Source organism: Nonomuraea sp. B1E8 (assembly GCF_039871515.1).
In the GTDB taxonomy this organism is placed as follows: domain Bacteria; phylum Actinomycetota; class Actinomycetes; order Streptosporangiales; family Streptosporangiaceae; genus Nonomuraea.
Genome location: NZ_JBDPLS010000027.1, coordinates 1 through 49,651, shown reverse-complemented (window position 1 = coordinate 49,651; position 49,651 = coordinate 1). Strand labels below are relative to the sequence as shown.

Genomic DNA, 49,651 nt, shown 5'->3' with positions numbered 1-49,651 from the left:
TCGCGGTGGTTTGGGACCTCCCCCTGCAGGGCGGTCCCGGAGGGCCCAGCCTCCATCGCCAGTACAGCACCGCATCCGAAGTTTGCGATCTTCTACATCACAACCTCCATCAGCGTTCGTGGCGCACTGTCGTCGGCGTATCGCACCAGCACCGGAGTTCCTCGCTTCGTATCTCCGGAAGTACGTCCGGATGCGAGATAGCGGACTCCGGCAGCTTCCTCTAGGCCGTGGAGCACAACGTTCATCAACAGCGGGCTGATTACACCGCCTTGAGGTGATCCCTCTTCGGTTGGTGCGAGCAGACCGCCCTCGACCACTCCCGCTTTCAGCCATTTCCGGATCATTTCCCTAGCCGGGAACACTCCGATCGCTTTGAGCAGTTGTTCGTGGTCGATTCTGTCGAATGCGGCGGACAAGTCGGCATCCAGAATCCACAGCCTCCTGACCCGGGGGCCTTTCAGCGTGGAATAAAGAGCGCCGATGGCATCCGCACAGCTGCGGCCTGGCCGGAACCCATAGGATTTCGGCTCAAAGCGCGCTTCCCACTCGGGTTCCAGTGCGTTACGGACGCGCGCCTGTTGGCATCGGTCCATAATCACGGGGATACCGAGCGGCCGTTGTTTTCCATTGGCCTTTGGAATATGCACGCGTCGGACCGGCAGTGGATTCCAGGACGAGCGCGTATGGTGCACACGTAAAGCCACGTCCATCCTGGCCTCGGGCGACAAGGCGGTCTCCCCGTCGATCCCGGCCGTCCGGCGTCCAGCGTTGCGCTGAGTCACCTGCCGCACGCTGATCAGCGTGTTCGACCATGATCTCAGCATCAGCTTCTGCAAGGACCGGACCAGGGCCCAGTCCTCTTCCCGCGTCGCCTTGAAGATCCTCCGCCTCAGCCTCACTACGTTGTCCTCGTGGTGACGCCATACGATGTCGTCCCATTCGGCAACGTCCTCGGGTCCGTTCACCGCGGTGTCCAACTTGCCCCTCGGTTCGGGAGGCCCCGGGCCTCAATCGTCAAAGGCTCACCAGCCCACGTCAGCTCCCTTTTCGGGACCCGGCCGCCAGGACCGGCATCCGGCCGGTTCCCCGGGACAGCCGCCTGGAGAGGCAACACATGTCCCGGGTCCCGCTGCCTTTCGGCCGCCGGCATCTGCTTTTTGGGCTTCCTGCCCCGCCGAGGAATTCCGCCCCTCTTGCGATCGGCCTACCGAGCCGACAAGGCCCGGACCCCGACGGGGTTTCCACGTTCCGCGCACACGAGACACGGCCGGGGTGGGCGCCCCCTACACCCCGGGGCCAGCGGTGTTCCCACGGCCGGTTGATCGTCCCCGGCCGCCGCTTGCCGCCTCTTCCAGCGGCCAGGCCCTTGCACCCTGGTCCTCATTCCGCCACCCAAAGGTTTGGGCTGACGAGGCATCATCGGGGGTTCACTTGCGTTCGCCCGTCCGGCCTTCCCCTCACCCGGTTGCTCCCCCGGACGGAGCGGGGGCCCTTGAGCTTCTTCCCTGGGCTTCGCACCCTCACAAGCGGGACCTGTGAACGCACGCCAGGGCGGGGACTGACCTCGAACACTGGTCAGGAACTACGCATCCGGTCTATGACCGGCCTCCAATCTGCGAGTTCACTCGAAATGCGCGGCTTCGTGTCGCACCGATCAACGCCCACTGCGCATCGGATAAGTCGCTTGGGTACGGCTTGCGCTCAGTCACTCACCCATCACAGCACGACGAGACCCGCCCACCGGCGGCAACGCTACAAATCCCTACGATCACACTGTGACATAACAGGCATACGCTCGCTAACTGCACTCTCAGGAGACGGCATGGCTGCTGTAGACGATTTCATGGAGCTGCTACGGCGAGGATCCGCCGACTTGTTCGCCGACAACCCCGACCGGATGGAGTCCGGGCAACTGCTACCGAGCCCCAACGTGATCGATCCGGGCGACGTCGAATTGTTCTTCGCCGGAGTCGATGCAGGGCTTATCACGCTTGAACGTGGTGCACGCTTCAACACCTGTGACCGACCAACCGCTGACGGTCGCTGGGGGCTGCTGTCAAGATCGAGAGCAGGTGGTTGGTACAACGCCGAGTACCTGCCTCAGCTCGCGGCGTACGTCGAGTCGATCACGAAGTACGGGTATCCGCCGGCACGGGTCCTGTTCGAGCTGCCCACCAAGGCGCTTCAACTCGACCTGGCCATCGTCGACGACGAGTCGAGGGTGATCATCGCAGGAGAGGCGAAGCGCTCCACCCTGGCACTGGCCGTGTTACGTGATCGCGTACAACAACGATTCGCCAAAGAACCACCCGGCGAGGAAACCAAGAAGCGGGGCGACGAAGCCCGCCAGCTCGCCTGGCGCCTATGGACGGTCTCACCGCAAGTGACCTGGCTCATCGGACCCGGCCATCGAGAGGCATACCAGACAGCAATCCATCCTCTGCGGCTTGACCCGATTCCCGAGCTGCCCCATGCTCGCGCGCTCGGCCTGGATCACAAACCGAGCCAGCCCATCGCGATACCGGATCTTTCTGCCCAGCGCTCACCCGAGTTTTAGGGCGCCCGCTTCCCTGCTGTGAAGCATGATGATCACGTGATGCTGAAGGTAAGTAACCGGAACACACCCCGACGGCCGGGAAGAGAGGAGTAGTCAGACCACCGGCACGAGTAGCTACCCCTCACCTCGATGGCCGCCTCGCGTCCCTTCATCGTGCCCATGCCGGTGTGGGGACCCCATGCTCGTCTGCCCGTGATCTCCTGATGCTCGTAGAGGCGGAAGGCATCCGCGTTCGTAAGGCGACCGTGCCCAGGGCGGGACCAGTAACTGGGATCGTTGGAGAGGACTAACACAGCGCCGCTCCACCCCGGCTGCCGGTTGACGAACCGCTCAACGCGCTGAATGTCCTTCACCACGTCGTAGGCGCGGATGTCCTGTGCGCCCTGGTTGAGCAGTTCGAAGCGCTCGTCTCCCACTTCACCGGTCCACGCAGCCGTGAGGTACTTCAGTTCGATCACCAGGTGCTCATCGAGGTCCGGCCTCGACAGCAGCAGGTCCAGTCGCGCGCCAGGCTCCGGCCTGGTCTCCAGCCGCACGCGCAGGGACGGATCGGAGAGGTGAGCGGTCCACGCCAGCGCATGCTGGAAGTCCGCCTCGGAGTGGAACACCGGCCGGGACCTACGCAGGGTCTCGATCCAGGGCGCGATGCTCTCGGTTCGCGGTCCCATGCAACACAATCTAGGCCCACATCGACTATTTCGATCGCCCTTTCAATCCTCGGACGACTTAACCAAGGCTTGACGTTTTCCCCGCTGGAGACGCATATCCGCAAGTGAGACGCGACATGGCCACCATGACGTCTCTTTGGGCACGACTCCAGGGTCGGAGCCATCGGCCCAGGTCAACGGGCCTATGGGAACGACTGCGGCGCTGTACGGCGTCCACATTTCCGCCTTTGGCGCTTCGAGTCTCTCCCACCCGCTGGTCGAGACCTGGACCAACCGATCCGGTACGTCAACGGGGAGACAACATGGGTCTCGATTCGCAGGACATGACGACTCGCCGCCCCGTCCTGGGACGTCGAAACCCTGGACGTCGCGGCGGGCGTACGCATCTGGTCTGTCAACGAGGGCGGCCGCTCCCGCCTGCACGCCGAACACAACGGCTCCCCGCTCCTGCTCCCCGACATCCCCCCTGGCGTCATCTCGGCACTGTCCCTGGCACCGGACGCCTCCTTCGCCGTCCTCCTGATCGACTCGGCGGCGCGGCCGGCGGAACTCGCGTTCCTGGACCTCGCCAACCACAATTTCCGCTACCTCACCGACACCCGTCCTGCCGCCCTGCGCGTCATCAACTCCATCGTCCCCGAGCTCATCACTTATCCGGCGAGCAGCGGCCGCGACGTCCATGCCCTCCTCTACCGTCCGGACGGCCCAGGCCCCCACCCGGTCCTGCTGTCCGTGCACGGCGGCCCGGAGGCCCAGGAACGTCCCATCTACGCCCGCTCGGGCCTCTACCAGCACCTTCTCCATCAGGGGATCGCCATCCTGGCGCCGAACGCCGCCGGCTCAACCGGCTACGGCACCACCCACCAGAAACTCATCTACCGCGACTGGGGCGGCATCGACCTCGACGACCTGGACCACGGCATCCGCTACCTGCAAACCCTTGACTGGGCCGACACCAGCCGCCTCGCCGTCATGGGAGCGTCGTACGGCGGATTCGCCGCCCTGTCCTGCCTCGCGCGCCTGCCCTACTCATGGGTCGCGGGCGTCTCCATCTGCGGCCCCAGCAACCTCGTCACCCTCGCCAAGGCCTCACCCCCCACCTGGAAGACCTTCGTCGCAACCGTCCTCGGCGACCCAGACACCTGCGCCGAACACCTCCTGGCACGCAGCCCCGTCACCCACGCGGACGGCATCACCGCTCCCTTGTTCGTCATCCAGGGCGCCCACGACCCCCGCGTCCCCCAAGCCGAATCCGACCAGATCGTCGCCCGGCTGCGTGAGCGTGGTGTCGAGGTCCGCTACGACATCTACCCCGACGAGACCACGGCTTCACCAACCGTGCCAACGAGCTCAAGGCGTACGAGGCCATCAGCGCCTTCCTCTACGCGCATCTGATCACGATCGATACTGAGAGGCCGAATGTGCTCAACGTGGGGTGAGAGCACCGACGCTAATGTGCCGTCATCGACCGGCGTGACGAAGTGCCGGGCCTGCGGGTAGTCATGTCGAGGTTGTTGCAGCGGTGTCAGCCCGGCAGCCGTTCGCCCTCCAGCCTGTTCTCTTCGGGCCAACGACCCGGCACACACTTGCCGAGCTCGTAGTCCGCGCAGTATTCGTCGATACGAATGATATGCAAGGTCCTGACATAGTCCTTCTTGAGCAGCCGGCGACGAAGGGCGGGGTTCGCTTCCTTTGCGAGATAGCCAGCTATCTTCCCGGCGCGAGCGGCTTTCCTGAGCCGTTCGAGACGGAGACCGAATCGACCTAGAGCAACCTCGTCCGACGGACTTAAGGTGGATACCCACGAGCGGAAATCGATGGTAATCCGGTCGCTGTCGCCATAGCAGTTTCCGCAGAAGGCGGTGAAGCCGTCCCAGTACACGGGAGGTTCGCCTTTTACGGGTGCGAAGATGACCTTGTTGAGCGACAGGTATCCTTTACGCCGGACATCGGCCACGGTCAAAGGTTTCTTGAGTTCGACAACGACAGTTATAGCCTTGGTTCGGCCTGCCTGTTTCAACTGCTCATCCACGGTACTCTTGTCGACAGGTTCATCCGTGCCGCCTTGGCCGAGGGCTTCGAATGCAGTGCGAAGTTCAACTGCTTCCCGGGATCGCGGAGCAAGTGACTTGAGGAGATCTCCCTCCGGCGCAGCCATGCGGTCTTCGGAGGCCGAGTAGTAGATGCGGCCCGAAGTTTCGTCCTGGCGTATGGCGAGAGTGGCTGTGCGACCGGCTTCCGACGCGGGCTCCAAGTTCGGCGCGACGCTCAACTCGATGGCCATCTCCTCTGGACGACGTCCCCATAGAGACTCCCCTGAGGTCACTGTGTACTCGGGGTGGCTGGCACGAAAAGCGTTTGCCATCACGTAGCCGAAACGATTGATTTCCGTATAGGTGTAGCTTCGGCGCTGATGCTCATCGTTGTCGCGAGCGGTGGTGCACGCGACAAGCAGGACCGAGCATAAGACCATCAATGCTATAATACGTATTGTCACAACTATCCGCTCGATGTGGCCGAAGTCTGGAAGAGCTGATACGAGCCTCTCCCGGACTGCAAAGATTAACGACTCCTGATACAGTTATGCGTCGCTTGTCCGTCGAGTTGAGCCCAATCACAGTATCTGGTCGCCGCTCGCGCGGGCGAAAGGTCAGTAGCACATCGACGCGGAATCGTCGCACGCAGTCTCCGCGTCGAGGTTCAGCTTCGTGAAGACGGCCTTCCAACCATAGTGCTCGCGTTCTTCTCCCGGCGTATGAACCTATACGCACGGAAGGGCCGGCCTGATAGAGAGTTTTGAATGTGGGGGTTACGCCACGTAGGTGTGTCTCGCCGGTTTCGTGACGAGTGCTCGTAGCGGGTCTATGCCGGAGAGGTGAGGTATCCCGATGGTGGTGGGTTGACCGCTCAGGAGCGGGCCCGCCGGGAGCACGTGCGGATGCGGGCGGCGGACCGCTTCGCCGAGGGTGCCACGGATGCACAGGTGGCGGTCGGGTTTCGCATCAGCCGAATGTCGGCCAGCCGCTGGCGCCGCGCCTTTGAGGCCGGCGGCCGGGAGGCGCTGCTGTCCAAGGGGCCGGGTGGCGAGAAGTGCAAACTGAGCCAGGCGCAGTTGGAGACGCTGCAGGCGGCGTTGGACGAAGGGCCGGCCGCGTACGGCTGGGATGAGGATCAGTGCTGGACCCTGGCCCGAATTGCCGAGCTGGTCTGGGAACTGTTCGGGGTTCGCTACACCCTAAGCGGGCTGGACTATCTGCTGCATCGGCTGGGGTGGAGCTGGCAGGTGCCGGCCCGGCGGGCGGTCGAGCGCGATGAAGCAGCGATCGCCGCCTGGCGCAATGACGTCTGGCCGGAGGGAAAAGGGTCGCGGCGGACCTGGACGCCTGGCTCTGTTTCCAGGACGAGGCCGGTCAAGGCCTGAGGCCCCCGAAGGGCCGCAGTGGGGGGCGGCGGGGGGTGACGCCGGTGGTCACGGTGTCGGGCAGCGGGTCGGGCACGGTGATGATCGCCGGGTTGATTGCCACCAAGCCCGGCTGCGTGCCTCGGCTACACCGGTTGAAAGCGTAGAGTCCTAGCCCCGTGACGGATCGCGTTCGATGCGGTACGACCGGAGCATGCGGTACGGGCAAAGGGGTGGGTACACGCCCGCGGAGCAGGAGCGGCGGGAGCGTGTACGGCTGCAGGCGGCCGAGTGGTTCGAGGCAGGAGAGTCGACCAGGACGGTCGCGGCGCGGTTACGGGTGCACGAGCGGTCGGTGACCCGCTGGCGCAAGGCCTGGCGGGAGGGCGGCAGGCCGGCGCTGCTGTCCAAGGGGCCGGTGTCGAGGGAGAAGCTGTCGGCCGCTCAGTGGGCGCGGCTGGATGCCGAGTTACGGCGGGGCCCGCTGGCCTGGGGATATGCCGAGGATCAGTGCTGGACGCTGGGCCGGGTCAAGACACTGATCGGGCGGCTGTTCCACATCGGCTACACCATCGAGGGCGTGGGCAAGCTGCTGCATCGCCACGGCTGGTCGGTGCAGGTCCCGGCTCGGCGCGCGATCGAGCGGGACGAGGAGGCCATCGCGTTGTGGAAGGCCGAGGTGTGGCCCGCGGTAAAAGAACCGCGGCGGACCTGGGCGCCTACCTCTGCTTCGAAGACGAAGCCGGGCAGGTGCTGAGGCCGCCGAAAGGACGTACCTGGGCGCCGGTCGGCGTCCGGCCGGTGGTGACGGTCCGTGGCAGAGGCTCGGGCCGGGTCAACATGGCCGGCGTCCTGGCCTTCCGGGACGGTGAACGGCCGCACCTGTTCTACCGCCTGCACGTCTACCACGGCCGCAAGGGCGAGCCCAGGACCTTCTCCTGGAAGGACTACCGGGACCTGATCGTGGCCACCCACCACCATCTGGGCGCGCCGCTGGTGTGGTGCTGGGACAACTTGAACGTGCACCTGGCCGGCCAGCTCGCGAACTTCGCCGCTGAGAACGCCGACTGGTTACGCATCGTCCAGCTTCCCGCCTACGCTCCCGAGCTCAAGCCGATCGAGGCGGTCTGGCCCATCTGAAACGATCCCTGGCCCCACTGGCCAAGAAGACCTCAGCGAAACTCGCTTGGCTGACAAAGACGCGACCGAAAAAGGGTGCAGTACCGGCCCAGCTGATCAGCGGCTCCATCGTCCCTCAGCACCACCAAGCTCCGCCCGGTTCTCCAAAAATATTTTGTCTGACACCAGTACGGTGGCCACCGTGCTCCGGAGTACTGGTCGACTGATAATGCTGATCCGCCATTCCATTAGCAGCTATGGAGGTGTAAAACGATCCTAGGAATCCGCATCCGCTATAGCAGCATGCGGTCCAGGTGTACTGCTCGTCTCCGGGCTCACCACCCGGTGTGCTCTCTCTGAGGATGGATGGCGGGCGAGAAGGTGAATCGCCATGTCGGCCACGGACGGGCGTCCATGATGCAGCCAGCTTTGCGAAGCCCTTGGCCTCCTCACTTTGGGGTTCTTTGAGCTGCAGTCGCACCAGGGGGTGGGTATGGGTGTCGCAGGCAGACCAGCCAATAGGCTCTACGATCTCGATGATACTAATCGGAATGAGTACCCAGTCAGCACAGCGATGGCCGAACCTTATATGACGATCATCGCCTTCCCGTCGATCGGCAACGCCCAACATAACCAAGGGAAGCGGTGGATCAAACTGGCCATCGTTCAGCTTTTCGAGAAATTCCCTCGGGGAATATTTCTCGTGATTTCGAGCGGCTTCTGTACTCAATCGATCCTCCCTTATTCCTTTCAGTTGATTCACATGTCGATGCAACTTTATATGGAGACACCCAAGGAAGCACTCGCACAGAACTTAAATGCTATGCAAGATTCTCGTCAAAATTCTAGCCGCAATCGACGCAACCGCATCAGTAGCGGTGGCGACCTTCTCGGCGCGGGCTCGGACCATCGGGATAGAATCACCCGGCTAGCCCGAGAGCTCAAGGCATGAGAATCCTCAGGCTGGAGACGAACCGCTCAAATGCAACCAGAACCCTCACCGGAGAACGATGACTCTGCGGCTTCTTGCATTGCCATGGTGCCTCAACAAGGGTATTTCTCTGGAAGCCCGATGGCTGAGCACGAGGGGCTGCCCTGGCTGCTCACGTACGAGCACCAGGACATGAATGTTATGGACAGTCCCAGACAACTGCTCGCGCACGTCGAGCTTCTCGCTGACACTGGGCCGGCCCTCGTTCGTTGGTTCCAATGGTGCGTGCACGACCGGCAAGTGTCCATGCGACTGCTCGAAGTCGTTGCCGACGCCCTCCGCCAGCACAGGGATGTGACCGCTTAGACTACAGAGGTTGAAAGGTCAGGGTTCATGGCGCCGCTTCGCTGGTGAGGGTCAGGGCGGTGTGTGCGATGAAGGCCTCCAGCAGAGCTGGCCGGTACTGCATCCGCTTGAGCCGGCTGCGGATCAGCGCGGCCAGCTGATCAAGAGTCGCCGGGGCGAGGTTGCCCAGGCTACGTTTGAGGTGCGCCCACACTCCCTCGGTCGGGTTGAGCTCGGGTGCGTATGCGGGCAGGTAGAAGACGGTCAGCCAGGGCCGGGAGGCGATCAGGCGGCGCATCAGCGCGTCCCGGTGCGTGGTGAGGTTGTCCCAGACCAGCACGATCGGTCCGCCCAGTTGCTGATGGGCGGCATCCAGCAGGCGAGCGTAATCGACCTCACGGAAACCTTTCGGCTCGCCGCGGCGGCCGCGATGCAGCAGCATCCGGTAGATCAGCCGGGTGCGCCGGCCGGGTTTGGGGCAGATCAGCCCGGCCAGCGAGACGCGGCCGGAACCCTTGCCGGTGACGGTGATGACCGGGGTGTGTCCCCGGCGGGACCAGGTGCGGGCCTTGGGGGCGGCCTCAGCGACTGATCTGCCTCGTCTTCGAAGCAGATCCACGCGTCCTGGTCCCGCGCGGTCTTTCCACGCTCGGCCAGGTCTCCTTCACCCAGGTGGCGACGGCGTCCTCACCGCGCTCGGCGGCGCGGCGCTGCGGCACCTGCGGGCTCCAGCCGAGCCGGTGCAGCAGGTAGGAGGTGCCGCGCAGGGTGTAGGAGATCCGGAACAGTTGCTCGATCAGTGCGGTCACCCTGGCGAGGGTCCACCGCTGGTCCTCGCTCCAGCCATGGGCGGCCGGACCGACGTCCAGCGTGTGCTCCAGGAGCGCCACCTGCTGGTCGGTCAGTCGGCAAGAGGACCCGCTCGGCCCTTTGGACCGCAAGGCTTCCAGCCCGCCGTGCTGCCAGGTCCGATGCCAGACGTAGGCGGACTTCCGCGAGACTCTCAACTGCTTGGCCACCTGCGCGGGCGTCTGACCGGCAGCGAATAACTCCCCGGCTCGCATGCGCACCTGCTCGCGCTTGGCCCGGGCGGCCGGGGTCAGGCCACCACCATCCGGATACCGCATCCCACCGGCATAGTCACCGACCGGCCGAAAGGCACGCAACCACGCCGAGGAACCTCAACCTTTCAACCTCTGTAGCAGCAGGCCGACCCCCTTTATTTCGCTACGGCTGCCGTTCGCCCGATGTTCCTGGCATCGATGTCGAGGTGGACCCACACCGTGTGTCCCGTTGCCGGGCTGCCGATCTGGGAGAGTTTGAGGACGAGGTCCCTGACGATCGCGAGCCCGAACCCGCCCACCGTCAGCGTCCCGTTTGCTGGGCGGCGGTCGAGCAGCGGCCTGCCTGCTCCTCCGAGGTCACAGACTCCGAGGTAGGCCGGGCCCTTTTCCGGGAGGTGCATCTCCACCCCGAACCAGCCTCCGGCGCGGCCGGAGCGGGTGTGCAGCAGGGCGTTCGTGGTGAGTTCCGAGACGATGAGTCCGGCGTCGCCCTCGCGGCCTGTCCCCTCGAACAGTGCCTCGACCATGCGGCGTACGCGGCTTACCTGATTGCGTTCGCCGGGGAACACGCCTCGCCAGTCCATCCGGTCGGATGAGCGCATCCATTCCCATCGTTCGGGCGTATGCATGGTTTCGATCATTCGCGATGTTCCTCCTGTTGTCGGTGACGTCTGCACCCGCGCGGACGTGACGGCCCCATGGGCGCTCGACTTCATGGCAGGGGTCAAGTTGTCCCGGCGCTTGCGGGACTGCTCAAGAAGCTGTGCGCCGCTTCGTCGATACCGCGGCGGCCAGCGCTTCTTGGGCGAGCTTGACCGAGGCGGTGATCGAGTCGAGCAGCGGAGCGCCAAGGCTGCCGCTGCCGAGGCCGGCCGAGGTAACCAACTTGGTGAGTCCACGACGGTGGGCACTGGCCAGCTGCGTCATGGGGTGGTGGCGCAGAACGTCGCGAGCGGCGTACCCGTCTCCCGATGTGAGTGCCTCGGTCGCCACCTGGGCCAGGACGTGGTCTGCGGTATGCGGGTCGAAGGCGCTGGCCAGGGTGGCCACGGTCAGCCCGTAGCGGGCGCGGTAGACCGCGTAACCCGGCATCGGCTCGCTGCCGAGGAAACGCTCCACCATCGCCTGGCCGTCCCGGTTGAGCGTGCTGCCTGCGGACATCACGTTCAGGCAGGTTGCGACCTGTCGTTCCCAGGGCTCGGTCAGGTTGCACTCCTCCAGGACGTGCCGGGCAGCTCTGGGTGCACTGTGCAGGCAGTGCGCGATGATCTCGGCTTGCCGTCCCTCCATCAGATGGACCCCGATGCCGTTGTGGGCCTTGGCATGTGTGACCGCCTCGTCCCAACGCCCGGCCATGGCCAGCACGCGGATTCCTTCCGCCAGGTATTGGAGCCACGCCCACTCGCGGAGCTTGTGACGCTCGTGTCGCGTCCCTTCCAGGGCGGCTGTGGGGAGGGGCTGCCCCTCAACGACGAGGTCGGTGCATGTGGTCGCCGCCTGGTAGACGGCAGCGAGGAGCCGCAGGGCCTTGTCGCCGTTCTCCGCGCGGATTTGCAGCCGTGCGAGGTTGAGTACTGGTTCGAGCATGTACCGGGCTTGCAGCACGGTGAGGGGTTCGCCTGCCTGCCGGTAGACGTTGATGTGCTGCCAGCAGAGCTCATGGGCAAGGTCGCTCAGGCCGCAATCGCTGGCGACCAGGGCGGCCTTGTTCAGGGCGTGGGCCGCCTCGTGCAGACCGTTGTCGCCCTGGTGCCACGCGGTCTCGGCGATTCCCGCTACCTCCCGCACCCTCTCCTGGAGTGAGGGACAGGCCGGGCGCGGGCGGCCGACGAGGGGGAAGCGGCGCATGGCGTTGTGCAGTGTCGTGAGGTCCAATGCTCAGCTCCGAGGCAGGAAGGCGGCCTTCGCCGCGTGGGCGAGGACGCCCTGGGTGGTGGCCGACAGGCCGAAGCGGTTCCAGTGGAAGATCAGTACGTGGGTGAGTACGGCCCGGAGCCCGCGATCAAGGCGTCCCCGGGCGGCAGCGTCACCGAGCCGCTGGCCGGCTACCTCGTATGCGGCGAGCCAGGGTTCGGCGAACGTCAGGGTGTCCGCGAGCAACCTGCGGTCGGCTTGCCTGGGCACCAGCAGAAGAGTGCGTACGTTGGGCGCCAGCTTCTCCACTGCTGGGGTCTGCTCGGCGGGCGGTGCCAGACGGATTGCGGCCACCCGGCCGAAGACGTCGCCGCGCTCGAACCAGTCCAGTCCCGCTTCCCGGAGCAGGGCATTGATCAGCAGGAGCGAGAGTTCTCGTCGTCCTCGGTCGGCGGCCTTACGGCGGGCGTAGGCCAGCACGCCGTGGCTGTCGGCGCAGAACAGTTCGTGAGCGATGGCGGTCCCGTCTGGACCACCGAAGGCGAAGGTCTCTGGCTCGTAGATGGTGGACCACCAACGAGCGATGACGCGCTCCTCAACAAGCTCGCGAAGTGCTCTATCGACAGCAGTGCGGTCCGTTGTGTGCACCCGGAGCCGCCAGCCCGGCGGCTTGCGCAGGAACCACCAACCCTGCACGACGCCCTGGTCTTGTAGACGGTCCAACCGGAGTCCGAGGTACATCGCTCCAGCCGATTCGGCCGTACGTTCCTCTGCGAACTCGATCGCGAGCTGGTACCACTCGCTCCGCTGTTCCAAGGCGGTGAGACCGGCCGCTTGGAAGAGCTGTACGGCATCGGCCAGCTCGACAGGGGACATCCTCGTCTCCGTCGCGGTGCTTTCCAGGTCCGCCCCGGCGAGTACGGCGAGGACGGCGGCGGCGATCTTCGCCGGCGAAGCAGTGGTCAGGTGATCAGCAGGCATGAGTCCCATCCCGATCGGGGAGGCGTGTGTGTGGGCTCCATGGCCAGCCGAACGCCGGCCTCGCCCGTCAGTAGACCGGCGCCCTCCACTTGGAGGGCCGCGGCCTGCTCACTAAGGAGCGATGCCAGCTCGGGGAGGCACGCTGTGACGGCTTCACTGTCAGCGTCCTGGGCGGCTCTGGAGGCCGTCTGATACACGCCGGCCAGTCCGTGGCACAGCCCCGCCTCGCTCAGCCGAGCGAGCTGTCCAGCGGTCAGGCACGCTGCCATGTCTTCCTCGGCTGTGCGCTGTCGCTCGTGGTCGCCGAGGGCTATGGCGCCGAGCTGAAGGGCTCGGGTGATGCCGGGCGTGCCGTAGCACCACGACGGGCGGCCTGGACCGGATTGGGCGGGCCGTCCGCTCCGCAGATCCTCTTGGGTTAGCCACTGCGGCCACCAGGGGCCGTCCCCCGCGAACTGCCGCCAGCGGTTGAACCACAGCATCAGGAAGGTGATCGCCTCACGTTGGCCGAGCACGACGCATCCACGGCGGGCGGCCAGGGCGAGTACGGCGAGCAGCCCTGCGGCACCGTGCGCCATCCCTAGGTTGGCGTGCCCGCCGGGAGTAGGCAGGAGCGGGTCTGGGTCGTGCGGCACCCACCAGCCGGGAATCTCCAGTCCATCCTCGACGCGGGGACGGGTCAACCGGACCAAGTACCGAAGGATCTGGGCCAGGACGTCACTCTGCGGCATGCGTTTCAGCAGCAGCACCCCAATTCCGATCAGTCCGGAGAAGAGGTCGTACTCCTGGAACGTCGCCGGCGCTCCCCCATCCATTCGCGCGGTGGCGGTGGCCAGGCGACGGCGGGCGATGCCGAGCACGAGTTCGTCCAGCTTGGCCGCTGTCGAAGGGTAACGATGTTCCCCGTCAGCGCTTGCGGCGTGCAGGACGAACGCGATGGCGGGTGCGCCGTAGTAGAGGCTGGCGTGCTCAGCGGCGATGACCCTTCCGGCAGCGGCTTGACGAAGGTATCCGTGGATGTTCCGCCACTCCTCCGTCCCGGACAGGGCTCGCTCGATGTGCAGCAGCGCGATCCCGGCTGCTCCTCGCGATAGTGACTGGGCGGTCATCTCCTCCGCGGTCAACATCTCCGAAGTCACAGGGCACCTGCCAGGGCCAGACGGCGCAGCGCGACCGCGCGAGCCAGGCGCCCGGTCACCTTCTCGAAGGTCGGGTCGACGCCCAGTGCTCGTACGTGGTGCTCGTGCAGGAGAGTGCGCAGCACCGTCGCCGGGTCACGTTGCTCGGCGAGAATGCGGTGGTACGTGCGGAGGGCGTCAGCGCGTGCGCGCCAAGCGGAGACGACGGCATCCCCCGCTGGCAGGGCACCGACCTCGGCGAGATCGCCGCAGCGGAGTGCGTGATCCCGTAGAACGCGGTCGAGCTGGCCCGTTGTCCGTTCCAGGCACCTGACCAGCCATCGGCATCCGGTGAGGGGGTCTGGTGCGAACGCCGCCGCGAGGTGAGCCATCGATGCTGCGGCCAGCGCTTGACCGGGCAGGTGCGAACGCTCGACTGCCGTTATCTGCGCGATCGCGGCCAAGGTGTCCGCGGCCGAGACCTGCTCGGCGACCTGCAGCGCCGCGCCTTCCCCGTACCTGCCAGGCTGCTCGTAGTGAGTGGTCAAGGTGAGGTGCGCGAGCAGGCCCCGTACTTGAAGCCTCTCGGCGAACGCCGCCAGGCACTCGGCGACCTTCCCGAACTGGCGGCGGTCGGTCAGGCGTATGAAGAGTGCGAGGTGCTGGTCGGTGTCGAGACGGATCATGTCGCGGTGCCGGCTCACCCACCAGCGGAGAACGACGTCACCGAGTTCGTCAATGAAGGCCGGTAGATGCCGGGTCAGGATGGCGTCGAACCGTACGGGGTTGCCGATCAGATGGGCACGTACGACCTCGGAGGCACCCGGCCGGTGCACAGCTCCTGGTGAAGCGGTAGCAGGAAGCTTCGATGGTGGCGGCTGGATGGCCGTCATGGGGATCAACAGTTCGGCCGGACGCCCTATCCAGTTCTGGCCCTTGGGCGGGCCGTCCTCGTACAGCTCAATCTGTTCCGCGCGGCGCAGGTGAACACGGAGCACGGCGCGATCCAGCCGCTGATCGAGATCGAGAGGCAGGCGCAGCTCTCCGTGACACAGCACTACTCGCGCCGGTACGCGCCACCGCGCTCGCCACGCGCGGAGTCCCTCCTCCCATTGACCGCGCAGGTCTGCGGCGGTGAGAAGCCAGCGAGCCGGGGACAGGACAGTACGCCGGTAACGGATGCGCGGGACGTACGGCAAGGTCCGAGCGGCGCCCAGGGTGAATGGCGCGAAGACCGCGCTGCGGGCTTCGGCGACCTCGGCGAGGAATCGGGCCAGCGGCGGGCTCTGAACGACGGTGTCCAGCGCGTGCGGCACCTGGGTGAACACGCGCCGGCCGGTGGAGCGCTGCACCAGGTACATCTGCGCGGCGTCGGCGGTGACCGCCAGGTCGTCGAGATCGATCGTTCCGCTCTGAGTGTGCTCGCGCAGGTGGAGGGTGTCTTGGAGGAGGTGTGGAACGCGTACGACGTTCTCGTTGTGCGGGCGGCGAGGTGGGAAGGACAGCTGGACCACCACCGCGCCGTCCCCAACGTGCTGGTAACCGGTGGCGAGCCGGGCTCGGTCGTCGTCATCGAACAGGTAGGCGAAGCGGCCCGCCATGCTCGTGTGAGCGCGGGGTGCGGCCGTGATCCAGAGCTCGAAGTCGCCGCGATCGATCATCTCGGCGGACTCAGCGTGCAGGGTCACGCCCAGCTCCACCCTCCGCGGCGGTACGACGGCGGTGTGGTCACCCACGGTCAACGCCTCAAGCTGCGCCTCCGTCAGCGTGATCTCCTCACATCGGGAAAGCGTCGTTTCCTGAATGAGCGAGAGGAGGGCAGCGTCTCGTTCGGTCAGGGTGCGCCATGTGGGCCTCGCTCGGGGCGCGCCGAGGTAGCCGGAGGGATAGCCGAGACCGGAGTCGTCCACCAGCTCTCGTACGGGCACGAGGGCGCCGCGGCCGTATCTTGCGAGGAACCGGGCGTGGTAGTCCATCCATGCCGTCCGGCCAAAGGGCTCGGTGCACAGGCGTAGCAGTGCGGTGGCGGCGAGCTCTGCCTCCTTGAGCACGACTTCGGGAATGGCGATCGTCGCGTCGAGCCGTACATCAGTGGCAAGGCTGGCTTCCGGGCTGAGGGCGCTCATCCGCTTGCAGGCTTCGTCGCGGACGATGGCAGCTTCGGTCGGGTCTGTGAGAGCGTCATGGCGGGTCAACAGTTGCCCGATGCTTTCGAGTCGGCGTAGCAGCTCCGCGATGTCCGGCAGGTCTGAACAGCTCGCAGCGAGCAAAGTCTCGATCAGGTATCGCAAGGGATCGGCTGCGGTCGTCGGCGGGCGCAAGCTGGTGATGAGAACCCGCTGATCGACCAGAGCGTTCAGCAAGGCTTGGATCTTGTCTGGCGATGTCGCGGGAAAGAGCCGGATGAGGTCACCGGCCAGTTCGTCGAAGCGCTTTGGGTGAGCGGCTGCCGCCAGCGCCCGTCGTACAGGCCGAGTCAAGCGTACGGACATCTCGCGAAGAGGCCCGGGAGCCCTCGCTCCGACCTCCGCCCGAGCAGCGACGATGAAGCGGCCGTCGCGAACGATGCCGCAGCTGTTGGTGACCACCTTCAGACGAGGCCGCAAGCCGGGATGCTGTTCGAGCTGGTCGATCAGGGTTATGAGCCACTCGGCATCCACTCGGGCTCGCGTTGAATGGCACGTTCCATAGCTTGCCTTGGCGGGTCCGATCGTGGCCGTAGCTACCCCGGCGAACAGCCCGAACGGGGTTGCGCGTCGCTGCCAGCGCAGCAGGTATGCGGCGGTGGCGAGGATAGCTCTACGCAGGTCCGTAGTGGCCGGGTGCTCGGAGCCGAGCAGCAGGTTGACGCGGCTCGCGAGAGCAGGACTCGCCACTCCGACGGCCTCGCGTACGTCGCCACGCGCCCAACTCTTCGCCAGCCAAGCTCGGCCCTCGTGCTGAATCGCCGATTCATGCGACAGGTCGAGGTCTGTCGGCAGGTCAAGGTCGCCTGGATCGGTGCTCGCGCGCACCATCACCAGGCCGGTGTGTTCGTACCGCGGGAGGACGGTCACCGTACTTCTTCCTTCGTCGGTTACGAGCTGGGCCGCCAGCGCCCACAAGAGTCTGGGGCGCCGGCGACCGCGAGGGCGATCAGGAAGGGTCGTTGGAGCTGGTGCTGCATGCGCTGGTGCTACAGGTGTTGCCGCACCCGTCGCTGGTGTCGCACATCATGACGACCAGCGACGTCGTCGCCTCGACGACGCGCATGTCCAGCTCGAACTCCTCGTCAGCCACGACATCTATGGGAGCGTCGGCGGCGTCAAGGGCCAGCAGTAGTGACATGGGATACGTACTCCTTCGGTTGGGTTCGGTGTGGACGGCCTGGCCGTACGCGGTCACTCAGCCGCAGGCCAGGAGATCGTGAGGAGGCCGTGGGCCTTGCGCAGGACGGCCACGTTCTCGGGGATATGGGTGGGTGAGGTGCCGGTCGGCCAGTAGGCGAACGTGGGCTCAGACCGGTCCCTGGCTCGCGCGTCCCACGCCCGAATCTGGTCGACCAGCGCGTTCGCCGGCTGGCCACCGTGCGGACCGTAGGCACGAGCTCCGAACTCGACCCCCTTCCCCTGCGGCAGCGGCCTCACCGACAGGTAGGCGAAGGAGTCACCGCGCACCACGGCGAACGGGAACCAGGTCTTGCGCTCCTGAGCGAGCTCCGTCCCCTCATCGGCGGCCATCCGGCAGAAGCCGGGCAGGAATCCCGCGAGCCAGAGGTGCAGGTCGGCGAAGGACACCCCGTTTCCGATCGTCACGCCGGACCACACCTCAGTGCGGTCGCCGGCGAGGACACCGTCCAACACACTCGGGTCGTCAGGCGCTCCATCGTCGAACCGAAGCGTGATCACGTGCCCCTGCGGATCCGGCAGCCGAAACTCCCGGTCGGCGTGCTCCCCCGCCCCTTGCATCGGAACGAACCCGCACACCACCGCAGAGGTGCTGACCAGATGGTCGCCCTCGCGCCGGAACGCTATGGAGCGGCTGACCCCGTTCATGCGCAACGGCACCACGAGCGTGCCGTCCGCCTTCAACTGGCGTAGCCAGGCCGGAGCGACGTCCCACGCGCCGACGGTCACGATGATCGCGTCGAACGGCCCATACTCAGGTAGCTCGTTGTGCGCGTCAGCCGTGATCACGGTGACCCGATCGGCGTACCCCGCGGCTTCGAGCAGTTCCGTCGCGCGCTCGGTCACCTCAGGATCGATGTCCACGCTGACCACCTGGCCGCCCGGTCCGACGACCTCAGCCAGCAGGGCCGCGTTGTAACCCCCGGAGCCGATCTCCAGCACGCTCATCCCCGGCCGCACCTCGGCCTGCTCGATCATCGCCACCTGGACGAAGGTCGCGCTCACCGAGGAGATGGCGACGCCGCGCTCGTCCCTCTTGGTCACCACGGCGCTGTCGACGTCGTAGGTGACCTCCAGCGGAGTATCGGCCGGAACGAACGCGTGCCGCGGCACCGTACGGAACGCCTCCTCCACCGGCGCCGACTTGATGTATCCCGCCGCGACGAGCTCGTCTGCGAGTTTGTCCCTGAGCTCCGAAGCTCGAGCCTGGTTCACGGTTTCGTCGGTCACGATTCGTTCCTCTTCTCGGATCTTGCAGAACGACGAGGGGTGCGGTCGTGCTCGTCGAAGATCGTCATGTAAGCCCCCTGATCGGTGATGCGAGCAGCGCGTTCGTGGGTCTCCGAGGATGGCTACCGGCGTAGGGCCCGGCAATGGTGACGGCCGCTTACCGTGCCGCTTTGACTCCCGCCGTCACTAATTCCGTCACTAGAACGGGGTGGACGTAGCGAACGCCCTAACGAAGCGTGACGTACTGCTTACGCTGGATCAGCCCGGCGAGCGGACGGAGGCTGGACATGGCGCATAAACGGTCGTGTGCCGCCCGATGGCGGCGGAGGACCCAGGACTTCGGATGGGACCTCTCCCGAACGGTGGACGAGATAGTCGCATGCTGCCAGGTGAGCCGCTTGCGTGCGCATCGCCTGGCCCGCGGCTGGACCCTCGCGGACGCGGTCATCCACCTGCAAGCCCTCTGCGATGACCTGTCGGTCGACCCACCGAAGACGGATGTCCAGCAGTGGGGGCAGTGGGAGACGCGGGAAGGCCGCGTACCTCTGCCGAGAACGGTCGACCTCCTGTGCCGGCTCTACTCCGCTGACGCCGCCGATCTCGGCTATGCCACCAGCGAGGACGTCCCTGGACACCCCAAGCGGGCAAGGTCGGCTCCACCCGCGACGGCGCACCTGGACATGCGCCCAAGCCAACTGGGAACGAACAACATCTCCGGAGAGCTGCTAGCTTCCACCCGGCAGCTGATCGACCGTACTCTTGCCTCGGGCAGCGTGACCAAGGTCCAGCTCGACCTCCTTAACGAGCGGTTGAAGTGGCTACGGGAGCAGTACATCACCACACCTCCGCAGACGATGATCCCTCGCCTGCTGACCGAGCTTCGCGAAGTACAGGTCGTAGCCCGCGACAGGCAACCCGCCACCACACAGGCCCGCCTGTCCGAGATGACGGCGATGCTCGCCACGCTGATCGCAGACTCCCTGATGAAACTCGGCGAGGTCCCCGAGGCACACGCGTGGTACGGCACCGCCCGCGCCGCCGCCGACGACAGCGGCAACCGCCTGCTACGTTCCCGCGTACGAGCCCAAGCGGCGATGCTGCCCTACTACTACGGACCCATCGAGGCCGCCGTCGACCTGGCGAAAGAGGCGAGCGAGCTCAGCGCCGGCCGAGCTCCGACCATCACAGCGGCCTTCGCCGCGGTGGCCGAGGCCAGAGCACAGGCCCGCATCGGCAACGCGACCGCAGCCCTGCACGCCCTGCACAAAGCGCAAGACCTCTTCAGCCGGACCGTACCGGGAGGTCAGGACGACTACGATGCCTTCGGTTTCCCCGAGCGCCGTCTTCTCCTCTACATGAGCGGCGTCTTTACCAACCTGGGGCAGCACGCCAAGGCCCGTGCTGCCCAGCAGCGCGCACTCGAGCTCTACGGCGACAACCCCTGCATAGACCCTGCCTTGCTACGTATCGAGGAAGCAATCTGCTTCGCCCAAGGGCACTCACTCGACGAAGCCTGTCAACTGGCTATCAGCGCCTATCTCAGCGTGCCCGCCGGACACCGAACCCGCATCCTGGACGTTCGTGCCCGTGACGTCATAGTTGCCATCCCAGCACGCCTGCGCACGGCCCGACCGGCACGGGAGTTGAACGAAGTGCTGGCGCTGCCCCCGGCGCAGATGTGAGCCTGACAAGCATGAATGGTGTCCCCGTCCACGGCGGCTTCACCGAAGCCCAGCTGTCCGACCTTCTCCGACGCGCTTGCGACGCAGCGGGATTGCGGGTTGACGGCGCCGTGGTCCTTCGCGGCCAAACCAACGCCGTCATCCGGCTACAGGCCGCACCAGTCATCGTGAAAATCGCCCGCGCGGGAACCAACCCAGCGGAGGTCGCGCGGACGGTGCGCTTCGTCAGCTGGCTCATGGACCTGGGCTTCCCTACCGTCCCCCTCTACAAGCCCGAAATCCAGCCCCTGCTCCTAGACGGCCACGCCATCACTCTGTGGGATTATCTCCCCCAGCCACCCGAACCGGTCCCTACCGAGGCCCTGGCCAAGCCCCTCAGCCGACTCCACCGTCTCGACCAGCCTCCTGTTTCACTGCCACGATCCAACGTCATCGAAGCCATACGCCGGTCCCTCCGCGCAACCACCCTCCTCTCCGAACCAGATCTCCGTTTCCTGCGAGAGCGCGCCGATCGGCTGGCGTCGGAACTGACTGATATCCAGTACGTCCTCAACCCCGACGCCATGACCCAGGGCGACCCCCACCATCGAAACGCTCTGCACAGCTCGGAAGGGGTCGTCTTGTGCGATTGGGACAGCGTCTCCATCGGCCAACCCGAATGGGATTTGATCACGATTGAGGTCCACTGCCGGCGCTTCGGCTATGGCCAGGCTGCGTATGACGGCTTCGCTCAGGCATACGGCTTCGATATCACCTCATGGAGTGGCTACCACTCCCTCCGCGACCTGCGCGAGCTTCGAATGATCGCGACCAACGCCCGAAAGTCGACCCACGCCCCCGAAAAGGCCGCCGAAGTCATCAGGCGCGTTGATGGCCTCCGTCATGGCGACTACAAACTGGCCTGGTGCATCCTCTGAGACAGCGTCAAACAGTGGATATTCGAGGAGGACCGCTTTCGGTGAGAGCAGATCATCGAAGTCGGTCTCGGTCATGGGCTCCAGCCTCGGCAGCTTCGTCGGAGCCCACGACCGGGGAAACCGCACGGTGGGTTGCTTGCCGTTGTTCCGTCAACACCTCACTGGTTGACCTGAACGCCCACAACGCCTCAGCGAAGGCCAAACAGACGGCCCGGCCGGTGACGCGCACCACCGCCTTGGCGATCACATAGACCGCGAGTGGTCATCCACGCCGGTGACCACCTTCACCTCACGTCCGTCGTCCAGGAGCGCACCGACGACGATGTCCATCTGCCATAACTCCATCGGCGCCTCCCGCTACCAGCGCCGATAGACCCGCTTGCGCCGCCCCGCACCAAGGTCGATCAGCCCGTGACGCACCAGAGCCGGATACACCCCCATCCACGACGGCGGCGGATCCATACTCCACCGCCTCGCCTCCTGCCCCAGCCGGACCGGCCCCCACCGCGGATGCCGTAGCCACAGCTCGCACAGCAGCACCTCCGCCTCAGCCGCCATCTGCGACGGAGACGAATGCAGCCGCCGCGAGCGATCCACCAGCCTCGACTCCCGATAACGCGAGACCGATGTCCGGCGGATCGCGCCTTCCGAAACTCGGGCGCCTGCTTGAGGCTCTAATCACCGTGACGGTCGACACAGCGGGATATTACGATCAGGTCATGGGTCGGATTCCATACGAGCTGACGGGCGTGAGCACGTCTGTCTTCGGTCTTCAATGGCAGAAGAAGAGCACGGATTCTAAGATCGCCCGCGAGGTGATCGTATTCCTTGAGGATCGACGACTACTCTTCGGTGATCGGCATGTGGAGGATGAGCGACACTGCGTAGAGTCCGCCTTCCAGATTCGGGCATTTCTGACCGAACAACTCAGACGCCATGACGTGGGCAAGGAACTCCAGCTTTCCCTGAAGGCAATGAGAGCTGCGTGCCGTCGCTTCATAGAGGTTGCTGGCCCGGATGGTGGCAGCTTTGGGTATGGGATGGGATCCATCGGGGCCAACCGCTTCGGCCTAGCGCTCGGCGATCTACGATCTCAGGTGGGCTTCTACGTGGCCGCCATCGCCACTCAGTACAAGATTGAGGTAGACGAAGATCTGTCTACCATCCTTCCGCCCCCTCCCATGGACGACGACGAGCAGGTGGGAGGAGATATCTCATGGTTCCCCGGCTTCGGTGGACAACGGTCATCCGAGGAAGGTCCGGAAGCGGACCCCTGATTCGAGGGTTGTAGCTACTCCTACAACAGGCGCCTGGCCAGCGAGTGTGTTTGCCGTAGGCGCGCAGTGTCGCTCGATGTTGTACGCACTCAGGCGCATGGCGGCGGCTTCCTCGTGCGCTGCGCTGTGCAACATGCGTGCGATGATCTCGCCTTCCAGAGAGCTCGGAAACAGCAACGTTGCAGCTTCGGAGCCGTCGAGTGCAGTAATGGTCACGAGCTGTATAACCGTCGGCTTCGCCTACGCAAGTTCGAGCCTTGAAGTCCGGTGTCAGACCCGCTGGAGGCGGCGGTGGATGTGGGTGAGATCGAGGCCGCAGTGCTCGGCGATCGCGGCCTGAGTCGCCCTCTCATTCGCTGACACGGTGATTCCGTCTTGTTCCGTCACGATGACCAGCGGTCTTTCGGACATGACGATCGCCTTGTTCAGTGCCGCCCAGATGAGGTCCCTGAAGGTGTTAGGGCGGCCCCAGCAGACGTAGCGTATCGATTCCCCTCTCGCCGCGAGACAGTGCATGGGCTTGTCATCCACGCTGTTCGGGACAATGGTCCACTCGGTACCGAGGGCCTGCCTGATCAGGACAGCAGGAGCGGGGAACCGACTACGTGCGTACTTGGCGGTGCTGCCGAAGCCCTCCTGCGCTCGGGCATACTCCTTCATCGGGGTGTCCTTGATCCACGTGCTCATGCGGTGGTCGTCGAAGAACTCGCGCAGGACTCCGCCGACGCGAGGGTCCTCAATCCATTCCTGATACTGGCGCTTCTTCTTGCTCGCCGGGAGGAGTTCCCAGTTCAGCTCGTCCGCCTGGCGGTAGAGCTCAGTGATGACTTGCTCACGAATCGCTTCTGGTATCTCGGACACAGCTACCAACCCGGGGGGACGGACGGATCAGGAAATTGGAGACGAGCGTCATCGTATGCGGTCTCCAAGGACGCGGCGTCCTTGATCCATTCGTTCATGAGCGAGTCGACCCGCTGATCGGAGAACTCAATCGAGGAGCGGGCGAAGTCCGCGAGCACCTCGATGTCATCGGCTTCGAGCTCGCGGCGGAGGTTGAGCGCGGCGGCGATTCGGCGCAGGTCGCTGACAAAGTCCAGCACCACCACGCGTTCCTTGCCCTCCCTCAGCCGAAGTCCTCGTCCGAGCTGCTGGACGAAGATGCGCCGGCTGTGTGTAACGCGAGCGAAGCAGAGGATATTGACGTCGGGAACATCCACGCCCTCGTTGAGGATGTCGACCGAGGTGAGGATGGGTACTTGACCTGAACGGAAGGCCAGCAGGCGGGTCTGGCGTTCGCGCTTGGGCAGCCCAGCATGGATGGCCAGTACATTCGGCCAGGGGGCGTTCCGGCGTAGCAGGTCGGCTAGACGCTCGGCGTGTTCGATGGTCCGGCAGAAGACGAGCGCGCGAGGCCGGGGAACGCTGCCCCATACCGACGCCAGCTCGTCACGGATCGCCTCGTCGCGCTGGGGCAAGAAGAGCTTGGCGTTGAGATCTCCGATGCTGTACGCGTTGCGGCTGGCCTCGCGGACGACATCCCAGTCGATGTTGTCGACGAAGAGGCGGTAATCCACCTGGGCCAGGTGGCCCTGACGCATGCCTTCCTCGATGCCGAGAGTAAAAGAGGCCTCCCCGAAGCGGTGGGTGATGTCGTATTCGTCTCCGCGCCAAGGAGTCGCGGTGACGCCGAGTTGACGGGAGTCGGCGAGGCTGTCCAGCAGCTCACTGTACTGGCCGTTTTCGCCGACATGGTGGCACTCGTCCACCACGACGAGTCCTGGGCGGTACCCACGCCGTACCGCGTAGAGCGCACTGGCCAGCGTCGCGCAGGTCACCCCTGACAGGTCATCTGAACGCTCGTCGCCGGTGAGCAATCTCGTCTTCACGCTCTTGGGCAAGTGTCTCCAAAGCGCTCGTTCTAGCTGGTCCACTAGGTCCTTGGTATGGGCGACGACGAGTACTTGGTCACCGGGAAAGCTTTGGAGGTGCTGGTTGATGATCTCTCCGCTGACTACGGTCTTGCCCATGCCGGTGGCGAGTATGAGCAGGGCGCGGCCTATCTCGTCGAGTGACCGGTTCAGCGCATGACAGGCGTCGGCTTGGTACGGCCGAAGACGGATTTCACTGAAGCGGTCCGGAGCCTTGTCGAAGGCCTGATGCAGGGTGAGCCCGGGCCAGAGGTTGATCCGTGGCGCGAGGAGGGCGAGCTGATCGACCCGACGGATGGCGTCAGCGCTGATTCGGGTGTTGGTGACGACCGCAGCCTTTGTCGCGCGGTAGGCGTCGCGGGCGCGTGCAACCTCGTCGATGGCGCTCGCCCCGACAGCGCCATTCTTCTTCCACTTGCACTGGAGGACCCAGTCTTGGGCGCCTCGTCTGCCAAGAAGGTCGCCGCCTTCGTCTCCGGAGCCGTCGATGTTCGCGACGTCGGCGAAGCCGAGGTGCCACATCAGGCGTTCGATCTGTCTCGGGAATTGGTTGGGCCCGAGCTCCAGCAGGAACGGCGGGTCAAGGAAGCCTGTCATCGCAGCCCTACTCCGCATCCCCGAGGTCGGCTTCGACCAGCAGGCAACTGAGCCGTACCCGCTGGAGCTCGATGGTGCCGAGTCGTGGCTGGCGTTCCATGAGTGCCAGGTCGCTCACGTAGCCAACCAACCGCGAGACGATGAGTGAGCGCGACGTATCGTCGGTCAGGTTGACGTACGGGCGCTTGAACACCTTGCCGTCCAGGAATGCTTCAGGGCGCTTTTCCAGAAGGCGGACCAGCGCGCTGGCGGGCAGATAGAGGACAAAGTCGCCGGACTCGACGACGGTCTCCCAGGCGGTATCGCCCGCCTCGATCGCGAAGCGCTGCTGCGTCAGCGTCCGCTCCGATTCCTGAAGCATGTCCCAGTACGCCGAAGGCGCTCCCTTAATCTCTCGTTGCATGGCGTCACGCAAGCGGTCGAGGAGCCTGCCGGCTCGGCTGGCGAGAATGTCCGGAGTGACCTTCTGATCGACTGCCCGGCTCTTAATCTCGAAGAGCGCAGAGGAGAGCGGCTTGGGATCCCGGCCAACGGGCGCGCCTCGAACTCGCATGTACTCCGCGACCTCGATCATGGCGATGTCTCGCATCTCGATGCCGTAATCCGTGAGCAGCGGATGGTTCGCCGCGATGAAGATCTCCAGTTTGGGGGCACGTGCCATCTGCCGGAAGGCGGGAACCGGGTTCCCGGCCGGGTCGGTGAGTTCACGCTCGCGCACAGCCCACGCGGTCAGCTCGACATATCCGAGCTCAGGGGCCTCGTACCGACCCGACAGGTCAACAATTCGCGCAGCGTTGCTCCGGTATCGCTCCAATCGCTGATCAAGGGTTTCCACGGAATCCGCTGGCGTAGGCGCGGAATCAGACGGAGGTGTGATGGATCCATCCGGGGTGGATCCGCTCTGGTCGTCGGGGTCAACCGTGATCGGGTCGTCGAGTCCCATCTCGCCAAAGGGGTCTTCCGGGTCGCCAGCGGGCTCGGGCACAACAGGGTGATCGTGCTGGTAGGCGGCGTCATACCAGATTTGGTCCGTCAGGTAGTCCGGGTAGCCGTCGCGGAACTTCTTCGCCCACTCGATGGCCTTATCGAACAGTGCCTGCCGGCCATCGCCGGGGACCAGGTAGTTCAGGCCGGGGTCCTCGCGCCGATATCCGGTGTAGAGCTTGGCGAGCGGACTTTCGTTTTGGGAAAGCTTCAACCGTTTGGCGATCTTTTCGCGGAGTGGGCTGTCCCCGCGTATCGCGCGAACGATCATGCGCCACTCGGGGCTGTCGTACTCGAACGCGTTCTTCTGATAGTTGACCTGCACGTGGTCGCAGTGGATCTCCCCGATGAACCGCCCACGACCGCGCTGGGAGTCGATCGGGTACTCCAGCTCCTCTTCGAGAGTGTCAGGATCCTCCCAGAAGAAGGGGCGCTTACTCCGGATGAGGATCTTCCGTCCGTTGCGGAGGAAATCGATCCCGTAGTCGCTCTTGTGGAGATAGCGTTGCACGCCGATCCAACCCCAGATCCGCCGTTCGCGGAGTTCGAGGCGGGTGCTCTGACAGTCGTCACACTCGTCGACCCAGTCCTTGTTCCATCTCCCGCAGTCCATGCAGGCCTTGGCCGGCGTCAGTGACCGATCAATCGTGATGACCGCAGGGATATCGACGCCGCTTCTGGTGACCTTCCGGGACTCGTTCCAGACGCAGGGGACGCGTGGGGCTACCTTCTTCCCATTGACGGTGATGATGAAGCCGTGCTCCCGGAGAAGGTAGCTGTAGACGTCGCCAAGCTGATCCCGAATCTTGGTCTCCTGCTTCGACAGCGTCTGCCACTGATCTGTCTTGAGCCTGCTAATGATGATCTGCGTGCCGTGCTCGCTGATGTCGTCTTTCGGCTCATGCCGTACGGGAACCTGATAGTCGTCGCCGCTGGCCAGCTGGTCCAGGTCCAGGGTGATGACTGTCCACGACGGATCACCCGCGCGTGTGGTCTTGATGGTCGTCAGCCGCCCAAGGCGGGCGGTCGCGATGTTGAAGCCCATGCCGTACAGGCCGAGGGAGCCGTAGCGGCTATTGCTCGTCCACCCCGCGCGCACGGCGTTGGTGAGCGTTCCGAGGTCCATGCCACGTCCGTTGTCACGGATCCAGACTTCGGCAGTGCGCACGTCGCTGGTCCGTCCGGGCAGTGACACCGTGACGGTCGGGCGCTCGCTGACGTAGGCATCTGGGCCCTGAGCGAGGAAGTCGTCAAAGGAGTTGTCGATCAACTCGGCCAGGCATTGCCATTGGGAGAACTCGATGTCCCCCAGGACGGACAGGATCCTGCCGTGTGGCCGCACGTTGACCTGGAGCGACACTTCGGTCTCCTTCGCATCGAGAAGGTCCTGCGAATCTCGTGGACACATGACGCTGGAGCGCCCCATGTCACGATCCAAGGCTAATCGCGAAGCCTGACAAAAGTTGCCGATCAGGGGTCTCTGTAACTCTGGAGATCCCGCTAACCTCTCGGCATGCCCCTTCCCCCACCGGCTTCGATGACCGGGCGCCCGAAGTTCGACCCGCTAAGCCTCGACCAGCTGAGCCGGAACCTGCGCGAGGCGCTGGACGGCCAGCGCCAGGAGCCATTGGAGTCTTTACGAGAGTTCCCTGGCGCGGGGCTGTACGCCTTGTACTACACCGGGGATCACCCGCTCTACGCCGAGCTCAAAGGTAAGGACATCCCGCTCTACGTCGGCAAAGCGGAAGCCGGCAATAGCAGTTATGGCGATCCACCTGACGAGACCAAGTCGGCGCTCTTCGACCGAGTTGTCGGCAAGCACCGGCTCAGCATCGCCGAAGCATCTGAGAACCTGTCGCCAGCCGACTTCGACGTCCGCCTCCTGCCCCTCGACGACGTTTGGATCGTGCTCGGGGAACGGGCACTGCTCAGAGCCTACGCGCCGGTCCTATGGAACACTCTGATGCCCGGATTCGGCGCCAACGCGGCTGGCTCAGCGCGCAACAACGCGCGATCCATCTGGGACTCGATCCACCCAGGTCGTCCGCGTGCACAGGCGCTCTTGTGCAACAGGCGGTTCACCCGCACCGAAATGGAAACCCGCATTCAGGCCGGCATCTCCGTTGTTCTGTTGGACGAGAGTGACCCCGCGCGAGAATCCGAGCTACGGCGGTTGCGCCGTATGCGAGCGAACATGATCTGGTCGCCCGCGAGGAAGGGTGCGTCTGACAGCCGCCTTCGAGTCTACCGGGTTGAGGCCTTCCTCGAAGAGAACGCGGCGTTCGGCCGGCGGGTCGATCCAGATCAATGGGTTGCGGCGGCGGACCTGTCCGACGCTCAACCTGACCCGGAAGAGGTCGCGGAGGCTAACACTCTGGCTGCCGAGACGGATGCCACTTGACGTCTGGACAGACAAGTAGATCTTCGAAGTATCGAATCGATGTTCCGAATCCGCTTGAAGATCGCTAACTCCGCGGTACACTTCGAAAATGCTTGAGCAGCCAGAAGCCCCAGATCGCACCGGCGTCGAGTTGTTCGCCGGCGGTGGCGGCCTAGCGATGGCTGTACGTCGCGCGGGGTTCCGGCCGCTGCTGTTCAACGAGTTCGCCAAACGAGCATGCGAGACGCTCGCGCTCAACGGAGAGAAGCCGATCCCCGTGGACATCGACGAGGAGGAGGCGAAGGGCGAAAGTGACTACCTGTGGCTCCCCGGCCCGAACGAGCGTCCGCCACTCGCCGTTGGCGACATCCAGAAGGTCGACTTCTCCTATTTGGACGGCAAGGTAGACGTTCTGGCTGGTGGGCCGCCATGTCAACCATTCAGCCTCGGTGGTGTGGCCAAAGGCGACGAGGACAAGCGGAACATGTTTCCACAGATGTTCCGCGCCATCCGGGAGATGAAGCCTAAGGCTGTGATCTGCGAGAACGTCCGAGGGCTCCTACGGCCTTCGTTCAAACCGTACTTCGACTACATCTTGAGAGAGCTAGAGCTTCCGTTCGAGGAGCGGAGGGACGACGTCCTATGGCAGGATCACGACGCGGTCCTGCGCCACGAACTCGCCGCGGGGAAGACCAGTCCGTCCCAGCGCTACCGAGTGGTCGTGACCCAGGTCAACGCGGCGGACTATGGTGTACCTCAGATTCGCCATCGGATCATAATCGTGGCGTTCCGCGCTGACTTGGATGTCGACCTGGACGCGTTCAAAGAGCGAGTGCGCCCAACCCACTCAGAGCTCGCTCTCCACCAATCTATGCGTGATGGAACGTACTGGGAGCGGCACAACGTCCCGGACGACATCCGCGGACGGGTCATGGCCCGCGTCCCCAACAGCATCCCTCTTACCGACGGACTCCAGCCGTGGCGGACGCTACGCGATGCCATCCAGGGCGTCGACGAGAACGAAGGGAAGCCGCTCCCCCCTATACCGATCGAGTACCTTGACCGGGAGGAGCGGAACCTGGGCAACGTTACCGATCACATCGGCTGGCCCGGCGCCCGCATCTATCCAGGCCACACCCCTAACGAACTAGACCGTCCCGCCAAAACGGTCAAGGCTGGCGTCCACGGGGTTCCTGGAGGGGAGTCGGTGATGCTCCTTGATGACGGCAGTCACCGTTATATGTCCGTACGGGAGACCGCGCGAGTCATGACTTTCCCCGACGATTGGAAGCTGGAAGGACCTCGCGGGGAGCAGATGCGGCAGTTGGGCAATGCCGTACCAGTCCGCCTTGGCGAGGTCTTCGCCAAGGCGGTGGCTGAGACATTGCGTGAAGCCGGGGAACGTGAATGACTTCTAACGAGGGGCGTTGGAAGGACAAGCCGCCTCCATCACGTGCGTGGAAGGGCCGCGCCCGGACCCGCCAGGGACGTGCGGCTGAGCAAGACCGCGCCGCTGGAGGCCGCAGTCTCCGGTACATCGACCTTGGTGACGGGCGGCACGCGTGCGCGTCCATCGAATTGAAGGTCTACACCAAGACCAGGCGTATCCGCGCATATCTCCGCTGGTCAGACAAGGGCAAGTCCCCCGCCGTCTACGTGGGCGAAGTCGATCGCGATACCCGGGCAGAGAACCTGGCGGCGGCTTGGGAAGCGGCGAAGTCCAGGGGGCTCCTCGTCCCAGCTCCAACGTCAGCCGCCGAAAGCTCCTGGGCTTCAACTCCAGCCGTGCGAGAGGTGATGCGCGCCAATCGGAATCGGGACACAGGGCCCGAGCTCCGCCTCCGCACCGCTGTGCATGCACTCGGCTTGCGTTACCGCGTCTCGCGCCGCCCCCTGCCCGAGTTGCGACGCACCGCCGATCTGGTATTCACGAAGGCTAAAGTCGCTGTCTTTGTCGACGGGTGCTACTGGCACGGCTGCCCAGAGCCAGCGCACTTCCGCCCGTCTCAGAGGAACTCCGAATTCTGGCGCGATAAGATCGCCACGAACCAGGAGCGCGACCAGGAGACTGGCCGTCTGCTACGAGAGGCGGGCTGGGTAGTCATCCGGGTTTGGGAGCACGAGAACATGGCCGTCGCCGCTGCGCGGATCGCTGATATCGTACGCGGTCGCGGGCAGGACAGGCCGATCACTTCAAACGCCGGCTAGATGTCCCGCCGTTCGGCCGCGCAAAACTCCACCAGCTCCTGCGGATCGTCCACCACCGGCACTGAACGATGGGCAGGGTCATGGAAAGCGGCGCCAGCACCGCCAGCGATACGCACCGAGATGCGCCAACTGCGCGTTCAGGATGGCAGGTCGCCGAAGGTTCTAGGGACGTCCGGGCGTGGAGATGCGCGGCCGCCGCGCGGCGGCGACAAACGCAAGCCGCTGATGCGGCTCTCTGAAGTTCGCACGTGTGTCATCACCTCGATCCTCCCGTGCGCGCTGAGGCGGTTTCTCAGTGTTTATAGGTCCTCGACTCGCTGACCTTCGCCGACGCCGATGTTGGCGACGCCGGGGACGGTCGAGCGCTCGGAGGTGAGCAGGATCGTGTTGCGAGTGGTCACGAGCTCGGCAGGAATGTCCTTGTCGGCCACGATCCGCTGGATCCGGTCCTTGTATGCCTCGGCGAGGGTGGCCAACCGGGTGTAGATGCGGCGGCCGAGTTCGCAGTCCCGGTCGATCGTGCCGATCGCTTTATCCGGCGTCCGGCACCCGCTACGACCACCCAGGCCTGGCGGACCTACGCCGACCGCGACCGGGTCTCGCCCGTGGATCAACTCATCTTCGACCACCTGAACCATCCTGAGGCAAATCGCCTTGAAGGCGCTGTCGCGGTCATCGGGCACGATCTCCTGGGAACGGAGCCCGCAGCCGGTTCACCAGGATGCACATAACCGACGAAGAGGTGCCGTCCATAACGATCACATCGTCACAGGTGCGATCCACGATGTTTCCGTCGTACCGGTGATTCATCATTAAGGCACGATCGACGAGCGGCGGGCCCAGGCGTGGGTCGGCGGAGCGGCGGTAGTCCCGCCAGTCGCGCCTGCCGGTCGTTTGTTGAGCAGGAGGTGGGGGTGTCGGATCCGCAGGAGGCGCAGTCGGCGGGCGCAGGGCCGTCGCCGCTGACAGTGCTGCCCCATACGCTGCGTATGGCAGCGATGCCACCACCGAAGAAGATCGTCCCCTTCTACGACCCGGACGAGTTCGAAGAGTTCGTGAAGGAGTGGGTTCCGGCTCTCGAGACGCGGTACACCCTTGTCGAGCGGCATGGTGGCTCGGGGGACCATGGTATCGACGTGGCCGGCTACCTGTCGCAGCAGAGGCTGGAGGCTGAGTGGCACAACTATCAGTGCAAGAGATATAGCTCTGCTCTCGGCTGGTCCACCGCTGTCGTCGAGATGCGCAAGATGTTCGTGTCCGCGTGGGCCGGCCACTTCACTGTCCCGACGCGGTACATCTTCGTAGCCCCCGTAATCTCACGGGCTCTATCACGCGATCTCGCGAAGCCGTCCGGCAGCAGGGCGAAGTTCCTGGCCGAGTTCGACAAGGCCAAGGATAAGTGCGTGATGGATCTAACCCCAGTACAGCGCCAAGAGGTCAAGGACTTGGCTGCAGCCACCGACTTCTCGATGTTCGAATGCGTCGACCTCGACGAGATGCTTGAACTTCACAGCACCACCCACCACTGGGCCGCGCGCTTCCCGCATGCCCAACTCAGCCGCGGTCCCGAGAAGATGGTTCCGCCCGAGCAGCACAGCGAGTTCGAGAGCCGCTACGTCCAGCATCTCCTCGATGTCTACCGCGAGCGGTATCCCGACACGATCAGCAACCTAGAGCATGTGTCAGGCGTCGCGGAAGCGGACGCACACCTGAAGCGACAGCGTGTGGCCTTTTACGCTGCGGAAGCACTGCGCCTGTTCGCTCGTGACGCCACCACACCGGAATACTTCGAACAGGTGATGGAGGACGTGTACGACATCGTCGTGGAAGTGGCGGACTGTAGCTATCCGGACGGCTGGGAGCGCCACGGCGCTGTCATGAACGCTGCTGGCAGCGTGCAGTTGACTCCAACGATTCTGACGCCGTTCGTGCAACCGAGCACCCGCAAAGGGATATGTCATCACTTGGCAAACAAGGATCGCCTGGTCTGGTGCCGGAAGGGAGAGAAGTGAATCCACTCAACAGCCCGCTCGAGGTTGGAGTACGTGCGCTTGTCCTCTTAGCTGAAAGTCACCCCGAGCCGCTAGACCTCGGCCAGTTGGTCGTACTGGATCATGTTCTGCTCCACAGCGGCGAATTCGACGGTCCACCCAGTCTTCATCCCGACTTGCCCGCGCGAGCAGGAGAGCTGGGGATGAAACGCGCTGTCCTGGAGCAAGCGCTCCTGGTCTTAATCAGGGCCGGTCTAGCAGGCGTGGTGGATCGGCAGGAGGGACTGATGTACGCGGCCACCGACCAGGGCCCAGCCTTCGTCGACGTCCTCGAAGCCCCCTACGCCGGCTTCCTACGAGAGCGAGCCGAGTGGGTCGTCCACCATTACTTCCCCGGCGTGGACACTCGAGTTGCCATCCGGGAAATCGTGAACCGTGCTACCGCTGAGACCGGCCATGAGTAACCTCCGCCTGACTCACCTGACCTACGCCGGGGTCAACAAGCCGACCGCGAGCGTAGAGTTCGACCCGGCCCTAACCGTCATCTACGGAGCCTCAGACACCGGCAAGTCATTCATCGCCGAGTCCATTCAGTACATGCTCGGTGGCAGCAACCTGGAGTTGGTAGCCGAGGCTGAAGGCTACAGCCAAATCCTGCTGGGACTGCGCATGCCCGACGGCAGCCCACTGACTCTGCTCCGGGTTCCCCACAACAAAACCATCCAGATCCACCGCGAAGACTTCAGACAACTGGTGACGCGGCCCGCCGACACACAGGTCACAGCGGCACACACTACTCGCAGCAAAAGCAGCCTTTCCCTATTTCTCCTCACCGAACTTGGTCTGGCCGAACGGAAGATCCGCAAGAACGACGCTGGTGGCACCCGCGATCTGACCCTGAGTGATCTCGTGCACCTGTCCGTCATCCCTGAAACACGAATGGTTGACCCGCGGCCCCCGGTACTGCACTCAAGCGCCGCCAGCGGGAAGACAGCAGCAGCCTCGGTCGTCAGGCTCCTGCTTACCGGGGAAGGCGACCCTGAGATTGAGACGGGACCGAACGCGGGAGAACGCCGCGTCAACAAGGGGAAGATCGGCCTGCTCGATCAGATCATCGTTGACCTGCAGGGCAAACTGACCACGAGCGAGAATGTCACGGAGCTGCGTGCTCGTCAGGCTCGTCTTCAAGCTTCCATCGACGAGCATTCCAACACTTTGCGTACGATCAGCGATCGCCATCTCAACGCCCTTAACGCCCGTGTGCGTGCCGCCGAGAGTCTGGCAAAGGTGGAATCACGCCTCACGGAGGTCGGTGACCTCGTGTCCAGATTCTCCCTGCTGGAGGCCCAGTATCGATCAGACCTTGCCCGCTTGGAAATGGTGACCGAAGCGGGCAGCATCCTCGGTTTCTTCCGGGTGGGCACCTGCGTGTTCTGCGGCGCGGAGCCCGAGCATCAGAACCCGGGTCACGGAGAGCACGAAACTACCCAGCTGCACATTGCGGTACAGAACGAGACAGCGAAGACCAACGCCTTGCTCACCGACTTGCTCCCCACGATCCAGGACTTGCGCACGCAGTTCGACGACCTCAGCGTCCGGCGGGCATCTCTCATCGAAGAGACCGCTCAGATCGATGAGGAAATCACGGGCGCCGAGGAACTCATTACGCCTATACGCGAGCAACTGCAGGAGATCTTGCAGGCCCGTTCGTCCGTCGAGCGGGCCCTGGAACTCCACGAACGCATCGACGAGTTGGAGGAGCGACGGTCGCGGCTGGTGGGGGAGGGAGCCGTGCCCGCTACTCGACCTGCCGAATACGTCCCCACCCGGATTCTCTCCGTGTTCGACGAGACGCTCCGCCGCACGCTGGAGGCCTGGCAGGTACCCGCTGTGGATTTCGCGGAGTACGACCAGTACACCATGGACATTCGTGCGGGACATCGACACCGGGCCAATCGCGGTAAGGGTGTCCGCTCAGTCCTGCATTCAGCATTTACGACTGCACTGGCCAAGTATTGCCTCAACAATTCCACGCCTCATCTGGGCTTTGTCGTTCTTGACTCTCCAGTTGTCACCTACCGAGATCCCATCACCGAATCGGCCGACGATGACATCAACCTGACCTCAACCGTGGTCGACCACTTCTACCGAGACATGCTGAGCTTCCCCGGTCAGTCAATCGTCATCGAGAATGGAGACCCGCCGGCCGACGTGATCTCCAGGGCACGCACCTACCGGTTCTCCGGGGAAGGATCAAGTAGGCCCGGATTCTTCCCAACTCGCATGTCAGCCGTCGGCACATCAGAGGCATAGCACGGCGAGGCATCGCACGGCACCGCGACGCTGGCCTCGCACACGGACCAAGACGGTGCAGGCGATGCTGGCGCGCACCAGCATCGTGCTGACTGCCGACGTTACGTCTCGGTGCTGCTGCCGAATGTGACCCACAAAGCCGCCTGGGAAACGGCCCGGCCGGTGCTGAATGCCGCGTCAACGCTGGAGCGGCAGCTCAGCGTCTGACTCAGCTTTGCCTCGCCTGCTGCCACCGGGCCTGTCCAGTAGACGGTGTAACTCAACGTGACACGGGTCCAGGCTCATGATTGCCATGTAGACGCATTTGCGCGCAGCTTGGCTCGTTGGGGAAGTGCCTGCGGGCCTTGACCGCCCGCCGGATGCGGGCGTTCACCGACTCGATCGCGTTGGTCGAGCAGATCACCCGGCGGATCTCGGTGGCGAAGCTGAGGAAGGGCACGAGCTCGGCCCAGCCGTCCTCCCATAGCTTCGTTGCCGATTGTTTGTAGTTGCCTTGATGGCTTGCGCTCCGGGTCTGACAATGGCGACCGCGTTACAGGCTTACTCCGCGAGTGGAACCGGGGATATGAGCGGGATGATCTTGCGCACCTCACACGCTGCGAATGATCTTTATCCGGCTCAAGCCATTCAAGCAGACGGATTAGCCCCCACTCTCCTAAGGGCGGCGTTGGATTGCTGAGGCCATGACGATCGCGTACTTCGGTCCCCCAGTTCGGGTTGGGGCGATCGATGCCGCGGCCCCCTTCTACGTCGGCCCCATCACTGGATGATCACGGTTGAGGAGACCAGTAGCTCTCACTGGGAGCGACGTCCCCACGTACCGGCACGTCTGCGCCCCAACCTCACAGGCGGCTTGACCCATGTGTGTCAACCGCTGTTACCAGCACATATGGCCAGCGCTCAGCAATCAAGTCGCGATCTAAGGGCGCTAATTCCGCCAGATAGATCATCATGCCGGATGACTAATACGCTATATCCGGCATCCTTCAATGAAGCGCGCCGAGCAGCGTCGAGGCGAGATTGCAGGGGTGCATCATGGATCCCACCGTCAAGGAAGACTGCCAGGTGCATACCTTCCCCTTCATAATAGAGGTCAGCGGACGCGACAGGGTTCTCTGAAGGCAGAGCCTTGTGGGCGGCAGTCGGTGCGGGAACTCCTGCGGCCTTGATCGCCGCAACCATCTTCTCCTCTGTCACGGAATCAAACGTGGTCACGACCTGCGACCAATCGGCTCCGACCAGTTCAGTGGTCAGGTCGAGCCGTTGCAGAATCGACAAGAAGAATGGGACTGCTAAATTGCGGTCCAATACGTCGTGATGCCACTGATTGTAAAAGCTGTGGAGGCACTCATAGCACGACGTGTGGCAGGCGTCGGCTTGGGGGTGCCCATGCCGGTCGACGTGCAAGATGTCCAACGCCCGCTCGGCGATGGCGAGCCACATGTCCGGAGCGATCATCCGGTCGAGGACCCCGATGCCGCCCTCATCTACCTCGTACAGCAGGATCCGTCGTGCCTGGGGTGCGCCGGCCTGCGGGTAGACCTGTCCGGCGAGCTCGCTCTCCTCGATGCCGAACTGGGTGCCCATCGCCGCTTGCAACGCGTACATAAGGCTGTACGCGTGCGTGTCCGCATCGGCACCTTCGGGGGCGGCGACGTCCAGCAGCAGCATGTCATGCCGGTCGTCGTTGAACAGCACGACGTTCTCGATGAGGTTCTCGCTTTGGGGCAGGCAATCGCTGCCGGTCTTGTAGTGCTCGGCCGGATCCGGGTTCCACAACCGGCAACGCGCGCACAGGCTGAAGGGCTCTCCGCTGCGAACGAATCCAGTGTTGGCCTGGAGTACGAATCCGAGACGGGCCACGGTGAGCTCAGCCGACACGTCGTCTCCGGCTGCCATAGTGCCTCGCCGTACCCGGGTGCTGGGCAGCCGGTACGCGGCGATGACGTTATACCCCTGCCGTAGCCGCTCCTCCGCGTCGGCTCCGACACTGTCGCGTTGGACGGCGTACTGGTCGGTGACGGGCATCGCATTGCGGTAGATCCGCTGCTGGTCGACCTGTGACTGGCAGTTGGGGCACTTGCTGGTGGTGTCGACCGCGTCGCGGTCGAGGTAGTAGCCGCAATGGCACAGGAATACCTTCGAAGTGATGGCTTCAGCGTCCCGGCCGAATGACGCACGGGTGACCTGGTAGCGGCGGCCCAGGTGGTAGATGGAGTTGCCGGGCGCGAACTCGCGCAGCGCGATGGACCTTGACCTGACCCGGGGGCGTTCACGGTCGCTGAACCGAAGCATGAGCGCCTTGCGCGGGAACGCGTAGCTGGGAAGGAACCCTCGCTGGGCGAGCCACGACAGGGGATGATAATCGCCATCGCCAGTGCGGATCTTCCCTCGGATCGCTTCGACTGCCTCTCGGCGCCGTCTCTCCGACTTGTCCAGCGGCTGCTTGTCAGCCCGGGCATTGAGCTCGTCGAGTTCGACCTTCAACTCGGCGGCGTAATCCACCAGTGATCCCATGGCGTCGTCCAACGCAGCCACGAATCCGTCCACGGCCAGTCCGACCAGTTGAGGGGTTACGGCAGTCGCGTCGTCGAACACGTCCTTGAACGCCGCAGTCCCGGCCTCGATAAGCCGGTCCCTGTTGGCTCCAATGAACCCGTCGAGCGCCTCGCGCATGTCCGGCAGCAGCCCGCCGATGCCTTCGTCAATGCGCGTCCATGTGCCGATCTCCCGCGGGAGGTCATCGTGCTCACCTGCCCATGCGCCCAGAATGATCGCGTTCATGTGCGCCCGGATCAGGGCCTCGTTATCAAGAAGGAACCGGGGCGCTGCGATCTTGCCCGCGATGATCCGCTCAGGCCGTTTGAAGAAGTATTGGTCGTGAGACGCAGCTCGGCCCTGGGCAGAGCAGAACGTGACGACCGTGGCGGGTTGTGCAGCGCGACCAGCGCGGCCTTGGCGTTGGGCGTAGTTCGCAGGGGACGGAGGGACATTGCGCATGTACACCGCGGAGAGAGTGCCGATGTCGACACCGAGTTCCATCGTGGGGGTGCACACGAGCACGTTCAGCGGGTCGGTCTGCTCGCGAAAACGGGTCTCAACGACCTTGCGGGCATCGCCATCGAGGCTGCCGGTGTGTTCCTCAGCCTCGACCCGGGTGGTATCGGCTAATGCGCCGATGTAGGCGCTGCGGAAGAAGTCGTCTCGACCGGTGCGGTCCGGTCGGACGCGAGCCTTCACGCAACGGGGGCACGCCCGTTCACGGGACAGGATCCACCGGCCAGCACAGCGGGTGCATCGGAACCCTTGCGGCTCCTCAGCGAACCAGTACCGGATCCGTTCCTCGTCGACGGCCAGCCCGCCGTCAGAGACAAGGTAGCCATACCGGACCAGGCACTCCGCAGCCTGCCGGATGAGCCGCTTCGCCGCCGCACTCCCGGTCGCGTCCGCAGGCAGCCCGGCCTCGACCTTGACCCACCGGGTTAGCGCCGTTGTCTGGTGCGCGTCGCTGCCATCAGGCATCTGCTTACCGGCGATGCGGCGGTACTGCGCCCGCGCTCTGGACTCCTTCTGCTCGTCGTACAGGGTGCGGCGGCGCGGCAGCTCGGGCCCGCCATGGAAGAACGCGGCCTCGCTGAGCTGTTCGAGGACGTCGCTGCGGAACCGGTCCGGGTCGGTGAACGCGGCGGCAGGGCCGTCCATACTCGCTGACACGATCGCGCGCTGGCGTCGCATCACGTCGAGGATCACCCGCAGCAGGTCCTCCACTAGGTCAGGGTGGGCGTCGGCGTAACCGCGGAGGAACGGGTCTAGCCGTTCGTCCGCGGCGACCGTGGAGGCGATCTTCCCTGGCGTGAAAGCTGCGTAGTCGACAACGATCAGCCCGGTGTCCTCCAGGTTCGGCTGGGTCTTCCGCGGCCCGCCGCTAGTTTCCATCAGCACACCAGTCTTGAGGTACCTCAGGTAGCGTCCCCTGGACTTGCCTGCTCCCTCCTGTGGGTCGAAACCTCCGCCGCCATCGGTATTGCGGGAGAACTTCGGAACCGTGCCGGTCGCCTTCATTTGCTCGAAGGCGGCGTCCGCCATCTCACCGGTGTCCAATGCGGCCTCGCGGGTAAGGGCGCCCTTGGCAGCAAGCCCGGAGATGATCGCGCGACGCACATGGAACCGGCGAGACATCGACCGCATGTGTGCGGCCTGGAACGAGGAGTCCTGCTGATTGTCTGTGAACGCCATCACCTGCGGCTTGGCATGCCCTGGCCCAGTGTCCTGCCGATTCAGCATGCCCTCAACAAGCACGTCCGTTGCGGTGGCCCGACCGACCGTACCAACCTGGAAGAACTTGTTGTATTCCGAGTGCGAGGCGTCATACCGGACTCCACACGAAGGGCATAGCAGCATCGGGGCCGCCACTGTCACCACGTCCCGGACTCGTGCGTGACCGCAGTTTCCGTCCCATTCGCCGCACGTGCCGCACACCCGCGCCCGACGTGGCACCGCGCCTTCGCGACCCTTCTTTGGGGTCACCCCGTCCTTATAGGTGTCCTTGGGGTGAATCGGTGCAGAGTCCTCGTCCCACTCGTCCGTCATCACATAGACCGCGTCGCCGTCCTCGGCCGCAGCGAGGAAGTCCCGGGACACTAGGTGTTGCCCTGCGTCCTCAGCGACGTAGTAGTCCTGGCCGCAGGACTGACAGAACACGACCGGGAACGCCGGCACGCCGACGAGTTCATCATCGGCGCACCCCCTGCACGTCGCTTCGCCCTGTTCGGACAGATGCGGCGGGTCTTCCGACACCAGGCACCGGGTGACCGGCAGGCCCTGGGAGAAGAATGCGTGCGCCTTCGGGGTGAGTAGGCCCACCGGGTCGCCCTTCGGGCCGGGCGTCTTCACCGCGGAGGCCAGCATCAGGGCCCCCTCGATCTCCGCCCAGGCCACGTCCGGGGATACACCGGGGCGGACCTGCTCCACGTACCGCTCCGTAAGGAGCTTCGCCGAAAGAACCCCACCCCACAGGGCACGCTCCAGCCACGCAACCGGCAGACATGACCGCACCGCGTCGACCGTCACCGGGCCACCCAATAGACCCGGTCTGAGCAGACCAGTTGTCTCCTCGTCGGTACCGGCAGCCGCTGCCTTGGCAACGACCTCCGGGGAAATCGGCGAAGCCGCGAGGTAGAGCCCGCCGGACGCAGGGTCATCGGTCTCGTACTGTCCATAGGACTCCCGCACGACGTGCTCAGGCAGGAACGGCTCTCCGAACAGCTTGCTGGCGAACCCGGCGATGACCGCACTGGCTTCTGCCGGGTCGCCTGAGTCGACGGTTGCTGACGTGCCGATACACCGCAGCGATCCCGCTGTGCCCGTGCGCGTCTTGAACCGGCGCACTAGCAGTGCCATGTCTGCGCCCTGGTGACCGGAGTAGGTGTGCATCTCGTCGAGGACGAGGAACTTCAGCCGTCCGCCGCGGCTGAGGGTTTCGAAAAGGGTCGCGTCCTCACGCCGTACGAGCGCGTACTCAAGCATCTTGAAGTTCGTCAGCAGGATGTCGCACCCGCCGCTGTGCAAGGTGTCGCGGTCGATGACCTCGCTGTCATAGGGCGTGTCCCGGCCGGTGAGCTGTTTGAAGTCCTTCATCGCCCCCTCGGGGGTGGTCTTCAACGAGCCGGTGTAATTGCACACCGTCAGCCCCGACCCGGCCAACCGCGCCGCGATGTCCTCGTACTGACTGTTCGCCAGCGCGTTCATCGGGTAGATGATCACCGCGACCGGGGACCGGAACGCCCCCTCATCACGGCCCGCGGCCAGCGTCAGGGCAGTCGAGACGATCGGCATGTAGAACGTGAAGGACTTACCCGACCCGGTGCCCGTGGTCACTGCCGTGTTGACCCCGGCCATGACCTGCCGGATCGCGGTCTCCTGGTGCACGAACGGCGACACCGGACCGCTGCCCACATCGCCGGGCTTGCGGGTGAACACCGTCAGCGCGCCAGGATCCAGGACACCCTCGTCTACCAGCGACTGAAGGGAGCAGCCGTCCGCGAACGGCTTCGCCAACGTGAGAAACGGCTCCCGATACAGCAGCCGACCCTCACGCCGCTTGGCCTGCACCCAGTCCCGGATGGCGGGGTTCTTGTAGAACTGGAACGAGTCGACGTACCGCTCGTAGTCCCCGCGTAGCCCGGCCAGCATCGCCAATGGGTGCATCAGCGTCCTCCTCCGATTTCCTCGAACGCCTCCAAGCGGAGGTGCTTGCTGCGGTAATCGCCGAACTGTTTAGTCTCGATCTTCGCCAACAGGGCGAAGTGGTCGAGCACGGTCTCATAGTCGGCCGTGCTCAATCCGTATGCCTTCGCGATCAGCGCGTCCGCGTGGGCATCCAGGCGTTCGCGTGCCGCTGGATCCCATGGAGCGGGCTCTCCACCGAGGCAGACTGCGAGCCGGCTCGAGGTGAGTGTCAGCTTGGCCGCTGCCTCAGTCGCAGCGGCGGGAAGAGCCAGCGGACGCGGTGCCGCGCACTGCGACAGGACCCAAGGGGTCACGTGACCACCTGGCATATGGAGTCGCACCAGAAAGTCGAGCGTCATCGAGTTGAGGAGGGCTGCGATCCCCAGGACTTGCTCAGTCGGCGCGACGAGGACGGGCAGCGTGTGCGTAGCGGGCAGCGGCTCCATCACGGCCACGCGAAGAACACGCCGATCCGTCCACAGTCGACCGATGTCCCGAAGCGCCATGACTGAGTGTCCTTCCGGAACAACCTCCTGCATGCGTTTTAGGGCGACCTTCTCGTGCATCCAGTAGCGGGGTTCGACCTCAAAATCCGGATCGGCGTGCTGCGCATCAGTCACCCAAGGGATGTGAGGTTTGCGGCCGTAACGGTCCTTGCCCGTGAACCCTTCGAAGGTGCGGGCGCGGTGGTCCCACCGGTTGGCCATCTGTCCCTCATACACGGGGACGGCGACCCGTCCATCGGGATGCCGGTACCGCTTGTCCTTTCCGAGAGTGAACCGGTCGGCTTCCAGCGTGGCGCCGCGCAGAAGCAGTCCCTTCTCCCTGGCGCCAGACGAGTGAAACAGTGTGGCGTAGCGCAGTCTCCAGGGATTCGCCCCGTCCTCCTCGGCGAAGTCCAGGGTTCCGAAGCGATCGTGCAGCTCTAACGCAAGCCTGATCTCCGCCGGGTTGTCGGTGGACAGAAGGGTGTGCGTACGCGGCGCGACGGAGCGCAGCTCGTTACGGGACCATGCACGCAACGGCCTTGAAGCCGCCTCGGAGACCCCGAAATTGAGCAGCGACGCCTTGACCGGCTCTGCGGAGGCGGGGCCGAGGTGGACGATGCTGAACCGTTCGACGGCGGCAACTGCAGGGAAGACCCGTTTGCCGTTGCGTTCCTGGTTGACCATGTCGATCACTTGACGCACGCGCCGCTGGTCGAGCAGCCGTTTCCACACGGGGGACTGGGCGGCGTCGGTCGCGATGCCGCTCTTGACGATGAGGCCGACATGGCTGCCGGACCGGGCGGCGAGCTCGGTGAACAAGACGTATGTGTTCGCCTCGTTGCTGGTGCGCGTGTAACGGCAGCACGTCTTGGCGTAGTGTGCGAGCCTGCCCTGCAGGGCTTGGTAGGTCTTCCATCGCGCCAACAAACGCGGATCGGACTTTTCCAGTTCGGCGATGGCCGTCTTGCGGGTCTCGCTTGTCATCGCTGCGATCGCAGGCTTGTGCTGCTTGAAGAACGGCTGCTCTTCGCCCTTGAACTGCTCCCAGGGCGGGTTGCCCAGGACGAGGTCGAATCCCCTTGCGGCGTATGCCTCCGGGAATGCCAGCGGCCAGTGCAGTGGGTTGATATCTGAGAGAAGGCTTTCGGCGGACTTTGCTAGCTCCTCGTCGGGGTGCCCTTCGAGAGCGGCGGCGTACTCGACGCTAGTGGGGGGCCGCTGGTCGGTGTCGGTCCAGAAGAACGCAGCGGTCCACAGGTCTGCGGTCTTCTTCCACCGGGCATACTCATCACTGGCCCGCCACGATCGGTACGCGGCAGCCTTGCGGCGTACGTCGGCCGGGGTGTGCTCGTCGGCGTGCAGCTCATCGGGAAGTGTCAGGGTGAACGCGACGTCGCCCTGCTGGAACAGGTCGGCACCGGAGGCAGTGAACTGCTCGTTGCGGCGCAGCGCCTTCGTCAGCATCGCCCGCTCCGCCCCCTTGGCCTTCTGCACCTCGTACGCGGTGTTGGGAATGCTGGTGGGCACGTCCAGCAGGGGCCACCCGACGAGGCTGTCACCACACACGATGTGGTGGTCAAGGAACGTCAACGGCTCATCGGGGACAACGCAGTGGATCCACAGCGCCACCTTGGCGAGCTCCGCGGCGAACGGATCCTTCTCCGCCCCATAGATGCACCGTTGCAGCACCTCACGGCGAGCGTGCGCCAGGTCTGTGTCACGCGGCTCCTGAGGGGCGCTGCGCGCCTTGGCGACGGCGTATGCGATCCGGTCCAGCGCACCGATGAGGATCGCCGCGGACCCGCACGCCGGATCGATCACGCGCAGCCCCAGCAGCGCCCGAACCTGGTCGTCTTGGTTGTCACCGGCTTTGGCGAGGGTGTCCTCGATCAGCGGGTCGAGCGATCGCGCAAGAAGCAGGTCGACCAGATCCGTGGGGGTGTAGTACGACGCGAGGTCGGATCGTTCAATGCTCAGCGGCGCCAGGTACGCTTCACCGGGCCGCACGGTCCGCCCGTCGACGTTGGTGGCGGTGGATGCGATGGACAGAGTGTAGTCGAGCAGGGACTCGTACACCGCGCCGAGTTCCTCCACGCCGAGGTTGCGGTAGTCGACGTGCATGCGGACCCGTCCGGTCTGCACGGTGGTGAGCGCCTCGATTGCTTGGGTGAGGTGCAGGTTCGGCAGTCGGGCGCCGCTGGTCAGCGGTGTCTGGATCTGGTCAAACAGGAAGCCGTTGTACGGGTACACGCCGAGTTTGGCGGCATCTTCCTCGTTGCTGAAGGCCTGGAACGTGGTCTTCAGTCCTTCCCACAGGTCCATCCGGCGCGGTTCAGCGTGGCCGTCGGTGGCGACCGCACGCAGCCGGGTGAGGCTGTACGTCTCGTCATAGAGCGGGTCGGCGTTGTTCAGCATGCCGCGCTGTTCCGCGAACAACAGGAACAGCACCCGGTACAGCACCGTGAGGAGCTCGCGGTACAGGTCGCGGCCGGTGTCCGGGTCCGCTTCCATCCGGTGCCGCAGCCCGTGGTTGGCGTCAAGGAACCCGTTCGCGAGGACACTAATGGCCGCACGGACCTGCGGCTGCACCCGCTTTCCGGCCGCTACACCGGCCGACAGCGCTTTGGCGTGGAGCCGTTCCAGCAGGGTGTCCGGCGTATCGTCAGCGACCGGCCCCGTGCCACCAGACTCCTCGTCGCTGTCCTCACTGTTCAGATCCTCGTCGGTGGTTGCGGCTTCCGGTTGGAGCCGCTGGAACCGGGAGGCGTGGCACAGCCGCCACAGCGCGAGAAAATCTGGATAGCTGCTGGCTTCGAAGATCGCTATAAGGTCGAACTCGACATACCCGCGACTACGCGTGTGGTGGTAATCGCGCAGCAGCCGCAGCATACGCCCGTTGGTGAGGATGCCCCACCGAACCGAGGCCGCGTTCAGATACCCCTGCAGCTGTTCATGGGGACTGCGCCTGCCCGCAATGCGGGCGTCGAGGTCAGCGGCAGCAGTGGTGTGGACCGGTGGCGCATCGTCTCCCACCCAGCCGAGATGGCTGATGTCCCACCCAGCGCCGCCGGCGACGAGTCGGGACCGCTGGTACACCGGTTGGAAACCGAGCAAGTCGAGCAGCTTGAGGACGAGCCGGTCACGGATCCGTGACACGTCCATCCCGTCGCGCAGCTCGTCGGCGTACGCGGACCAGAGCGCGACACCGGTCCGGAACGCCGCCTCTAAGTCGGAGGCGTACTGCGCCTTCGTCGGCGACTGCCCGGTACGGTCGTTGAACGTGGCCACATCGGCAAGGAACTTGGCGTCCCCCTCGACGTCGGGTTGGCGGAGGTTATCGGTGATGACGTCGCCGATCAGTCCGCCGCTGGTGTGGACGAGGCTGACGTCGGTCACCGGGTCACCTCCGGGTAGATGACGGTCACCGCGACCAGATCTAGCGAAGTGGGTTCGACCCGGTCCAGGCCGTGCGCCCAGGCCGCGGATAGTTGGGCGTGCCGACGCGATAGTTCGTTGGCACGTTCCGCAGCGATGCGCTCGAGCCGGCCCCTAAGGTCAGAAGCATGAAGGATGTCGGTCGCGTCATCGAGGACGTCGTCACGGTGACGGGTGCCGGACCCGGGGGGCGCGGCCATCACGGCCTCAGCGTCGAATGTGGTGTTCTCGTTGGTGCGGTAACCGATCGGGAGGATCTCTTCGAGCAGCACAGGCGGTTCGGCCTTCGCAACGTACCGGAACAGGACGTGCAGGACAGCGGCGTGTCCCACCTGTGCTGTGGTCGTTCGGGCCGCGACTCTGCCATGGCAGTCCGGGAGCTGTGCTCGATCCAAGGTGATGTCGATGAGCCGACGTAGCAACGGGTGGGCCAGGTCGATGACGTCGATCTCGGGGTGGTCGATCCCGATGGAAGGGTCGAACGTGAACCGGTACCCCGCCGAAGCGAGGTCGGCCACGGGCGCGGGTAGTTTGGCGAGCCGGAACATCGACCCTTCCTCGGTGATGTCAGCGTGCATGTCACGAAGGCACCGCAGGGTGAAGTCGCGTACCTGCTCGGTGGTGCCGGTCAACGCTCGGGACTGGTTGAGCGCGTCCTCGATCGCTGTCAGTGAGATCCGGGTCTGGCCGTAGAACGACTCATCCCGCACCCGATCGAGCTTGTCGGTCTCCCCCAGCGATGTCTCCGCCATGCGGGCGAGCTCCTCGTCCAGGTCGCTGAGGTCGCTTTCCGCTTCGTGGTTGAACAGGTCCACGAGGCTGAGCTGTTCGGAGCTGGACCGGGCGCTGAGCCTGCCGCGGTATGCGGCGTCAGGGTCGGACAGGTGGAGCAGGATGTCCGTGTTCGCCAGGAACGGGGGGACGAACCCGTAGTCGGCGCGCATCTGTTCGGACTTGCGAACGATCAGATACAGCAGGCTCGCGTCCAGCGGGTCGTCGAGCACGAGAGTCCGAATCCCCACGAACGGTTCACGCTGCTGGAACCGGTCGATGCGGCCGTTGCGTTGCTCGAGCCGGTTGGGATTCCACGGCAACTCGTAGTGGACGAGTTCGGCGCACGCGCGTTGCAGGTTGACGCCTTCGCTGATGCAGTCCGTGGCGACGAGCACAGCCCGGTCGGCCTGCTCGAACGCGGCAAATACCTCGTTGCGTTGCGCAAGGTTTAGTCCGCCGTGGATCGCGAACACCTGGGTCTCGGCTGGTAACCCGTTCTTGCCCTTCCCGACGGCCCGGAGAAGGTGGGTCACCAGGTAGTCGAGGGTGTCCTTGTATTTGGTGAACACGAGCACGCGTTGCGCGCGCGGGTGGTCTGCCATGCGCTCTGGAAGGAGCCGCAGGAGCGCAACAAGTTTCGGGTCCTTCACGGGGGTGACCTTCTTTGCAAGGTCAGCGATGACACGCAGCCTTGCTACCTCGACCTCTTGTGCGAGGCCGACGGAAGCGTTCAGGTGCGCCGCGTCGGCTTCGTCGTCCTCGGTGAAGATGAGGTCGCTGGTCGTCTCCTCGGCGAGCTTCGCCGTGGTTGTTCTACCATCAAGGGCCGTGCCGCGGCTGAGAGTGGAGAGTCGCTTGTCGATGCTGGACCGCAGCGCCGCGGGGCTGGACAGTAGTCGTTTCTGTAGATGCGCCGCGACCCAGCGGTCGACACTGCCCGTGGCGGCGTCGTACAGATCACCGGCGTACGCCTTGAGCTCGTTGAGCAGCGCGACCATGTCAGGAAAACGCCGAAGATCGACAATCTGCTCGTCGGCACGGCGAACCGGGAATGGAGAGGGGACACCGCGCTCGCGATACCACTCCTCGATGTCGACGCGACGACGCTGGACCACATGGTGTTCGCGAGCGGCAGCACGTTGCACTCGCGGACCGTGAACCCCATCCTGGACCAGGGCCGAATTGAGCATCCGGAACAGCGACGCGTACGAGTCGGTATACCCGTTGTGCGGGGTGGCGGTCAGCAGCAGCAGGTGCCTGCTCCGTGCTGCTGCTTCTTGCACGAACGCGAACCGTTCCATGTCGGGTGTAGCCCGGCCGGGGTCGGTGTGCGGCTGGGCGGCGAGGTGCGCCTCGTCCACGAGGACGAGATCCCAGCCGTGGGACAGGACTTCTTCGGTGCGCGTTTTGAGGTAGTCGATGCTCGCGATGACCACATCGTGGGTGGCCCACACGCTCTGGCCTGGCAGCAGACGCCGCTCCAGCGAGGGCAACAGGTGGCCGGCGACGATCGTGGCGTCTATGTGGAACATTCTGTCCAACGTGTCGCGCCATTGGTCACGCAAGTTCGCAGGCACCACGATCAGCACCCGTCGTGCGCGGCCACGAGCGAGCAACTCAGAAAGGATCAAGCCGGCCTCAACGGTCTTGCCCGTGCCGACGTCATCCGCGATCAACAGTCGCACTCGGTCCGACCCGAGCGCCATGAGTAGCGGGACGATCTGGAAGTCGGTGGGGATGGCCCTTGAACGTTGGAGTCCCAGGATTGGGGCGGTGCCATGGAGTAAGGAGAAATGGTATGCATCGAGCAGCATGCGCTGCTGTCGCTCATCGCCGATCGCGTTCGGGTCCGGGAAGGGCAGCTCTCCGGGCTCGACGTGTTCGAGTTCGACGTGGAATCGGGTGGGCCGGTTGTCTCTCCCGTCGAGCGCGGTCGCACCGAAGACGGTCCCGTCCCGGTAGTCGACCCGCCACAAGCGTTCCCGAAGTCGAACGACCCGCCCGGGCATCAAAAGGTCATCTCTGTGATCTTTTCCGCTTGTAGCCCCTCTCATCGAGCCTTCTAACGCGGCAGAAGAGCCAAACCGTGTTCCCTTCACGAAATGATGTATGCGCGGACACTACGATCGTTACAACCGATCCAAAAACGCAATTTCAGCAGACCGATGATGCGGCGTTTCGACAAGAATGAGCGATAGTTCCGATTCTAATTCAGAGCCCAACGCATTGGCTATGCGGCCGTCGACCCGGCAACTCCCGACGTCGAATGCCGGTTAGATACGACGTGATCATGATCTCACTCGTGCGACGATGGCGCCCGCGCTGCCGCGGCTGAACTCGGCGATGTTGTCCTTGGCGTCGGGCAGGCCCACGACGAACCCATCAATCGTCATCACTCGCTGGCGGTTCAGCCACGCATCCGGCGTCGACTCGGTTGCCGCGGGCTGGGCGATCTGCTGGAACACCTCTTTGACCGCCTCGGTTCCCAGGCGCCGGCGAGCTTGGATGATCGCTTCGCCGGCTGGCCTCCTAGCGCGCTTCTGGGACCAGGGCCAGCATGCCCGCCAACTTCTCCGTGACCTCCTCGTAGTCGTCGTCTGGGTACAGGCGCAGCGCGATCAGCAGGTAGACGACCACATGCACAGGGAGCTTGCGGACGCGGCGCTCCGGGCATCGGTGCGTGGCGATGGCCGCGTCCAGGACCTCGCGAGGGATCAGCGATGCCAACGCGCCAACCGCGATCAAATCCGTCACCCATCCCGAACCGCCTGCGTTTACCGAACGTGATCATCGGACGACTACTGCGAGCGAGATCGCTATCTAAACGGCTTAGGCTCCCAGCGAGCGCGGGACATGTGCGGGATGATCTTGCACCTCCCGATCGCTGCACAGGTTATTTGCCCAGCTCAAGCCACCTGAAGAGACGGATTAGCCCTCACTCTCCTAAAGCGGGTGCCGCAGGTTCGAATCCTGCCGGGGGCACCACGTCCGACCAGCAAGAAAGCGCCCTTGACCAGCGGAAACGTTGATCAAGGGCTTCTTCGTGTGTCCGGCGCTGTCCGGCTGTCACTGATCGTTTGCGGTTGATCGTGCCCAATACGTGCCCGAGTCCCGACGCATAGCGCGCACGCAATGAGAGGTGTACGCCGGAGCGGGGGGTTAGGTAGTGTCCGGGTCGTGCGCCAGGGTGCCCGCAAGTTATCGACTGCCGCGATGCTCGTCTTGCTCATGCTGGTGACGAGCTGCATGGGGGACGCCGACATACCCCCGTTGGACGAGGCCGCGAAGCTGCTCATTGCGGACGGCGACAAACTACTCGCCTCTCAGGACCTAGGCTCCGTCACCACGACCGAAAGAGCGGACCGGGACAGCGAAGTAGGGTGCTTGAAGGGTCAGGTTCAGCGGTTCTTTCGGGCGCAGGGTGACCTCACTGGGCCGCCCTATAAGCAGACGCCGGGGAGCGCGGTCGGGTTGATGGCGAGTTGGCTGCGGTTACGCGGCTACAACAAGGTTGTGGATGATCTCGATCTTCGTGATGAGAATCTCGGCGCGGCAGTGCAGCGGAATCCGCAGACCGGCATCACCTTCTTCGTGACCGTGCGCAACGGGCAGAAGCCTCACATCATGATCGTTGGCAAGACCAGCTGCTACGAACGTGACGGCTAGCCTCAATGCCGTGTAGTTAAGCGTGTGTGAGTGGAGTCAAGACCACTCGAAATAGACACGGAGCTCCTGCTAGAACGGTGTCGACCAAGATCACTGTTCGGTGCAGGAGCTCCGTTGGAAGCCAAGTCTG

General features: G+C 64.5%; 37 protein-coding genes, 1 tRNA gene and 3 pseudogenes. 17 read left to right on the top strand and 24 right to left on the bottom strand.

The genetic code is table 11. The annotated features are described in order from the left end of the window. Positions 1 to 92: 92 nt before the first annotated feature. Positions 93 to 965: a reverse transcriptase N-terminal domain-containing protein gene (locus ABGA98_RS44710; protein WP_347624572.1), complete on the bottom strand. Its 873-nt coding sequence runs from the start codon at positions 963 to 965 to the stop codon at positions 93 to 95. A gap of 857 nt (positions 966 to 1,822) precedes the next feature. On the opposite strand from ABGA98_RS44710, the gene ABGA98_RS44705 reads away from it, so the two are divergent. After that, positions 1,823 to 2,557 (top strand): hypothetical protein, encoded by a 735-nt coding sequence (locus ABGA98_RS44705; RefSeq protein WP_347624571.1) that lies wholly within the window; start codon positions 1,823 to 1,825, stop codon positions 2,555 to 2,557. Between the two features lie 32 nt (positions 2,558 to 2,589). On the opposite strand, the gene ABGA98_RS44700 is transcribed toward ABGA98_RS44705, so the two are convergent. Beyond that, complete coding sequence (locus ABGA98_RS44700; protein WP_347624570.1) at positions 2,590 to 3,225, bottom strand: hypothetical protein; 636 nt, start codon at positions 3,223 to 3,225, stop codon at positions 2,590 to 2,592. Positions 3,226 to 3,957: 732 nt separating this feature from the next. On the opposite strand from ABGA98_RS44700, the gene ABGA98_RS44695 reads away from it, so the two are divergent. Continuing rightward, entirely contained in the window at positions 3,958 to 4,620 is a 663-nt protein-coding gene (locus tag ABGA98_RS44695; RefSeq protein ID WP_347624569.1) for a prolyl oligopeptidase family serine peptidase, read from the top strand. Positions 4,621 to 4,750: 130 nt separating this feature from the next. On the opposite strand, the gene ABGA98_RS44690 is transcribed toward ABGA98_RS44695, so the two are convergent. Further along, positions 4,751 to 5,509, bottom strand: a complete 759-nt coding sequence (locus tag ABGA98_RS44690; protein ID WP_347624568.1) for a hypothetical protein — start codon at positions 5,507 to 5,509, stop codon at positions 4,751 to 4,753. Positions 5,510 to 6,124: 615 nt separating this feature from the next. On the opposite strand from ABGA98_RS44690, the gene ABGA98_RS44685 reads away from it, so the two are divergent. From ABGA98_RS44685 to ABGA98_RS44670, 4 genes are all read left to right on the top strand, one after another. Then, positions 6,125 to 6,646: a winged helix-turn-helix domain-containing protein gene (locus ABGA98_RS44685; protein WP_347624567.1), complete on the top strand. Its 522-nt coding sequence runs from the start codon at positions 6,125 to 6,127 to the stop codon at positions 6,644 to 6,646. A 193-nt stretch (positions 6,647 to 6,839) separates the two neighbouring features. Continuing rightward, positions 6,840 to 7,382, top strand: coding sequence for a winged helix-turn-helix domain-containing protein (locus ABGA98_RS44680; protein ID WP_347624566.1), 543 nt, complete (start codon positions 6,840 to 6,842; stop codon positions 7,380 to 7,382). Next, complete coding sequence (locus tag ABGA98_RS44675; RefSeq protein WP_347624565.1) at positions 7,292 to 7,765, top strand: transposase; 474 nt, start codon at positions 7,292 to 7,294, stop codon at positions 7,763 to 7,765. The genes ABGA98_RS44680 and ABGA98_RS44675 overlap by 91 nt, the downstream gene beginning before the upstream one ends. A 472-nt stretch (positions 7,766 to 8,237) precedes the next feature. Beyond that, a complete protein-coding gene (locus ABGA98_RS44670; RefSeq protein WP_347624564.1) occupies positions 8,238 to 8,696 on the top strand; it encodes a hypothetical protein in 459 nt (152 codons plus the stop codon). A gap of 370 nt (positions 8,697 to 9,066) precedes the next feature. On the opposite strand, the gene ABGA98_RS44665 is transcribed toward ABGA98_RS44670, so the two are convergent. From ABGA98_RS44665 to fxlM, 10 genes and pseudogenes are all read right to left on the bottom strand, one after another. Further along, positions 9,067 to 9,639, bottom strand: coding sequence for a transposase (locus tag ABGA98_RS44665; RefSeq protein ID WP_347624563.1), 573 nt, complete (start codon positions 9,637 to 9,639; stop codon positions 9,067 to 9,069). Continuing rightward, a pseudogene (locus ABGA98_RS44660) lies at positions 9,602 to 9,844 on the bottom strand (winged helix-turn-helix domain-containing protein); the annotation flags it as partial. The gene ABGA98_RS44665 and the pseudogene ABGA98_RS44660, both read right to left, overlap by 38 nt. A gap of 78 nt (positions 9,845 to 9,922) precedes the next feature. Continuing rightward, positions 9,923 to 10,147, bottom strand: a pseudogene (locus ABGA98_RS44655) (helix-turn-helix domain-containing protein); the annotation flags it as partial. Between the two features lie 92 nt (positions 10,148 to 10,239). Continuing rightward, entirely contained in the window at positions 10,240 to 10,686 is a 447-nt protein-coding gene (locus tag ABGA98_RS44650) for an ATP-binding protein (RefSeq protein ID WP_347624562.1), read from the bottom strand. 151 nt (positions 10,687 to 10,837) lie between these two features. Continuing rightward, complete coding sequence (locus ABGA98_RS44645; RefSeq protein ID WP_347624561.1) at positions 10,838 to 11,959, bottom strand: hypothetical protein; 1,122 nt, start codon at positions 11,957 to 11,959, stop codon at positions 10,838 to 10,840. Between the two features lie 3 nt (positions 11,960 to 11,962). Continuing rightward, positions 11,963 to 12,919: a thiopeptide-type bacteriocin biosynthesis protein gene (locus tag ABGA98_RS44640; protein ID WP_347624560.1), complete on the bottom strand. Its 957-nt coding sequence runs from the start codon at positions 12,917 to 12,919 to the stop codon at positions 11,963 to 11,965. After that, positions 12,901 to 14,058 (bottom strand): lanthionine synthetase C family protein, encoded by a 1,158-nt coding sequence (locus tag ABGA98_RS44635; protein ID WP_347624559.1) that lies wholly within the window; start codon positions 14,056 to 14,058, stop codon positions 12,901 to 12,903. Before ABGA98_RS44635 ends, ABGA98_RS44640 begins: the two co-directional genes overlap by 19 nt. Further along, complete coding sequence (locus ABGA98_RS44630; RefSeq protein WP_347624558.1) at positions 14,055 to 17,093, bottom strand: lantibiotic dehydratase; 3,039 nt, start codon at positions 17,091 to 17,093, stop codon at positions 14,055 to 14,057. Before ABGA98_RS44630 ends, ABGA98_RS44635 begins: the two co-directional genes overlap by 4 nt. Before the next feature lie 79 nt (positions 17,094 to 17,172). Further along, a complete protein-coding gene (locus ABGA98_RS44625; protein WP_347624557.1) occupies positions 17,173 to 17,364 on the bottom strand; it encodes an FxLD family lanthipeptide in 192 nt (63 codons plus the stop codon). 53 nt (positions 17,365 to 17,417) lie between these two features. After that, positions 17,418 to 18,653: a methyltransferase, FxLD system gene (gene fxlM / locus ABGA98_RS44620; protein WP_347624556.1), complete on the bottom strand. Its 1,236-nt coding sequence runs from the start codon at positions 18,651 to 18,653 to the stop codon at positions 17,418 to 17,420. A gap of 389 nt (positions 18,654 to 19,042) precedes the next feature. On the opposite strand from fxlM, the gene ABGA98_RS44615 reads away from it, so the two are divergent. Further along, positions 19,043 to 20,335 (top strand): XRE family transcriptional regulator, encoded by a 1,293-nt coding sequence (locus ABGA98_RS44615; RefSeq protein ID WP_347624555.1) that lies wholly within the window; start codon positions 19,043 to 19,045, stop codon positions 20,333 to 20,335. 11 nt (positions 20,336 to 20,346) lie between these two features. Further along, positions 20,347 to 21,252, top strand: a complete 906-nt coding sequence (locus tag ABGA98_RS44610) for an aminoglycoside phosphotransferase family protein (RefSeq protein WP_347624554.1) — start codon at positions 20,347 to 20,349, stop codon at positions 21,250 to 21,252. Between the two features lie 357 nt (positions 21,253 to 21,609). On the opposite strand, the gene ABGA98_RS44605 is transcribed toward ABGA98_RS44610, so the two are convergent. Then, positions 21,610 to 21,810 (bottom strand): hypothetical protein, encoded by a 201-nt coding sequence (locus tag ABGA98_RS44605; RefSeq protein ID WP_347624553.1) that lies wholly within the window; start codon positions 21,808 to 21,810, stop codon positions 21,610 to 21,612. Between the two features lie 68 nt (positions 21,811 to 21,878). On the opposite strand from ABGA98_RS44605, the gene ABGA98_RS44600 reads away from it, so the two are divergent. Then, on the top strand, positions 21,879 to 22,529 hold the full coding sequence (locus tag ABGA98_RS44600) for a DUF6650 family protein (protein WP_347624552.1): 651 nt from the start codon (positions 21,879 to 21,881) through the stop codon (positions 22,527 to 22,529). Between the two features lie 270 nt (positions 22,530 to 22,799). Here ABGA98_RS44600 and ABGA98_RS44595 read toward each other — a convergent pair whose 3' ends face one another. Genes ABGA98_RS44595 through ABGA98_RS44585 form a run of 3 tightly spaced genes read right to left on the bottom strand, consistent with a single transcriptional unit; the run spans position 22,800 to position 27,398 of the window. Continuing rightward, a complete protein-coding gene (locus ABGA98_RS44595) occupies positions 22,800 to 23,390 on the bottom strand; it encodes a hypothetical protein (RefSeq protein WP_347624551.1) in 591 nt (196 codons plus the stop codon). Positions 23,391 to 23,392: 2 nt separating this feature from the next. Beyond that, the gene (locus tag ABGA98_RS44590; protein WP_347624550.1) at positions 23,393 to 25,054 is read right to left on the bottom strand and encodes a DEAD/DEAH box helicase family protein; all 1,662 of its coding nucleotides are present in this window, start codon (positions 25,052 to 25,054) and stop codon (positions 23,393 to 23,395) included. A 7-nt stretch (positions 25,055 to 25,061) separates the two neighbouring features. Then, entirely contained in the window at positions 25,062 to 27,398 is a 2,337-nt protein-coding gene (locus tag ABGA98_RS44585) for an ATP-binding protein (protein ID WP_347624549.1), read from the bottom strand. Positions 27,399 to 27,551: 153 nt separating this feature from the next. On the opposite strand from ABGA98_RS44585, the gene ABGA98_RS44580 reads away from it, so the two are divergent. The 3 genes from ABGA98_RS44580 to ABGA98_RS44570 all read left to right on the top strand — a co-directional run bounded on the left by ABGA98_RS44580 (position 27,552) and on the right by ABGA98_RS44570 (position 30,626). After that, a complete protein-coding gene (locus ABGA98_RS44580) occupies positions 27,552 to 28,439 on the top strand; it encodes an Eco29kI family restriction endonuclease (RefSeq protein ID WP_347624548.1) in 888 nt (295 codons plus the stop codon). 88 nt (positions 28,440 to 28,527) lie between these two features. Then, on the top strand, positions 28,528 to 29,829 hold the full coding sequence (locus ABGA98_RS44575; protein WP_347624547.1) for a DNA cytosine methyltransferase: 1,302 nt from the start codon (positions 28,528 to 28,530) through the stop codon (positions 29,827 to 29,829). Continuing rightward, positions 29,826 to 30,626, top strand: coding sequence for a very short patch repair endonuclease (locus ABGA98_RS44570; RefSeq protein WP_347624546.1), 801 nt, complete (start codon positions 29,826 to 29,828; stop codon positions 30,624 to 30,626). The genes ABGA98_RS44575 and ABGA98_RS44570 overlap by 4 nt, the downstream gene beginning before the upstream one ends. Before the next feature lie 299 nt (positions 30,627 to 30,925). On the opposite strand, the gene ABGA98_RS44565 is transcribed toward ABGA98_RS44570, so the two are convergent. After that, a complete protein-coding gene (locus ABGA98_RS44565; RefSeq protein WP_347624545.1) occupies positions 30,926 to 31,309 on the bottom strand; it encodes a hypothetical protein in 384 nt (127 codons plus the stop codon). Between the two features lie 231 nt (positions 31,310 to 31,540). Between ABGA98_RS44565 and ABGA98_RS44560 the strand changes: the two genes are divergently transcribed. From ABGA98_RS44560 to ABGA98_RS44550, 3 genes are read left to right on the top strand one after another with little or no spacing between them, the layout of a single operon-like run. Continuing rightward, complete coding sequence (locus ABGA98_RS44560) at positions 31,541 to 32,638, top strand: ABC-three component system protein (RefSeq protein WP_347624544.1); 1,098 nt, start codon at positions 31,541 to 31,543, stop codon at positions 32,636 to 32,638. Next, positions 32,635 to 33,081 carry an ABC-three component system middle component 2 gene (locus ABGA98_RS44555; RefSeq protein ID WP_347624543.1) on the top strand — a complete coding sequence of 149 codons (447 nt, stop codon included), beginning with the start codon at positions 32,635 to 32,637 and terminating at the stop codon, positions 33,079 to 33,081. The genes ABGA98_RS44560 and ABGA98_RS44555 overlap by 4 nt, the downstream gene beginning before the upstream one ends. After that, complete coding sequence (locus tag ABGA98_RS44550; protein ID WP_347624542.1) at positions 33,074 to 34,930, top strand: hypothetical protein; 1,857 nt, start codon at positions 33,074 to 33,076, stop codon at positions 34,928 to 34,930. Before ABGA98_RS44555 ends, ABGA98_RS44550 begins: the two co-directional genes overlap by 8 nt. Positions 34,931 to 35,200: 270 nt before the next feature. Here ABGA98_RS44550 and ABGA98_RS44545 read toward each other — a convergent pair. From ABGA98_RS44545 to ABGA98_RS44520, 6 genes and pseudogenes are all read right to left on the bottom strand, one after another. After that, a pseudogene (locus ABGA98_RS44545) lies at positions 35,201 to 35,399 on the bottom strand (transposase); the annotation flags it as partial. 431 nt (positions 35,400 to 35,830) lie between these two features. Then, complete coding sequence (locus ABGA98_RS44540) at positions 35,831 to 41,137, bottom strand: DEAD/DEAH box helicase (protein ID WP_347624541.1); 5,307 nt, start codon at positions 41,135 to 41,137, stop codon at positions 35,831 to 35,833. Then, positions 41,137 to 45,042 carry a hypothetical protein gene (locus tag ABGA98_RS44535; protein WP_347624540.1) on the bottom strand — a complete coding sequence of 1,302 codons (3,906 nt, stop codon included), beginning with the start codon at positions 45,040 to 45,042 and terminating at the stop codon, positions 41,137 to 41,139. Before ABGA98_RS44535 ends, ABGA98_RS44540 begins: the two co-directional genes overlap by 1 nt. Then, positions 45,039 to 47,831 (bottom strand): helicase-related protein, encoded by a 2,793-nt coding sequence (locus ABGA98_RS44530; RefSeq protein ID WP_347624539.1) that lies wholly within the window; start codon positions 47,829 to 47,831, stop codon positions 45,039 to 45,041. The genes ABGA98_RS44535 and ABGA98_RS44530 overlap by 4 nt, the downstream gene beginning before the upstream one ends. Before the next feature lie 312 nt (positions 47,832 to 48,143). After that, a complete protein-coding gene (locus ABGA98_RS44525) occupies positions 48,144 to 48,320 on the bottom strand; it encodes a hypothetical protein (protein WP_347624538.1) in 177 nt (58 codons plus the stop codon). Between the two features lie 64 nt (positions 48,321 to 48,384). After that, positions 48,385 to 48,582 carry a transposase domain-containing protein gene (locus ABGA98_RS44520; protein WP_347624537.1) on the bottom strand — a complete coding sequence of 66 codons (198 nt, stop codon included), beginning with the start codon at positions 48,580 to 48,582 and terminating at the stop codon, positions 48,385 to 48,387. A gap of 183 nt (positions 48,583 to 48,765) precedes the next feature. On the opposite strand from ABGA98_RS44520, the gene ABGA98_RS44515 reads away from it, so the two are divergent. Together ABGA98_RS44515 and ABGA98_RS44510 are read left to right on the top strand one after the other, a co-directional pair. Beyond that, positions 48,766 to 48,840 (top strand) — tRNA-OTHER (locus ABGA98_RS44515). Between the two features lie 228 nt (positions 48,841 to 49,068). Further along, complete coding sequence (locus ABGA98_RS44510) at positions 49,069 to 49,521, top strand: hypothetical protein (protein ID WP_347624536.1); 453 nt, start codon at positions 49,069 to 49,071, stop codon at positions 49,519 to 49,521. The last annotated feature ends 130 nt before the right edge of the window (positions 49,522 to 49,651 follow it).

What these genes read in the sequence shown, in the direction of transcription:
- ABGA98_RS44705 (WP_347624571.1), top strand. Translation starts at nt 1,823, where the DNA reads ATGGCTGCTGTAGACGATTTCATGGAGCTGCTACGGCGAGGATCCGCC.
- ABGA98_RS44700 (WP_347624570.1), bottom strand. Translation starts at nt 3,225, where the DNA reads ATGGGACCGCGAACCGAGAGCATCGCGCCCTGGATCGAGACCCTGCGT.
- ABGA98_RS44690 (WP_347624568.1), bottom strand. Translation starts at nt 5,509, where the DNA reads ATGGCCATCGAGTTGAGCGTCGCGCCGAACTTGGAGCCCGCGTCGGAA.
- ABGA98_RS44680 (WP_347624566.1), top strand. Translation starts at nt 6,840, where the DNA reads ATGCGGTACGGGCAAAGGGGTGGGTACACGCCCGCGGAGCAGGAGCGG.
- ABGA98_RS44670 (WP_347624564.1), top strand. Translation starts at nt 8,238, where the DNA reads ATGGGTGTCGCAGGCAGACCAGCCAATAGGCTCTACGATCTCGATGAT.
- ABGA98_RS44650 (WP_347624562.1), bottom strand. Translation starts at nt 10,686, where the DNA reads ATGCGCTCATCCGACCGGATGGACTGGCGAGGCGTGTTCCCCGGCGAA.
- ABGA98_RS44640 (WP_347624560.1), bottom strand. Translation starts at nt 12,919, where the DNA reads ATGCCTGCTGATCACCTGACCACTGCTTCGCCGGCGAAGATCGCCGCC.
- ABGA98_RS44625 (WP_347624557.1), bottom strand. Translation starts at nt 17,364, where the DNA reads ATGTCACTACTGCTGGCCCTTGACGCCGCCGACGCTCCCATAGATGTC.
- ABGA98_RS44610 (WP_347624554.1), top strand. Translation starts at nt 20,347, where the DNA reads ATGAATGGTGTCCCCGTCCACGGCGGCTTCACCGAAGCCCAGCTGTCC.
- ABGA98_RS44605 (WP_347624553.1), bottom strand. Translation starts at nt 21,810, where the DNA reads ATGGCGGCTGAGGCGGAGGTGCTGCTGTGCGAGCTGTGGCTACGGCAT.
- ABGA98_RS44600 (WP_347624552.1), top strand. Translation starts at nt 21,879, where the DNA reads ATGTCCGGCGGATCGCGCCTTCCGAAACTCGGGCGCCTGCTTGAGGCT.
- ABGA98_RS44590 (WP_347624550.1), bottom strand. Translation starts at nt 25,054, where the DNA reads ATGACAGGCTTCCTTGACCCGCCGTTCCTGCTGGAGCTCGGGCCCAAC.
- ABGA98_RS44580 (WP_347624548.1), top strand. Translation starts at nt 27,552, where the DNA reads ATGCCCCTTCCCCCACCGGCTTCGATGACCGGGCGCCCGAAGTTCGAC.
- ABGA98_RS44575 (WP_347624547.1), top strand. Translation starts at nt 28,528, where the DNA reads ATGCTTGAGCAGCCAGAAGCCCCAGATCGCACCGGCGTCGAGTTGTTC.
- ABGA98_RS44570 (WP_347624546.1), top strand. Translation starts at nt 29,826, where the DNA reads ATGACTTCTAACGAGGGGCGTTGGAAGGACAAGCCGCCTCCATCACGT.
- ABGA98_RS44550 (WP_347624542.1), top strand. Translation starts at nt 33,074, where the DNA reads ATGAGTAACCTCCGCCTGACTCACCTGACCTACGCCGGGGTCAACAAG.
- ABGA98_RS44540 (WP_347624541.1), bottom strand. Translation starts at nt 41,137, where the DNA reads ATGCACCCATTGGCGATGCTGGCCGGGCTACGCGGGGACTACGAGCGG.
- ABGA98_RS44510 (WP_347624536.1), top strand. Translation starts at nt 49,069, where the DNA reads ATGCTCGTCTTGCTCATGCTGGTGACGAGCTGCATGGGGGACGCCGAC.